Raw genomic sequence first — 50,738 nt, 5'->3', positions numbered from 1 at the left:
ATGCAGGACTGGATTCACGAGCGCACGTCCGCAGCGGGATACGGACGTTACGAGGTTTCGGCGTACGCACAGCCGGATCGCCAGAGCCGGCATAACCTCAACTACTGGCGCTTCGGCGACTATCTGGGCATCGGCGCGGGCGCGCATACGAAGCTCTCGTTTCCCAACCGCATCGTGCGCCAGGCGCGCTACAAGCATCCTGCGACCTTCATCGAGCAGGCGCGGGCGGGCACGCCGATCCAGGAAGAGCACGAAGTGAGCGCGCGCGATTTGCCGTTCGAGTTCATGCTCAACGCGCTGCGACTCGTGGAGGGTTTTCCGGTGCATCGCTTCATCGAGCGCACGGGCCTGCCGATCACGACGATTGAACCGGCGCTGCAGGAAGCCGAGCGGCGCGGACTCATCACGCGCGATTACGAAAAGATCGCGCCGACCGAATTGGGGCAGCGCTTCCTGAACGACTTGCAGGCGCTGTTCCTGAAAGACCCGCACTGAGGTCGACCTGGATCGACTGGGCGAGTGCCGCCGCGCTTGCGTTTCGGGTTACAATGCGCGGCTCCGGAGGTGTGGCAGAGTGGTTGAATGCACCGGTCTTGAAAACCGGCGAAGGGGTAACCCTTCCGTGAGTTCGAATCTCACCGCCTCCGCCAATTCGTGAAACCTGGCGCATCACAGCGCCAGCGTGTCGTCAAAGCGCCGGCCGTCGGGCCGAAACGCCGCTGATCAACGCAATGCTGTCCCCGCGCCACGTGAGAATGCGCGCCCATCGGCGGTCCATCAATAATCAGGATGGCGAACTATTTATCGCGATAGCAGGCCGCGCTTAGCCATGTCGCGGCTGCACCCGTGCGGACGGCTCGTCGGCGCGACACGGCATTAGGGGTCGAACCCACAAAACGATTCAGCAAACTGTGCGCAATTCACTAGGTGAAAACCCTAATCATGAGGTAAAATCCTACCCATCGATGGGAAGATCACCATGCCGCACCAATACCAACTGCTCGAAAAATTCGCGTTTTCGCTTGTCGTCCTGTTCGCCGTGATGTGCTCCAGCTACATCGCGTGGGAAACCTCGCCCAACCTGCGTGACAATTTCCAGGTCGGCAAGGAGCTGTTCCTGAAGAGCGGCGAGTACTCGTACGCCTGCGCAACGACCACCGCCGATCCCTGCGCGCAGTTCCCGGTTGAATAAGCAGCCTTAAGCACCCTCGTCGTTTCGCCCGTCCCGTGCGGTACGCGGGAGAGTTCTAGTTGCTTCCGGCTGCGTATCGTCTAAGCTCGATTCAGGTTCCGCTTCCGAGCTTGTTCGACATGCTCATCCGCGTCCAGTTGTCTTGCGGTTCATCCGCACCTCGCGCCTTCCTCGCACGGCGCCTCGGTCTGGTTTTGCTGTTCGCGATTCTCGGGTGCCTCGGCGCCTGTACGATCACGCCGCCGCCCAAACCGCTCCTCGTCATTCCCCCCGCGGCGATCAACAGCGCCTCACTCGACGACTACCGCACTACGGTCGCGAAGCATATCGTCGCGCACAACCCCACCTACGTTCTGCACGGCTCGCCGCAGGCGATGCTGCGCTCGCTCGTGGTCGTGTCGTTCACGGTCAATCGTAATGGGCAGATCGTGAAGTCGTCGGTCTATCGGACCAATGGCGACGACGAAGCCGAAGCCACCGCCCTCGCCACACTGCGCCGTGCCGCGCCGCTGCCGCCACCGCCCGGCGGCCTGCTCAATTCCGCGGGCCAGCTCGATATGTTCGAGGACTGGCTCTTCAACGACAACGGCAAGTTCCAGTTGCGCACGCTCGCTACGCCACAAGCGCAGAACTACCAGTGACCCGCCTGCTTTGGCCGCCTGTTTTGGCCGCCTGCTTACGCCCGCCTTGCTGCACGGCGCGCACGGTCGTTATAATTTTTCGCTATCCCCAGCCGGCGCCCGCCGGCCATGCTTCTCGCCACGCGCCATCCGCGCCGCCGCGTGAGGCTCCGACCGCGCTCCCGCCCTTTCGCGCCTATCGGCGCGCGCCCTGCCCGGTCAGGAATCAACGCGCACAGCCCGTGCTGTGCAATGCATACTGGCGAAGCGTCGCCGGCTGACGGACGCCAGAGCGTCGAACGCCCACCACGCGCCCCGCCACGCTTCGAGCCTGAACAAAGACGCCCGCGCGAGCCTCGCAAAGCTCAGGCGTAAGCGCGTCACAACGACTGGAGACCCTTGCATGTCCACTTCACCCATTTCGCCCGCGCGCGCCGACGAGGCAAACGCAGCGAAGCAGCAAAGCACTGCGCGCGTGATCTTTGCCAGCTTTATCGGCACCGCAATCGAGTTTTACGACTTCTATGTGTACGCAACGGCCGCCGCGCTCGTGATCGGCCCCGTGTTCTTCCCGCACGGCTCGGCCACGGCGCAGGCGCTCTCGGCGTTCGTCACCTTCGGCATCGCGTTCGTCGCGCGGCCGATCGGCTCGTTCATCTTCGGACACTTCGGCGACCGCATCGGCCGTAAATCGACGCTGGTGGCGTCGCTGCTGGTCATGGGCCTCTCCACCACGCTGATCGGCTTCTTGCCCGGCTATGACGCGATTGGCAGCCTCGCACCGATCCTGCTGTGCATCCTGCGCTTCGGCCAGGGCATTGGCCTCGGCGGCGAATGGGGCGGCGCCGCGCTCCTCGCGACCGAATACGCGCCGCAAGGCAAGCGCGGCTGGTTCGGCATGTTCCCGCAGCTCGGGCCGTCGGTTGGCTTCCTCGCTTCGAATGGCCTCTTCTTCGGGCTCGCCTCGACGCTCTCCGACCAGCAGTTCCGCGACTGGGGCTGGCGCGTGCCGTTCATCGTCTCGGCGGTGCTCGTCGCGCTCGGTCTGTACGTGCGCCTGAAGATCGCCGAAACGCCCGCCTTCAAGGCCGCTGTCGAGCGCGACGAACGCGTCAAGGTGCCCGTCGCGACGCTGCTCTCGCAGTACTGGTGGCCGACGCTGCTCGGCGCGCTCGCCATGGTCGTGTGCTACACGCTCTTCTACAACGCCACGGTGTTCTCGCTCTCGCACGGCGTGACGGCGCTGCACATTCCGCGCCCGACCTTCCTCGGCATGCTGTGCATCGCCGTCGTGTTCATGGGTATCGCCACGCCGATCTCGGCCTGGCTTTCCGATCGCTTCGGCCGCAAGCCGGTGCTGATCGTCGGCTGCATTCTGGCGATTCTCTCGGGCTTCACGATGGAGCCGCTGCTCGGCAGCGGCGCGACGCCGCTCGTGCTGCTGTTCCTCGTAATCCAGCTGTTCCTGATGGGCGCCACGTTCGCGCCGATGGGCGCGCTGTTGCCCGAGCTGTTCCCGACCAGCGTGCGCTACACGGGTGCGGGCGTGGCGTACAACCTGGGCGGCATTCTCGGCGCTTCGGTCGCGCCGTATATCGCTCAGGTGCTGGCCGCGCGCGGCGGTCTCTCGTGGGTCGGCGCGTATGTGTCGATCGCGGCCTGCGTGAGCCTGTTCGGTGTCCTGTGCATGCGTGAGACGCGCCACAGGTCGCTCACGTAACGCGTTGCCGCATTAACGAAAAAGCGGAGCCCGCCTCGCGGACTCCGCTTTTTTTGTGTTCTTCCGTAGCGCCTTTTTGATCGCTTTGGGCAGGCGCGATGCGTGTCTATACTCGATTCAACAGGCGGGGAGCGATCTCCCGGGGGAGCCGACAATGAACCTGCACCTGAGCAACGCCGACATTGTTCTGATCATCGCCCTCGCTCTGGGCATCTCCCTTCTGCTGGCGTTTCGCCTGCGCACCGCAAGTTGGCGCGCGGTCCTGCTCGAAGCGCTGGCGGCGAACGCCGCGGCAATTGCCGCGGTCGTCGCGATTGAAATGCTGCTTGCCTGAAGGCCGCCGTGCCGCAAACGCCGCGCCGCTCAGTGAGTTGAGGGGCGATCAGCGATAGTAATAGCCGTGATGGTAGCCGCCGCCGTAGTAGCCGCCGGCCGGCACCACGACGCAGCCGCCCAGCGAGGCCGCGAGCAATGCGCCGGCGATGAGGGTAAGCGTCAATCGTTTCACAGTTTTTCTCCCTTCAAGTCAGTGTCTGTGTCCAGCCATGCGATGTCGGGCTGGACGGTTACGATTGAACACGACGGCGAAGGCGTGAGGCGTTGCAATTTGTAAGCAGCGGTATGGCCCATGTAACAGCACGAGCGCCCAAAGCCTTTTACACGCGCGGCGAGCCGCGCGCATGCAATACAAGCGCGACACTTTTAACAAGCTCGTAATGTGAAACCGCCGGGAAAGCACGCGGCAAGCATGCGCCGTCCCGCGAAAACTCAAGCGGCGTGCACGCGCGCTGACTGCGCAGATGCGCCGCCGTCGCGCGCCGGGTAGATGCGATCGACGGCATCGATCGCTACCTGCACGGGCGGCACGTGATGGCCGTCGCCGATCGAGATCGAGCGATTGGGCGCACGCACGCCGCTGTGCTCGGCGTCGGTCGAAACGAAGACCATCACGGTCGGCTTGATGAGCGCATGCGAGAGATGCACGAAGCCCGTGTCGGTACCGACCACGAGCGCGCAATCTTCAATGCGCTGTGCGACCTGCGAAACCGTGAGGCGCGGCAGCACCGTCGCACCTGGGATGAGCGCCGCAATCTCGCGCGCCGTGGCGTGCTCGTTGTCGCTTCCCCACGGCAGTTCGATACGCAGGCCACGCGCGATCAAGGCATTGCCCAGCTCGCCCCAATGCTCGACTGGCCACTTCTTCTCGTCTTTCGAGGTTGCGTGAAAGAGCAGCGCCGTGGGCGCGTCAGGCGCGGGCAGCGCGGTGCCGTCGCGCGGAATGCGCATCTGGAATTCAGGCGGCGTGTCGACCGTGTAGCCGAGCGCTTCGCTAGCGCTGATACGCATGCCGTGCCACGCATCGCACTTCGGACGCGGCCCGAAGCGGCCGTTGTACGCGAAGGCTGCGCCGCGCTCGCCGAGGTCCTGCGAGAGATAGCCGAAGCGGCGACGCCCGCGCGCGAGAAACGCGATGATCGCGCTCTTGTACACGCCGTGAATGTCGACGATCGCGTCGTAGCGGTACGCGCGCAGTTCCGAAATCGACGCCCAGATCGACTTGAAGTCGCTCCAGCGGCGCGCCTTCTTGAAGCGGCGCAGCGGGGCGCAGAGCACGCGGTCGACGCCCGCGTTCCAGCGCACGATGTCGGCAAAGGCCTCGTCCGCGGCCCAATCGACCTTGACGCCAGGAAAAGCGCGCTGCACGTCGGCAACGACCGGAAGCGCCTCGACGATGTCGCCGAGCGAAGTCACTTTGACAATCAAAACTCGTTTCATTGTGCTGCGGACCGCAAGGCCCGATATTCCAGTCTTCAAGGGATTTCCGGAGATTTTAACGGACGAAGCTTGCGGCAACCTGCGAATAGTCGATCCCGTGCGAACGATATCTGTCCCTTTCTTACTGATGCTTCGTGCGGCATCGACAATGCAGTGCCAAAAAGAGGCCGGGCCCGACACGCCAAAGCGCGTCGGGCCCGGTATGGACGACCCGTCGAGGGATCGCTAAGCGCGGTCAACGGCTAGTAGATGACGACCGGTGCGGGTCTCACGTACATGGGCCGCGCCGGCACGACGATGCAGCCCGCCAGCGTAATCGCGAGCACGGCCGCCGCGAGCAGTCTTTTACTCATGTCAGGGCTCCCTTTGGCTCGAACGGTCAGGCGGCCCAGTGGCCTTCGACCCAGTGCCAGTTCGGGCCGTGCGCGATCCAGTGGCCCGCCACCCAGTGATAGCCGACACGCTCAGCTTGCCAGTGGCCCTTCACCCACACGTATTGGCCGTGGTCCCAGCGCCAGTGGCCCTTGTCCCAGACGTAGCCCACGCGCGCAGCCGGCACGACTTCCACGCGCTCTACGGGCGGCGCTGCGCTCGGCTCGACCACGATGATTTCGGCAAGCGCGGGAGCCGCGACAGCGCACGTGCCAGCGGCGACGATCGCTGCCTTGGCGATGAAGAGGCGAATGGAGTTGTTCATGTTGATCACCCTTGATTTTTGACGCCTTGATTGGCGTTACCCGATCAATGCGCGAGCACGGCGTTGCGCTGACAGCGGCGGTGTAACGGCGCAGGGTGAAGTGAAACGGAATATTTCGGTCAGGCGGACGGCCGCGCAAGCGCGCAGCGCGGGAGAAGAAAAACGCGCGGGAGAGTGAAGCGATACGACGCGAGACGATTCGACGAACGACACGCGCGCAGCGCTGCGGCTGCGCGCGTTGAAACTCAGGCCTGCGGAATCTCGATCTTGACCTCGAGCACTTCGAGATCGTCCTGACGTTCGAGGCTCACGCGAATGTCTTCATCGGAGATCTTCACGTACTTCGAGATCACCGCGACCAGTTCGCGTTGCAGGGCCGGCAGATAGTCGGCGGGCGGATGGCCGCCTGCGCGCTCGTGAGCAATGATGAGCTGCAGGCGTTCCTTCGCAACCGACGCGGACTTTTTCTTCTCGCCGAGAAAAAACGAAAGAAACGACATGACGTTCGCCTCCCTTACTTGCTACCGAAGAGGCGCTGGAGCAGGCCCGGCTTCTGGTAATCGGTGAAACGAAGCGTCTTGTCTTCGCCGAGAAAGCGCGACACGACGTCCTTGTACGATTCGGCGACGTCGGTGCCGTCCATATGCACGGCCGGCAGACCCTGGTTCGATGCGTGCAGCACGGCTTCCGATTCGGGAATCACGCCGATCAGCTCGATGCGCAGGATTTCCGAGATATCGGAAAGCGAGAGCATCTCGCCTTCGCTCACGCGCTTCGGGTTGTAGCGCGTGATGAGCAGGTGCTCCTTGATCGGGTCCTTGCCTTCGATTGCGCGCTTGGTTTTCGACGACAGCATGCCGAGGATACGATCCGAGTCGCGCACGGAAGACACTTCCGGGTTCGTCACGATGAGCGCTTCGTCGGCGAAGTGCATCGCGAGCAGCGCGCCCGATTCGATGCCCGCGGGCGAATCGCACACGATGTACTCGAAGTCCATCTTGCGCAGGTCCTCGATCACCTTCTCCACGCCTTCCTTCGTGAGCGCGTCTTTATCGCGCGTTTGCGAGGCCGGCAGGATGAAGAGGTTTTCGCACTTCTTGTCCTTGATGAGCGCCTGATTGAGGTTCGCCTCACCCTGGATCACGTTGATCAGGTCGTACACGACGCGGCGCTCGCAACCCATGATGAGGTCGAGATTGCGCAGGCCCACGTCGAAGTCGATGACCGCGGTCTTGTGACCGCGCAACGCGAGGCCCGATGCGAAACTCGCGCTCGTGGTCGTTTTACCGACACCACCTTTGCCCGAAGTCACCACAATGATTTTTGCCATTCCCTTACCTTGCGTTCGTCAGTTTCTCAGTTTGGTCTCATCGCGTACTGCTCGAGCACTTCGTGCAGACGCCCGAACAGCGACTCAGGTGAGCCTCAACGGTTCGATCAACAGCTTTTCTTCCTCAAGCCGGATTTGCGCCGGCTTGCCCCGCACGTCGTCGGCGAGTGGAACTTCAGTGGTACGGTAGATGCCCGCAATCGAAATGAGTTCCGCCTCGAGGCTCGTGCAGAAAATGCGTGCGTCGTGGTTGCCGTGCACGCCCGCGAGCGCACGGCCGCGCAACGGCGCGTAAATGTGGATGTTGCCCTCGGCGATCACTTCCGCGCCGTTGGAAACGAGGCCGAGCACGACCACGTCGCCCTTCGCGTAGATGCGCTGGCCCGAGCGCAGCGGCCGGTCGATCACGAGTGTGGGTTCCGCACGCGCGCCCGATGCGCCAGCGTCGAGCGCCGCAGCGGCGCTCACCGTTGCCGCGGCGCTCGCTTCGGCGGCGGCCGGGTCCGTCTCGGTCGTGAAGAGTTCGGGCTGTGCCGCGGTGGCTTGCGGTGCGGCCGAGGCAGAAGCGCTGGCCGCAGTCGTGGCCGAACCATTCGACGCCTCGCTCTCGCTTGCCGCTTCTTCGGCCGATGCCTTCGCACCCGCGCCGCGACGGTCGCGCGCCTCGAGCAACGGCAGGCCGGCCGCGGCGGCCCAGCCGTGTTGCTCGGGCTGCGCAACGACGCCTACCGGGCGCATGCGCACGCTTTCGAGCAGACGCGCGATATCGCCGAGCGCGACCTGCTCGCCGTCGGCGAGACGCCGCACGTCGATCGCGACGGTGTCGTTTGCGAAGAATTCGGGCGTCGCCTCGAAGCGCCGCGTGAGCTCGGCGCGCATGGCATCGAGCTCGGTCGTCTTGACCACGAACAGAAGCGTATCGACTGAACCGCTCTTCAGTTCAAAATATGGCGATTTCCTGGGCGACATGGCGTTCGGCTAAAAATTTTGCGTATTTTACAGGCGCGGACGCACACGGCCATTATTTTTAATGGTGTATTCGGCCAAATTCACTGCTGGATGCGCACAATCCACGCACAAACAAAAATGGCGCAAAAAAAGCGCGCGAAGCGCGAGCGCGAACGATCGGGTTCGGTCTGTCGTACGGAGCGAAGTGAAGAAGCGGGAGCGCCGCCGCGCGCAGCGGCGCGAACGGCGGGCGTTACGGCGAAGAAGCAGGTGAAGAAGCGGCCTTGGTGTGCTCGCCGAGCGTGCGCATGAGCAGCGTTTCCCACTGCTCGGGCTGTTGCTGGCTGCGCGCGTGGTCGCCGGTGGCCACGAAGCCGAGGCGCTCGTAGAAGCGCATGGCCGTGGTGTTCGCGTCGGTGATCCAGGCGTAGACCTGCGTGGCGCCTTCGCTCACGAGCCAGTCGATCGCGCTGTTCAGGAGCAGCTCGCCGCCGCTCAGATGACGCACCGCAGGCGCGACCCACAGCGCCGAGACGAACGCGCGGCGCGCCGGCGCGCTCTCGAAGCTCGCGCCGATCAGACCGGCCGGATGGCCCTCGGTGTAAAGAATGAACGACGTGCCCGTGTGCGAAACCGCATGCCGGGCCGCCGCGGCGTCGAAAACGGCGGCATCGGCGGATAGCGCGTCTTCGAGCGTGTCGCCGAATGCATAAGGCGCGTCGCGCAGCGAAGCTGTTCGAAGCTCGCGGAGCACGGCACCCTGATCGGCGGCGATACGGCGAACGGTCAGTGACGGACTCATGCAGTCGTAAACCCCAATAAAGCGCTAACGCGTAGCTTTAACCGAACTGGCTTGAGAGTCAAATCCTTATTTGACAATTGCCGGCAGACCACGCCACGCGTGGAAACCTTGACAGACGGCCGCAGAGGCCGCACAGCCGCGCTCACGGGGCCTCGTAGGCGCCTGTGCCGTCCGGCCAGGGCGTGAGGAGTTCGTAGCCGTCTTCGGTCACCGCAACCATGTGCTCCCATTGCGCCGAGAGCGAGCGGTCCTTGGTGACCACCGTCCAGCCGTCACGTTGCACCGTCGTGCCGGCGCGGCCCGCGTTGACCATCGGCTCGATCGTGAAGACCATGCCCGGCTTGAGGCGCACGCCCTGCCCCGGCTGGCCGTAGTGCAGCACCTGCGGTTCCTCGTGGTAGACCTTGCCGATGCCGTGGCCGCAATACTCGCGCACGATCGAGAAGCCGTCGCCTTGGGCGCGCTTCTGGATGGCGTTGCCGACGTCGCCGAGCGTCGCGCCCGGCTTCACCTGACGGATGCCCGCGAGCATCGCCTCGTAGGTCGTGTCGATCAGTTGGCGGCCCACCGTGCTCGGCTTGCCGACGCAGTACATGCGGCTCGTGTCCCCGAAAAAGCCGTCCTTGATCACGGCCACGTCGATGTTGATGATGTCGCCGTCCTTGAGCACCTCGCCGCGATTCGGAATGCCGTGGCAGACCACGGAATTGACGGACGTGCAGATGGTCTTCGGAAAGCCGAGGTAGCCGACATTGGCCGGCACGGCCTTGAGCGTGTTGACGATGTAGTCGTTGCAGAGGGCGTCGAGGTCGTCGGTGGAGACGCCCGGCTTCACGTGCTCGCCGATCATCGCGAGCACGTCGGCGGCGAGCCGGCCCGAAATGCGCAGGCGGGCGAGATCGTCGGCAGACTTGTAGGTGATAGGCATCTGTGGACCGATGTGGGCGCGGCGGTGCCGGGAAGCACTGCGCCGCAAATTCAAAGGAGCGATTGTACCGGCGCTGCAGCATCGCTAGCGCTGCAACCCGCGTCATCCCGCGTCATCCGTATGACGCCGGGGGCGGAATTTTCAGATATCTCCGATTGTTCGAGCGCAAGCCGCCGTCAAGAATGAGAAATATCTTACATCGCGAGCAGGCAGTCCGATCATGACCTCAAGTAATCCCGCCCCCTCCTCCACTCCGAATACGGCGCTCAACGTCCTGATCGCCTTGCCCACCTACGACAACTCGGTGCATTTCGACTTCGCCATGGCCTTGGCGCGCCTCATGGAAACGCTCAAGGAACGCGGCATCCGCTACGAGTACATCCACACGGCTTCGTCGCACATCATCCGCGCGCGCAATTTTTTTGCGAATTATTTCTTGAGCCATCCCGAGTTCACCCATCTCCTCTTTCTCGATACGGACATGGACTTCTCGCGCGAGGCCGTTTTGCGACTGATCGCCGGCGACAAGGCTGTGGCCGGCATTGCCTGCCCCTACCGCTTTTTCGACCGGGAAAAGCAGATCACGAGCGCCGACGTGGGGCTCACCCTGCGCGAATGGCAGGAAAAGACGGTGGACTACAACACGGCGATCCTCGCGGATGACGCGGGCAACAGCGTCGTGTCCGACGGCTGGGCCGAAGTGAGTCATATCGGCACGGGCATCTTCCTCGTGCGGCGCGACGCGCTGGAGGCGATCGTGGCGCACACGGAGCTGTACCGCCCGCCCGCGCAGTACGCGGGCTATCTGCCGGACGGCAAGTTCCATGCGTTCTTCGACACCGTGGGCGAAAACGGCGTGTATCTCTCGGAAGACCTGTCGTTCTGCCGGCGCGTGCGTGCGGCGGGCAAGTCGGTGTGGGCGCTCGTCGACGAAAAGATCGTGCATCACGGCGGATCGTCGATTTCGGGTACCTACTTGCACGCGCTGAAGATGCGCGGCCACATGCAGAAGTGAATCTACGCCCCGGCATGCGTGCCGGAGCGTGGGCAGACAATGAGCAGAAAAGCAAAAACCCCTGCAGCGGTTAAGCATGCAGGGGTTTTCTGAATTTGGCGGAGAGGGTGGGATTCGAACCCACGGTACGGGGAAACCGTACGCCTGATTTCGAGTCAGGTACATTCGACCACTCTGCCACCTCTCCGGTGTACTGCCTTTTTACCGCTTCTCTAGTCTTGGTCGGCGACCAGAGAAGCGAAGATTATAGAACATTTTTTGAAATCTGCAAGCCCTCTTTGGGGAAAAATTACGAGGGCGAGCCGTTTCAGGCGCCCGCTTCGAGACGCGCCACGCCACCCATATACGGACGCAGCACTTCCGGCACGGTGACCGAACCGTCCGCTTCCTGATAGTTCTCCAGCACGGCTACGAGCGTGCGGCCCACAGCGAGGCCCGAACCATTGAGCGTGTGCACGAGTTCCGGCTTGCCCTGCGCGTTGCGGTAGCGCGCTTGCATGCGGCGCGCCTGGAAGGCTTCCGTGTTCGAGCAGCTCGAAATTTCGCGATACGTGTTCTGCGCCGGCAGCCACACCTCGAGGTCATAGGTCTTGGAAGCCGAGAAGCCCATGTCGCCCGTGCACAGCGTGATGACGCGGTACGGCAGGCCGAGCTTCTGCAGGATGGTTTCCGCGTGCACCACCATCTGCTCGAGCGCGTCGTACGACGTTTCGGGCGCAACGATCTGCACCATCTCGACCTTGTCGAACTGGTGCTGACGGATCATGCCGCGCGTGTCGCGGCCGTACGAACCGGCCTCCGAGCGGAAGCACGGCGAGTGCGCCGTGAGCTTGATCGGCAGCGCGCTGCCTTCCACGATGCTCTCGCGCACGGTGTTCGTGAGCGAGATCTCCGAGGTCGAAATGAGGTACTGCGTGACCGTGTTCTCGCCGCCGCCCTTCTCCACTCGGAACATGTCGTCGGCGAACTTGGGCAACTGGCCCGTGCCGTACAGAATTTCCGGGTTGACGATGTACGGGGTGTACGTTTCCGTGTAGCCGTGCTCCAGCGTGTGCGTATTGATCATGAACTGCGCGAGCGCGCGGTGCAGGCGCGCGATCTGGCCGCGCAGCATCGTGAAGCGCGCGCCCGAGAGCTTCGCGCCCGTCTCGAAATCGAGACCGAGCGGCGTGCCGACGTCCACGTGATCCTTCACCTCGAAGTCGAACGTGCGCGGCGCGCCCCAGCGGCGCACTTCCACGTTGTCGGCCTCGTCCTTGCCCGCGGGCACGCTCTCGTGCGGCAGGTTCGGCACGCCGAGCAGCAGGTCCGAGAGCTTCGACTGGATCTCGTCGAGCTTGGCGGCCGACGTCTTCATCTCGTCGCCAATGCCGCCCACTTCGGCCATGACCGCCGAGGTGTCCTCGCCGCGGCCTTTCATCGCGCCGATCTGCTTCGACAGGCTGTTGCGGCGTGCCTGGAGCTCTTCGGTGCGGGTCTGGATGGCGCGGCGTTCCGCTTCGAGCGCGGAGAAGGCCGCTACGTCGAGGGTGTAGCCGCGGTCGGCGAGGCGCTTGGCGACGCCGTCGAGGTCTTTGCGCAGCAGCTGGATGTCGAGCATGGGATTGTGAGACGCAGTTTCGTTGTGTGAAGGGACGATTTTAGCGCACCGGCCGGGGCAGCCCGGCGCGGCGGGTATCAGCCTTTGCGCTTGCGTTCGCGGATTTCGTCGCGCGGGTTGCCCCGATTCGCTTCGCGCCATTGCGCGTCGAGGTCGGCGAGGCGCGCGAGCTTTTCGCCGATCTTGCCTTCGAGCCCGCGCGGCGTGGGCTGATACCAGCGTGGCTCGCGCATGCCGGCGGGCAAGTACGTTTCGCCGGCGGCGTAGGCATCGGGTTCGTCGTGCGCGTAGCGGTACTCGTGGCCGTAGCCCAGCTCCTTCATGAGTTTGGTCGGGGCATTGCGCAGATGGATGGGCACCGCGCGCGACTGATCCTTGCTCACGAAGCGCCGCGCCTCGTTGTACGCGTTGTAGCCCGCGTTCGACTTCGGCGCGACGGCCAGGTAGATCACGGCCTGCGCGAGCGCGAGTTCGCCTTCGGGCGAGCCCAGGCGCTCGTAGGTTTCGGCGGCGTCGAGCGTGATGCGCCCGGCGCGCGGATCGGCGAGACCGATGTCCTCCCACGCCATGCGCACGATGCGCCGCGCGAGATAACGCGGATCAGCGCCGCCGTCGAGCATGCGGCAGAACCAGTACAGCGCGCCGTCCGGGTTGCTGCCGCGCACCGACTTGTGCAGCGCGCTGATCTGGTCGTAGAACGCGTCGCCGCCTTTGTCGAAGCGGCGCAGGTTCTCGGCGAGCGCGCTGCCGAGCAGTTCGCCGTCGATCTCTGTCTTCTTCTGCTGCGCGGCCGCGCGCGCGACGATTTCGAGGTTGTTCAGGAGCTTGCGACCGTCGCCGTCGGCGGAACCGATCAACGCCTTTTTCGCTTCGTCCGTGAACGTGAGGCCGCCCAGTTCTTCGCTCGCGCGCGCAAGCAGTTCGCCCTGCTCCTCCTCGTCGAGGCTCCTGAGCACGTACACGGCCGCGCGCGAGAGCAACGCACTGTTCACCTCGAACGACGGGTTTTCCGTCGTCGCGCCAATGAAGACGAAGAGGCCCGACTCCACATGCGGCAGGAAGGCGTCTTGCTGGCTCTTGTTGAAGCGATGAACCTCGTCGACGAATACGAGCGTCTGGTGACCACGCGCGCGATGCAGTTGCGCCTGTTCCACGGCCTCGCGGATATCCTTCACGCCCGAAAGCACCGCCGAGAGCGCGATGAACTCGGCGTGGAAGGCGTCGGCCATGAGGCGCGCGAGGGTGGTCTTGCCCACGCCCGGCGGCCCCCAGAGGATCATCGAATGCGCTTCGCCGGACTCGAACGCGACGCGCAGCGGCTTGTTGGGCCCGAGCAGATGCTTCTGGCCGATGACCTCGTCGATGGAGCGCGGGCGCAGCCGTTCGGCGAGCGGGACGTTGGCACGGGTTTCTTCAAACATGACGTTTTCGCGATAATGACGGCTTTCCGGCTGGCCGTTCGTTCGGGGAAGATTCGGGGACACAGCGTCCGACACCCCAAAACGGCCCGCCGCACCGGATGCAGTCGTGCATTATGACAGCGTGTGCCGCAGCGCGAAGCCCGGTCTGAGCCGCCCAGGCTGACGGAACCGGACAAAACAGACAAAACATACGATACAGAGGAAAGCGTTCCACATGACCCAAGATTCGCAAGCCGGCGAAGCCGGTTCCACCTACGCGCCGAACGTCCCCGTCCCCGACGCGCGCCGCCAGTTCCGCACCGGCGATGCCTTCGCGCTGTGGTTTTCGCTCGGCATCGGCCTGCTGGTCGCGCAGGCGGGCGCGCTGCTCGTGCCCGGCCTCTCGCTGCCGCACGCGCTGCTCGCCATCGTCATCGGCAGCGTGATCGGCGTCGTGCTGCTCGCGCTCGCGGGCGTGATCGGCACGGACACGGGCCTCGCCGCCATGTCGTCGCTGCGCCCGACGCTCGGCGTTCGCGGCGTGTCGGTGCCGGCCGTCATCAACATGGTGCAGCTCGTGGGCTGGGGCTCGTTCGAGATCATCGTGATGCGCGATTCCGCCGATGCGCTCGCCAAGCAAGCCTTCGGCCTCTCGATGCCGCTCGTCTGGACCGTGATCTTCGGCGTGCTCGCCACGCTGCTGGCCGTGAGCGGCCCGCTCTCGTTCGTGCGGCGCTTCCTGCGCACGTGGGGCATCTGGCTCTTGCTCGCGGGCGCGGCCTGGCTCACGTGGAGCCTGCTCGTGAAGCAGGACCTGGGCGCGCTGATGCGCCGCCCCGGCACGGGCGAAATGCCGTTTGGCAGCGCCATCGACCTCGTGGTGGCAATGCCGCTCTCGTGGCTGCCGCTCATCGCCGACTACACGCGCTTCGGCCGCAAAGCCGGCGAAACTTTCCGCGGCACGCTGTTCGGCTATGGCATTGCGAACCTGTGGTTCTACGCGCTCGGCGCGATTTACGGACTGGCCGCGGGCGGCGGCGACGCGCTCCTCACCACGGCACTCGCGCAGGCCGGTGGCGGCCTCGCGCTGCTGCTCGTGCTGATCGACGAAATCGACAACGCGTTCGCCGATATTCACTCGGCCGCGGTCTCGACCAGCACGTTCTGGACGCGTGCCAGCGTGCCCTGGCTCTCGGCCGCGTTCGGCGCGCTGTGCACGCTGATCGGCCTTGTCGTGCCGATGGCGAAGTACGAGAACTTCCTGCTCTTCATCGGCTCGGTGTTCGCGCCGCTCTTCGGCGTGGTGCTCGCCGACCACTTCATCGTGCGCCGCCGCCGCATCGACCCCAAGGCGCTCGCCGACCTGAACGGCGCATACGGCTATTCGGGCGGCTGGCACGTGAGCGCGTTCGTCGCGTGGCTGGTCGGTTTCGGCGCGTATCAGGCGCTCAACCAGTGGCTGCCGAACCTCGGCGCGACGCTGCCTTCGCTCGTGATCGGCGGGCTGTGCTATCTCGTGCTTGCTGGGCGCCGGCGCGCGGCCTACGCGTGACGCTCCGTACTTCCGTTGGGCAATAAAAAACGCCACGCTTCGCAGCGTGGCGTTTTTGCTTTCGGCGATGCGATAAAGCTTATTCGCAGTGGCCGCAGCCGCCGTGCGAATGACCGTGATGATCGTGATGCGCGTGGTCGTCGGCAGGCAGATGCTGCGCGGCCTGTGCCGTGATCCCCAGGCGTTCCAGCAGCTTGCGGTCGGCTTCCGCCTGCGGGTTGCTCGTGGTGAGCAACTGGTCGCCGTAGAAAATCGAGTTTGCGCCTGCCATGAAGCACAGCGCCTGGAGCGCGTCGTCCATCTGCTCGCGGCCCGCCGAGAGACGCACCATCGCCTTCGGCATCGTGATGCGCGCAACCGCGATCGTGCGCACGAACTCGAACGGATCGATCGGCTCGGTGCCTTCGAGCGGCGTGCCCGTGACCTGCACGAGATTGTTGATAGGCACCGACTCCGGGTACGGCTCCATGTTCGCGAGCTGGGCGATCAGGCCCGCGCGCTCGCGGCGCGACTCGCCCATGCCGACGATGCCGCCGCAGCACACGTTGATGCCCGCGTCGCGCACGCGTTCGAGCGTTTCGAGGCGGTCCTCGTAGGTGCGCGTCGAAATGATCTTGCCGTAGAACTCCGGCGACGTATCGAGGTTGTGGTTGTAGTAGTCGAGGCCCGCGTCGGCGAGCGCCTTCGCCTGGTGATCTTCGAGCATGCCGAGCGTCACGCAGGTTTCCAGACCCATCGCCTTCACGCCGCGAATCATGTCCTTGATCGGCTCGAGGTGGCGATCCTTCGGATTGCGCCATGCCGCGCCCATGCAGAAGCGCGTCGCGCCGTTGGACTTGGCCGCGCGCGCCGCGTCCAGCACGGCGTCGACTTCCATCAGCTTGCCGGCTTCCAGTTCCGTGTCGTGATGCGCGGATTGCGGGCAGTACGCGCAGTCTTCCTCGCAGCCACCGGTCTTGATCGAGAGGAGCGTGGAAAGCTGCACGGCGTTCGCGTCGAAATGCTCGCGATGGACCTGCTGCGCGCGAAACATCAGATCGTTGAACGGCAGTTCGTAGAGCGCGGCGACGTCGGCGACTTTCCAGCGCGCGGCGGCTTCCGCTGCGGCCTGGGCGCTCGGCGCGGTGGCCTTGAGCGTCGTAATGTCGATGTGGGTTTGCGTCATGGTGTCGGGGTCCTTCTTTACGTGACTGTGCGTCTCGGTCTATTAAGCGTTTGCGCGCAAGCGTGCGAGCAACGCGTCGATATTCAGATGTTCGGCTGCATCGTCGGCGCTCGCGCCGCGCATATGCGGCACGACGCCAATGAGCGGCGCGCCGTACTGGGCGGCGAGGCGCTCGCGCAGCGCGTCGATGTTTTCTTCGGGGAACGTCATGGCCGGGTCGATGCGGTTCGCGACCCAGCCGGCGAGCTTCAACCCGCGCGCGGCAATCGCTTCGGCCGTGAGCAGCGCGTGGCTGATGCAGCCGAGGCGCATGCCCACCACGAGCACCACGGGCAGACCGAGCGCAACAGCAAGATCGGCGGTGTCAACGGTCGCCGTGAGGGGCACGCGAAAGCCGCCCACGCCTTCCACGACGATGGCATCCGCGCGCTCGCGCGCCGCCTCGTAACAATCCACGATGCGCACCATGTCGAGCGACACGCCTTCGAGCGCGGCGGCGATGTGCGGCGCGGCGGGCTCCTTGAGCAGGAACGGCGTGCGGATCTCAGGCGGCAGCAGCACGCTCGCAGCGGCGTCGAGCTGATCGGCGTCCTCGTTGTGCCAGACGCCGTCGCGCTCGTAGGCGCCCGCGGCGATCGGCTTGAGCGCCGTGGCGCGCAACCCCGCGTGGGTGAAGCCGCGCAGCAGCGCTGCGCTCACGAAGGTCTTGCCGATCTCGGTATCGGTGCCGGTGACGAAAAGCGAAACCGTCATTGCGCAAGCTCCTGGGCTTCGTGGCTCGCGCGTTGCAGCGATGCATTCAGGCGGTCGAGGTCGGCGTCCGAATGCGCAGCCGAGAGCGAAATGCGCAGGCGCGACGTGCCTTCGGGCACGGTCGGCGGACGAATGGCGGGCACCCAAAGGCCGTCGCGCTCGAGCGTGGCCTGCAGCGCCAGCGTCGCTTCGTTCGTGCCGATGACGAGCGGTTGCACGGCCGTATGCGAATCGACGGGCTGCCAGCAAGTCTCGTTGAGCAGCGAACGCGTGCGAGCGATCAGATGCTTGAGGTGCGCGCGGCGCGCATTGCCCTCCTCGCCTTCGATCAAACGCAGGCTCGCGGACACCGCATGCGCAACCGCCGGCGAAGAAGCCGTCGTGAAGATGTACGGACGCGCGCGCTGCACGAGCCATTCGATCACGGTGCCGTGCGCGCAAACGAACGCGCCCGAAACCCCTGCCGCCTTGCCGAGCGTGCCGACCATCACGAGATGTTCCGAGCGCAGCGCGGCTTGCGCGAGCGCGCCGCGGCCTTGCGGGCCAAGCACGCCGAAGCCATGCGCGTCGTCGACCACGAGCCACGCGTCATGCTTCTCCGCGAGTTCGACGAGACGCGCGAGCGGCGCGACATCGCCGTCCATGCTGAACACGGTGTCGCTCACGATCAGCTTCGCGCTCGCGTCGGACGCTTCGAGCATCGCGGCCAACTTCGCCATGTCGGCATGCGGATAGATCTGGATATCGGCGCGCGAGAGCCGCGCGCCGTCGATCAGCGAGGCGTGGTTGAGCGCGTCGGAGAAGATCGTCGTGCCGCGGCCCGCGAGCGCCGTGAGCACGGCGAGATTCGCCATGTAGCCGGTGCTGAAGTACAGCGCGCGCGGCGCATCGACGAAAGTGCCCGCGAATGCCGCGAGGTCGTCTTCGAGCTGCGCATGTGCCCGCGAGTGGCCGCCCAGCAGATGCGAGCCGCCGCTACCCGCGCCGTAGCGCTGCGCGCCTTCGGCGATGGCCGCGACCAGTTGCGGATGCGCGGCGAGACCGAGATAGTCGTTGCTGGCAAAGCCGATAGTCGAGCGGCCGTCCACCTGCATATGCGCGTCGCACGGCGTGTCGGCGGTGCGGCGGCGGCGGCGCAGGCCGCGCGCGTCGATGTCGCGCAGGCCGTGTTCGAGGGTGTCGAGCAATGACATGTCAGAGGTCCTCCGCGACGGTGGCGTCGAAAGTCTCGCGCGTGCGTGTTGCGAGGAACGCCTGCATTTCGTTGTCCAGAATATACGGCGGCATGACATAGACCGTCGTGCCGATCGGGCGCAGCAGCAGTTCGCGCTGCAGCGCGTTTTCGAAGAAGCGGCGCGAAAACGTCGCCGCGCGCTGCGGGTCTGCGAGCGCCACGTCGAACGCGAGGATCGTGCCGCACTGGCGCAGGTTGCGCACGAGCGGATGCGCAGCGAACGGTTCGAACAGCGCGCGCAGTTGAGCCGATTTGCGTACGTTCGCGGCGAGCACATCGTCGCGCTCGAACAAATCGAGCGTGGCGAGCGCGGCGCGGCACGCGAGCGGATTGCCCGTGTACGAATGCGAATGGAGAAAGCCGCGCGTGGTGTCGTCGTCGTAGAACGACTCGTAGATCGCGTCGCGCGACAGCACGATCGAAAGCGGCAGATAGCCGCCGCTAATGCCCTTCGAGAGCGTGAGCAGATCGGGCCAGATGCCCGCCTGCTCGCACGCGAAGAATGTGCCGGTGCGCCCACAGCCCACGGCGATTTCGTCGGCGATCAAATGCACGCGATAGCGGTCGCACAGCGCGCGCAAGCCCTTGAGATACGCGGGGTCGTGCATCGCCATACCGGCCGCGCACTGCACGAGCGGCTCGACGATCAGCGCGGCGATACGTCCTTCGCGCTCGATGAAAAGGCGCTCGACATCGGCGAGCGCGCGGGTCGCGACATCGGCGGCCGTTTCGCCGGGCTGCGCCGCGCGCGCGTCGGGCGACGCCACCACATGCGCGTGATGCAGCAACGGATCGTAAGCATCCTTGAAGAGCTTCACATCGGTCACGCCGAGCGCGCCGATGGTTTCGCCGTGATAGCTGTTGGCGAGACAGACGAATTCGCGCTTGTCGCTCTCGCCGCGGTTGCGCCACGAGTGGAAGCTCATCTTCAGCGCGATTTCGACCGCCGACGCGCCGTCGGAAGCGAAGAACGCGTGGCCGAGTACACCGCCCGTGCGCGCGGAGAGACGCTCGGCAAGCTCCACGGCGGGCTCGTGCGTACAGCCCGCGAGCATGACGTGCTCGAGCGTGTCGAGCTGCGCCTTGAGCGCGGCATTGATCGACGGATTCGCGTGGCCGAAGAGGTTCACCCACCACGAACTGATCGCGTCCAGATAACGGCGGCCCTCGCGGTCATGCAGCCACGGGCCGACACCCCGCGCGACGGCCACGAGCGGCAGGCGCTCGTGATGTTTCATCTGGGTGCATGGGTGCCACACGGCGCGCAGGCTGCGAGCGACCCAGTCGGTCGCGTTCGCGCCGCGATCTTCGCGGGCAAGGTGAGATTGCGAATTCAAATACGACTCCCGATACGACAGCGGGACCGAGATTAACGTGTTCGCTGCCGCAATGCACTACCCCGAAAATCGCCCGGCAATGCGCAGCGGCGCGGCGTTTCGAGCCGTTCGGGACAACTCGGAACCGATGGAAAACAAAGACCAGAAATGCGCGGAGATGAAGACGGCAAAGTGAACCCGCCTTATGCAAAAAATCTGCGGGCCTGTGTGAAATTGCAGAACGTGGGATGGCGCGCCCGATATTTTTGGCGACGCGTGGCAAGCGTGATGGCGCGTGAAAGTCAGACGATATGGCGCGACGCTATGGGATGCGTGCGAGGAGACGGGCTGGCGGGGACACCAGGCAAAGCGGGCCGCCAAAAGCAACGCGGCCCGCTAAGGGGCCGCGCAATGCTGAAGCGATGAAGAGCCCGGCAGCAGCCGGGCAGCGATCGTTACCGGCTCGCCAGCGGGTGGTCGCTCTCGTCGGCGTTGTTGTCAGCCGTGGCGCGCGTCGTGTCGCTGTCGCCGCTCTGTGCGGTCTGCGTGCCGCCGTTGTTCCACACCACCGTGTTGTTCACGGCGTAGAGACGGCACGGATCGGAGCTGTGCTTCTCGCAGTTCGAGATCGCCACGGCCATCGGATTGTCGCCGCCTTCGGCCCAGGACCATGCGCCGGAATCGGACACCGCGAATGCACGGCTCGGGTACTGCTTGAGGAAGTTGCGATAACCGTCGCGGCCCGCCTGGTCGACGAAGGGCACCGCGCCGACGGAGTCGATTTGCGCGAAGCCGGTGCCGCGCGGTGCGACCTGCGTGGCCACACGGTACTGCACCGCCGTCGGCAGACCACGGTTCGCGAGGAACGCCTCGACCGTGGGCCACCAGATCTTCACGCCGTCGCGGTCGCCCACGAGGCGATGCGCGTCGTTCTTGTAAGCGCCGAAGTCCACGAGCTTCGCCGTCGCTGCCGGGTGGTTCTCACCCGTTTGCGCGTCGCGGTAAGCAGCGAACATCTTCGTGACGAGATCGGGCGACCAGACCGAGTCGTTGTCGCCGTAGAGCCAGAGCGAGGCTACGCGGGCTTTGCCGCCGTAGTTGCCGAACGCCTGGGTCAGGTTGTTCTGCCAGCCCGTGCAGGCGTCCTGGCGCAGGCCGCCCGAGAAGTTGATGAGCGCACGCACGCCGCTCGCCGCCTCGGTGCCATAGGCCATGGTGGCGAGGCCCCCGTGCGAGGTGCCCGCGACGATGATCTGGCTCGCGTCGACATAGGGCTGCTTCGACATGAAAGCGATGGTGGATGCAACGTCGGCCGCCTGGCCAAGACCGTTGCTCGCGACGTCGCAACCGTCCTGCTGATACGAGCCGCCCGAATCCGCGAAGCCCTGGCGGTTCGGCGCGACGACAACATAGCCGCGGCGCACGAATTCGCGCGCGAACGAAAGCGGGTCGCTGCGAGCCTGGAGGTGCGGGTCGCCGGGAATCTTGCCGTGGTTGAAGATCACCATCGGGAACGGGCCGGGGCCGTTCGGGCGGTAAATCGTGGTTTCGAGCGTGACGTCGCCGGAGGCATCCACGGGAACGCGGACCACCTGCTCGTTCATCGTGGCGGGCACGACCGGCAGATACGCGTCGTCGAGCGCGATACGCGGCACGTTGGCGCTGCCGAGGGGGCCGCCCACCAGGTTCGCTTGACCGGCGTTCGCGGAATGCGTTGCGGAAGTGTTGGCAGTGAGTTGCGGGTTAGCGCTCGCACTTGCCGGATCGGAAAGCGACGCTGCGTGAGCAACCGAAAGCACGCACGCGGTGCCGGCTACGACCCATCCGGTAAGGAGCTTCCTGAACGCCATGCGCTACACCACCTGCAAAAGACCTGCTGCCATGAACTCGCCAATCGTCCGACCGTAACCTGTGCTTCGCGCCCTTTCAGGGCACAACGAGACACCGTTGCGCCTGGCCGCGAAGCCAGGAGCGGGTGTGACCCGTGACGTGGGATTGCATCGATCGGAACACCTGCGCGGCGCAGTTCTATCGATCAGACCCGCCGCCAGCACCGTTTGCAGTCGATACGCGCATCAAGTGAGAAGACTTCTTCACTATGCACTTACGTATCGCGCGAGGCACCGTGATTAGATACTCGCACGACAAATATTTGTTGTGCAATTCAGGGGTAACCCGGCATAACGCATGCCAACTGCCCGCGGGCCCAAGAGGCACGGCGCCCCCGCGGCGTTCGATGCGTGGCGAAACGTGCGAGCTTTTAAAAAAGGTCCGGGTGACGAGCGTCGCGCGGGGGCAACAGCGCGTGATTTGTTCAGTAAGCGCTTGTTTGTAAAGGCATTATTTTCGGCGCCATGGCGGCAAACCGGGGCAGGAATCGGCAGCGGCTAATGACTGCAATCGTCAGCCATTCGTTAGCCGGGCGAAACATCGCCGTCGACATAGCGCCAGCGGCCGTCGTCCCCGCGCGTGAAGCGGCTCGTCTCGTGCAGCCGGTAGGCGCGGCCGTCCGTTTTGTAGCGCGCGACGAATTCGACGATCGCGTGCGTATCGTCGCGTTGTTCGTGGCGCTTGACGGCCAGTCCGAGCCAGCGCGGCGCGCCTTCGGCTGCGGGATCCACGTCGAGATCGGAGGGACAGGTCTCGGGCGCCCACGTCGAGCGCAAATACACTTCGTCGCCCAGCACATAGGCCGTGTAGCGCGAGCGCATCAGTTCGAGCGCCGTGGCGGGAACCGCCGCGTCGTCGATGAAGCGGCCACAGCACTGCGCGTAGCGCGGCGCCTTGGCGGGCGCTTTCTGGTTGGGCGCGGCGCCGCCGCAGGGACAATCGGCGGGCCGGTTGGCGGGCAAGGAAGCGCGCGCAGATTTAGCGTTCATGAGTCGAGTGGCTCCGTTGCGAAAGGCCGCAAGCGTAGCGCAGACGGGCGGCGCTTTACCAGTCGAGCTCAGTCCCGTCGTACTGGAAGAAGCGGCCATTGAAGACGTCGCGCGCGGCAGCCGCCTCGGCCACGACCTCGCGCATGCCCGCGACGCTCGCCGCCGGGTCGATCGCCGCGTGCGCGCCGCCCATGTCGGTGCGCACCCAGCCCGGATGCAGCGCGACGCAGGTGGCGCGGCGCGTTTGCAGCGAGGTGATCTTCAGCACGTCGTTGAGCGCGGCCTTGCTCGCGCGATAGAGCCAGCCCGTCGTGCCCGTGGTCTCTGCAATGCTGCCCATGCGGCTCGAAAGCACGCCGAGCACGCCGTGGGCTTCGTCGACGAGCGGCAACAGAACCGGGATCAGTTGCATCGGACCGCGCACGTTGGTGTTCATCACGTATTCGAAGTCTTCGGCCGTGATGGATTCGACGCCTTCGGTGCGCGGACCATACACGCCGGAGACGATGAGCGCCACGTTGAGCCGCTCGCCATCGAGCTTGCCCCCAAGCGCAGCGATTTCCTCGGGCTGCGCGATGTCGAGCTGGAAGGTCTGCGCGCCGATTGCGCGCAAAGCTTCGAGCGCTTCGGGCCCGCGCGCCGTGGCAAGCACCCGCCAGCCGGCCTTCGCATACTGCCGCGCGAACTCGAGACCCAGTCCGCGCGACGCGCCTACGATCAACGCTGTTTTCATCTCGTCACCTTGTCTGTGCATTGAAACCGCTGCAGCGCGCCGCCTGCCCGCCTTGCAAAGCGACGCGCTTCTTCTGGCGCTAGCCTACAGCAGTTCGACGCCCATCGCCGTGGCTTCTCCGCCGCCGATGCACAGCGTCGCCACGCCACGTTTGCCGCCGCGCGCGCGCAACGCGCCGATCAGCGTCACGAGAATGCGCGCGCCCGAAGCGCCGATCGGGTGGCCGAGCGCACATGCGCCGCCGTTCACGTTGACCTTCTCGTGCGGCAGATCGTGGTCCTTCATCGCGGCCATCGTGACCACGGCGAAGGCCTCGTTGATCTCGTAGAGATCGACGTCGCTCGCCGTCCAGCCGGTCTTCTCGAAGAGCTTCCTGATCGCGCCCACCGGCGCCGTCGTGAACTTCGAAGGTTGCTGCGCGAAGGTGGCGTGGCCCGTCACGCGCGCGAGCGGCGTGAGACCGAGCTGCTTCGCTGTGGATTCGCGCATCATCACGAGCGCCGCCGCGCCGTCCGAGATCGACGACGAGTTCGCCGCCGTCACCGTGCCGGTCTTGCTGAACGCGGGCTTGAGCGTCGGGATCTTGTCGAGGTTGGCCTTGAACGGCTGCTCGTCACGCTCGATGGTCGTCTCGCCCGCGCGCGAAGGGACCTTCACCGGCGCGATCTCCCATGCGAACGAACCGTCCTCGTTGGCGCGTTTCGCGCGCTTGAGCGACTCGATCGCGAACGCGTCCTGGCGCTCGCGCGAGAAGTCGTACTCGCCCGCGCACTCTTCCGCGAACGTGCCCATCAGGCGGCCCTTGTCATAGGCGTCTTCGAGGCCGTCGAGGAACATGTGATCGAGCACCTGGCCGTGGCCCATGCGCATGCCGGCGCGCGCCTTCGGCAGCAGGTAAGGCGCGTTCGACATGCTCTCCATGCCGCCCGCGACGATCACATCGGCCGAGCCCGCCAGCAGCATGTCGTGCGCGAACATCGCAGCACGCATGCCCGAGCCGCACATCTTGTTGACGGTCGTAGCTCCTGCGGCGAGCGGCAGCCCCGCGCCGAGCGCCGCCTGGCGCGCGGGCGCCTGGCCCTGCCCCGCGGGCAGCACGCAGCCCATCAGGACCTCGTCGACCTGTTCGGGCTTCAACCCCGCGCGCTCGACGGCGGCCGCGATCGCGGCTGCGCCCAGCTGCGGCGCGGTGAGCGTCGCGAAATCGCCCTGAAAACCCGCCATCGGCGTGCGCGCCGCCGAAACGATCACGATGGCGTCCTGCTTTTGTGTCTCACTCATGTTTCTGCTCCTTGATGAATCTGCTTGAGTCTGCTTGAGTCCGTTCAAACCTGTTTGCCGCGCTCAGGCGACACGCACAGCCGGCGCGTCTTCACGCGAGAACCGTTCGGGGTAACACACGCGAAAGCGTATCGATGCGTCGTAGGGAAAACAGTCCGGCACCTCGCCCTCGATGAGCCTCGCGCGGCTCTCTTGCCAGAGTTCGGGCTCGAAGAAGTCTGCGTGATGCGCGAGAAATGCGCGCTTCACGCGCGGATCGCCGAGCAGGAAGGTGCCGTATGTCTCCGGAAAAATGTCGCGCGGGCCGACCGGGTACCACGGCTCGCCCGATAGTTCGTCTTCCTCATTACGTGGCGGCGGCACGGCGCGCACGTTGCAATCGGTGAGGTATTCGATCTCATCATAGTCGTAGAACACCACGCGGCCGTTGCGCGTCACGCCGAAATTCTTGTAGAGCATGTCGCCCGGAAAGATGTTCGCGCGCAGCAGGTCTTTCACCGCGTTGCCGTATTCGCGAATGCCGTGCTCGACATCGGCGTCGCTGCCGTTCTGCAGGTAGAGGTTGAGCGGCACCATGCGCCGCTCGATGTAGACGTGACGAATGACAAGATTGTCGCCCTCGTACTCGATCATCGAGGGCGCGAGTGTTTCCAGTTCGCGGACAAGCGCCTCGTCGAGCCGTGCGATGGGCAGCGCCACACTTGAATATTCGAGCGTGTCGGCAAGGCGCCCAAGCCGGTCGTGGCGCTTGACGAGCTGGTACTTCTGCACCACCTGCTCGCGCGTGGTCTCTTTCGGCGCGGGAAAGCTGTCCTTGATGACCTTGAAAACGTACGGAAACGAAGGCAGCGTAAACACGATCATCACCATGCCGCGTATGCCGGGCGCGACGATGAACGGGTCGCTCGAGTGCTTGAGATGGTGCAGCAAGTCGCGATAGAACAGGTTCTTGCCCTGCTTCTGCAGTCCGAGCGACGTGTAGATCTCGCCTTTGGCCTTGCGCGGCATGATGGTGCGCAAAAACTCCACATAGGCGGACGGCACTTCCATATCCACCAGAAAATACGAGTGCGAGAAGCTGAAGAGGATGAGCAATTGCTCGAGACGCAGCAGCACCGTGTCCAACGCGAGCTTGCCGTTTTCCACATGACGAATCGGAAGAACGAACGGTGCAAGCAGATCGCCGTTGATGATGCGCCCGACGATATACGCGCCTTTATGCCGGAAAAACAGCGACGAAAGCACGTGAATCTGGAAGTTCGGCTTGGGCTCGACCACGCCGAAGGTGTCGAGCATCGTCTGCATGATGCAGTCCACGTCGCGCCCGAGGTCCTCGAACGGCGTTTCCAGCTGGAAGTTCGTGACGATGCGCTCGAGCGTCGCGGCGAGCCCGTCCTTGCCCGGATAGTACGCGCGGTAGGTGGGCTTCGCGGCGGGTTCGTCGTTCTCGATGTATTCGGTCGAGATGGCGGGCCGCACGAAGATGAAATCGTTGTTGAAGTACGAGCGGTGCAGGATCTTGCAGCACACTGAGTTGAAGAACGTCTCCGCGCATTCGGGCTGCCGGTGCGTCGTAAGCAGGCCGATGTAGTGCAGCTTGATCTGCTGCCAGACTTCGTCGTCGATGCTCTCCGCGCCGTATTCGTCTTCGAGCGCGACCACGCACTCCTTCACGCGATCGTCATAGGAGGCGATGCGCTCGCGCGCAAGCTGCTGCAGCGCGCGCCAGTCGGCTGCCTCGAAGAACGTCCTCGCCCTCGCAGCCGCGTCGCAGAAGTTGTGGTAGTGACGGTTGAAACCGTCGAGCATGGTCTGCGCGACATCGAAGCCGATCTGCGAAGAAAGCAGTTTCGGGAAGTGTTTCATGGCGGCCATGCCCGTTTCGCACGCGCGAGCGTCAGGTTTTCGCCGGGGCGTCGCTTTCGTGCGCCGCGCTCTCGTGCGCCGCATTCCGGTCGAGCAGCGCGCGCGCCTGGGCCTCGTACTGAGCCAGGTCTTCGAGCGTCGCGTCGAGGTCCGCGCGCTGGCGCTCGAGTATCTCGCGGTGATGCACCACGGTGTCGAGGAACGCCTGGAGCTGCGGGAGCGTGTCGGTCGGCGATTCGTAGAGGTCGAGCAGCGTGCGGATCTCCGAAAGCGTGAAGCCGAGCCGCTTGCCGCGCAGCGTCAGCTTCAGCCGCGTGCGATCGCGCCCCGAAAAAACGCGCTTGAGGCCGCCCGCGCCTTCGCGGCTCGGCGCCAGCAGGCCCTGGTCCTCGTAGAAGCGGATCGCGCGCGGCGTTACGTCGAATTCCCGGGCAAGTTCGGTAATCGTGTACTGGATCGTCATGGTGTGCGAAAGGCGGCTGGCCCGGCGTCGCCTGCACGACGGCGCGAGGAAAGATAGAATCGACGTTTACGTTATCGTCAAGTACGCGGTTGCGCAACCGGCAAGACCGGACAGGAGAAGACACCCCCAATGAACGCCCTCGAACACCAGCTCGACTATCCCTACGCCGATACCCTGCCGGAGCCCGGCCTCGCCTTCGATGTCGCGCCCGGCGTGAAATGGCTGCGCATGCCGCTGCCGTTCGCGCTCGACCATATCAACCTGTGGCTGCTGCGCGACGAAATCGACGGCCAGCAAGGCTGGACCGTGGTGGACTGCGGCATCACCAACGACACCATCAAGGCCCGCTGGGAAGCCGTGTTCGAGAACCAGCTGGAAGGCCTGCCGGTGCTGCGCGTGCTCGTCACCCACTGCCATCCCGACCATATCGGCCTCGCGCACTGGATCTGCGCGGGCGGCGACAAGGCGCGCTGGGACGTGCGCCTGTGGACCACGCTCGGCGAATACATGCAGGCCCGCGTGATGGCGGCCGGCGACGGCTCGAACGCGGGCGGCGAAGGCGCCGCGCGCCATTTCGCGCGGCACGGGCTCACGGACGAAGCTTCGCTCGACAAGCTGCGCAGCCGCCGCGGCTACTACGGCAGTCTCGTGCCCGCGCTGCCCACGCAATACCGCCGCCTGCGCGAAGCCGATACCGTGGCGATCGGCGGGCGCGGCTGGCGCGTGATCACGGGCTACGGCCATTCGCCCGAACATTGCGCGCTGTTTTGCGAAGAAACCGGCGTGCTGATCTCCGGCGACATGGTGCTGCCGCGCATCTCGACCAATGTCTCCGTCTTCGACATGGAGCCGGAAGGCAATCCGCTCGGCCTGTACCTGGAATCGCTCGGCCGCTACGAAACGCTGCCCGAGAACACGCTCGTGCTGCCCTCGCACGGCAAGCCGTTCCGGGGCGTGCGCACGCGCATCGCGCAACTGCGCGCGCACCATGACGCGCGCCTCGCCGAAGTGATGGAGGCATGCGCTCGCACGCCGCAAAGCGCCGCCGACATCGTGCCGATGATGTTCAAGCGCGAACTGGACATCCACCAGATGACCTTCGCGATGGGCGAGGCGTTGGCGCACCTGAATCTGCTGTGGCTCGAGGGCAAGGTTACGCGCGCGACCGGCGCGGATGGCGTGATCCGCTTCACGGCCTGACTGGTTCGCGCGCACAAACAAAAACGGGCGGCCCGCAAGGAGCCGCCCGTTTTTACGTGGCGCGAGGCGTGAAATGCTTTAGTTCGAGCCGCCCGTGATCAGATCGGCGCCTTTCGGCCGCACGAACGTGAAAGTCGATGCCGGCAGCGACGGGTTCTTCTCGATGTTGGAGAACGTGAGCAGCGTCACGTTGCCGAACACGTCATGCAGTTCCATGGCCTGTAGGTTGCCATCGCGAAAGCCGATGCCCACGCTCTTGAATTGCGTGTCCTTCGACTTCGGAATCAGTTCGAGCCAGTCGATGCCGTTCTTCACGCCCGCATCGGAAAGCGTGAAGTTCTTGTCGAGATCGTTGCTGCCGAACAGGATGGCCGCCGGGCTCGCGCCGAGCGCGCCGCCAAGCTTGCGCTCGGTCACCTGGTTCAGGTCCTTGTCGTAGACGTAGAGGTTGTCGCCGTCCGACTGCAGCAGCTGCTGATACGGCTTCTCATACGACCAGATGAACTTGCCGGGCCGCGCGAACACGAACGTGCCGCTCGACGTCTTGGCGTTCATCGTGGCCGTGGCGATGGCGTCGCTGGCGTTCTTCGCGCCCGACGGCGCCTTCAGTTCGCGCTGCACGAAGCTGCCGCGCGCGGCATGGACCTGCGAGACGAACTGCTTCAGTTGATCGGTGCCGCTCGCATACGCCTGCGAGACCATCAGAACCGACGCGCCAAGCGCAAGGAAGAGCGCGCGGCGCGCGGTGCGCGCAAAGCGGGTCGGAAGTCCAGCCGGATACTGCATCTATTGTTCTCCAAGAGGTGTGTCTTTGGCCGTCGTGCCTGAGCCGTCGCCCGGCGCGGCCTATTCGGCGTCGCCGCGGTTGGGCACGAGGATCTCGCGGTTGCCGCTCGACGACATCGCCGAAACGAGCCCGGACTGCTCCATCTGTTCGAGCAGCCGCGCCGCGCGGTTGTAGCCAATGCGCAAGTGCCGCTGCACGAGCGAAATCGACGCGCGGCGATTCTTGATGACCACTTCGACGGCCTGATCGTACAGCGGATCGGACTCGTCGCCGGTGCCGCTGGTTCCCGCAGCCGACCCCTCGTCGCCCTCGCTCCCCACGGCACCTTCGAGAATGCCCTCGATATAGTTCGGCTCGCCCTGCTCCTTGAGCTTCTCGACCACGCGGTGGACTTCGTCGTCGGCGACGTACGCGCCGTGCACGCGCACGGGCATGCCCGTGCCTGGCGGCAGGTAGAGCATGTCGCCCATGCCGAGCAGCGACTCGGCGCCCATCTGGTCGAGAATCGTGCGCGAGTCGATCTTCGAGGAGACCTGGAACGCAATACGCGTGGGCACGTTGGCCTTGATGAGGCCGGTGATGACGTCCACCGAAGGCCGCTGCGTAGCGAGAATCAGGTGGATGCCCGCCGCGCGCGCCTTCTGCGCGATACGCGCGATCAGTTCTTCGACCTTCTTGCCCACGACCATCATGAGGTCGGCGAGTTCGTCGATCACGACCACGATATGCGGCAGCTTCTGGCACGGTTCCGGATCGTCCGGCGTGAGGCTGAACGGGTTCGGGATCTTCTCCTCGCGCTTGTTCGCCTCTTCGATCTTGTTGTTGTAGCCCGCGAGATTGCGCACGCCCAGCTTGCTCATGAGCTTGTAGCGGCGCTCCATCTCGGCCACGGTCCAGTTCAGCGCGTTGCCGGCCTGGCGCATATCGGTCACGACCGGGCAGAGCAGATGCGGAATGCCCTCGTAGACGCTCATTTCGAGCATCTTCGGGTCGATCAGGATCATGCGGACCTGCTCGGCACTCGCCTTGTACAGCAGCGAGAGGATCATCGCGTTGATCCCCACCGACTTGCCCGAGCCGGTCGTGCCGGCCACGAGCAGGTGGGGCATCTTCGCGAGATCGGCGCAAACCGGCTTGCCGCCGATGTCCTTGCCAAGACCCATGGTGAGCGCCGAAGGCGCATCGGCATAAACCGCCGAGCCCAGAATCTCGGAAAGACGCACGGTCTGGCGGCGCTGGTTCGGCAGCTCCAGCGCCATGAAATTCTTGCCCGGAATCGTTTCCACCACGCGGATCGAGACGAGCGAGAGCGAACGCGCCAAATCCTTCGCCAGGTTCACGATCTGGCTGCCCTTCACGCCCGTAGCCGGTTCGATTTCGTAGCGCGTGACGACGGGGCCCGGATACGCGGCCACCACGGCCACATCCACGCCAAAGTCCTTGAGCTTCTTCTCGATCAGGCGCGAGGTGAATTCGAGCGTGTCGTCGGAGATGGTTTCCTGCGTGGCCGACGCCGGGTCGAGCAGCGAGATGGCCGGCAGCGTCGAATCGCCCGGCAGGTCCTTGAAGAGCGGTACCTGGCGCTCTTTTTCCACGCGCTCGGAGCGCTGCGGCGTGACCACCGGCGGCACGATCGTGACCGGTTCGTGCTCCTCGATCTTCACGCGGCCGCGCTCGACCTTGCCTTCGCGCTTCACGGCCGCCGCTTCGCCGAGCTTGCGGTCGCGGCCCGCCTCGCGGCGCAGCCTGGCCATGGTCACGGCGTTGATGATGTATTCGCCGACTCTTTCGGCGACCGAAAGCCACGAGAAGCGGAAATAGAGCGAAAGACCGATAGCGAGCGCGATCAAGAGCGCGAGCGTGCCGCCCGTGAAACCGAGCGCGTGCGAGACGCCGCGTGCAACCGCGCCGCCCACCACGCCGCCGGGCGTCTGGGGCAATTGCACCTTGAGCGACCACATGCGCAGCGCCTCGATGCCGCAGCTCGACAGCATGACGAGCACGAACGACAAGGCTTCGGCGACCCAGCTGATGTCGCGCGGCTTGTCGTCGTCATCGTCGGCAATCGCCTCGTGGCGTGTGATGCGCTGGTAGTTCGCCGAGATGAGGCGCCCGAGCAGCACGATCCACCAATAGGCGGAAAGGCCGAACAGCAGCAGCAGGATGTCCGAGACGCGCGCGCCGACGCGCCCCGCCCAGTTCGAGATGTGGTCGACCTGGGCCGCGTGCGTCCAGCTCGGGTCGTGGCGGCTGTAGCTGATGAGCGCCATCAGCAGGAACACGCCTAGCGCGACCTGCAGGATCCAGCGAATTTCGGTGAAAAGGCGCGACATGCGGTGAGGCAATGCCTGCGCCTGCGCGGAAAAGGGAGCTTTGGCCATTGAATCCTGGGCTGATTCTTGATGCGTTTGCGGTCCGCCAGTCCTTCCGTATGCCCGAAACCCCGGGCAGACGGGCACGGCCGCCGTCGTCCGATCCGGCCTATTGTAAACGCGTTGTTTCGGCCCCGGCGGCCCCTCGCTGTAAATGACGGTAACTGACAACGGTGTGGAGCCGGTACCTGGGCCGCCGGGCCGCCCTGCCCGGCCTGCTGCCTGACCCGCAGTCAGCCCTACCGCCGACCCAGGCTATCGCCGCGATCAGTAAGCTTCATCGAGCGGGCATCTCCCCCCGCCTTTATAATTGCGGGCTGATGCCCAACTACATGCGTGAGCCCAGCCGCAACGCCGGGCGGCCCGAAGCCGGCCGCCCCGAAATCGCGCCACGCAGCGTCTTTCTACGGAATTCGATCATGTCTGCAACCAAACACGCCAAAGTCCTGATTCTCGGTTCCGGCCCCGCCGGCTACACGGCAGCCGTCTACGCGGCGCGCGCGAACCTTTCGCCGCTGCTCGTCACCGGCCTTGCCCAAGGCGGCCAGCTCATGACCACGACCGACGTCGAAAACTGGCCCGCAGACCCGAACGGCGTGCAAGGCCCCGAGCTGATGCAGCGTTTCCTCGAGCACGCCGAGCGCTTCAACACGGAAATCGTGTTCGATCACATCCACACGGCCAAGCTGAACGAAAAGCCCATCCGCCTGATCGGCGACTCGGGCGAGTACACCTGCGACTCGCTCGTCATCGCGACCGGCGCGTCGGCGCAATACCTCGGCCTGCCGAGCGAAGAGCTGTACATGGGCCGCGGCGTCTCGGCCTGCGCAACCTGCGACGGCTTCTTCTACCGCAACCAGCACGTCGCGGTAGTCGGCGGCGGCAACACGGCCGTTGAAGAGGCGCTCTACCTCTCGGGCATCGCCAAGAAGGTCACGGTCATTCACCGCCGCGACAAGTTCCGCGCCGAACCGATCCTGATCGACCGCCTGCTGGAGAAGGAAAAAGAAGGCGTGGTCGAGATCAAGTGGGAACACGTGCTCGACGAAGTCAAGGGCAACGAAGGCGGCGTGAACGGCCTGCGCATCAAGAACGTGAAGACGGGCGAGACCACCGACCTCGATCTGCAGGGTCTCTTCGTCGCGATCGGCCACAAGCCGAACACGGACATCTTCGAAGGCCAGCTGGAGATGAAGAACGGCTACATCATCACGAACGGCGGCCTGAACGGCAACGCCACCGGCACGAGCGTACCGGGCGTATTCGCGGCCGGCGACGTGCAGGATCACGTCTACCGCCAGGCGATCACGAGTGCGGGTACGGGCTGTATGGCCGCACTCGACGCGCAGCGCTACCTCGAGACCGTGAACGAGCTGGGCCAGGCGCACGTGATGAGCGCAGAAGCCGATCGCTAAAGCGATTCTGGCGCGCCGGCAACGAGGGCCGCGGCCAGCCAGCCGGCGGCCCTTTGTTTTTGCGGCGGCGTGCGCGTGAATGGCCAGCGCGTCGCCCGCCACTGCGCTCGTGTGAACAGCTAACGATCTACCCGCGGATTTACCCAGCGTCTTTCGCCATGCCCAAGAACGTGCCCCACCCGGGCGAGCCCAAGCGCCCCGCCGCCGCGCGCCCTGCTCCGGCGCCCACACCTGCTCCCGCTGCGGACGAAGCCGCGCCCGGCAAGACGGCCGCTGGCTTCGCCGGCCTCGGCAGCCTGCGCGACGCGCTCAAGGTGCAAACCCGCCAGCGCGAGCGCGAACGTGTGGCCGCGCAGGCGGCGCGCGTCGAAGCCGCCGTCGACAGCGACCTCTTTCGCCGCGAGATCGGCCAGGTCGCGCCGCTCAAGCAGCCCACGCGCGCGCAGCCGCGCCGCGAAGCACCGGTGCCGCTGCCGCTGCAAACGCGGCTCGACGAGCAGGCCGTGCTGCACGAAGCAATCTCCGACGAATTCGACCCTGAAGCGCTTCTCGATACCGACGATTCGCTGTACTACCACCGCCCCGGCATCAGCGAAGAAGTTGTGAAGAAGCTGCGGCGCGGCACGTGGATCGTGCAGGCGCAGCTCGACTTGCACGGCATGCGCCGCGAAGAAGCGCGCGAGGCGCTGCAGAACTTCATCCGTGAAGCGGGCAAGCGCGGGCTGCGCTGTGTGCGCGTGATCCACGGCAAGGGCCTCGGCTCCGTCGGCAAGGAGCCGGTGCTCAAGGGCAAGGTGCGCACGTGGCTCGTGCAGAAGGAAGAGGTGATTGCGTTCTGCCAGGCACGGCCGCACGACGGCGGCGCGGGTGCGGTGCTCGTCTTGCTGCAGCCGCATCCGGTCGGGCACGGGCAGCATCATCACTCGCCCTGATCGATCCTGTCATCGGCATGTCGATATGAAAAAACCCCGTTGCTGCTCGCGCAGCCAACGGGGTTTTTTGTCGCGCCGGAAAGACCGGCGAGCGGCGATCACGCAATACGCTCTTCCGTCTTCGGATCGAACAGCACAGCCTTCGACACGTCGAACAGCAGGTCCATGCTGTTGAGCGGCTGCGGGTTCGCACCCGGGTGCACACGGCTCACGATGCGCTTGCCGTTGACCTGTGCGAACACGAGCGTGTCCGGGCCGGTCGGCTCGATCACGTCGACCTGCACCGCATGGCGCTGCAGTTCGTGGCCGTGGCCGTCGTGCGAACTGCGCGCGTCGGTGATGCGCTCGGGGCGCAGGCCCAGCACCACGTTCTGGCCAATGTAGCTGCGCAGCTTGTTCGCCTCGAACGGCAGGTTCAGCACGTTGCGCGCCACGCCCGTGTCGAGTTCGATGCCAATGCCCGCGCCCTGCTCCACCAGCTTGCCTTCGATGAAGTTCATCGGCGGCGCGCCGATGAAGCCCGCAACGAACAGGTTCGACGGCGAATCGTAGATGTCCTGCGGCGCGCCGAACTGCTGCACGATGCCGTCCTTCATCACGGCGATGCGGTCGCCGAGCGTCATCGCTTCGATCTGATCGTGCGTCACGTAGACGATCGTCTTGCCCACGCGCTGATGCAGCAGCTTGATTTCCGAGCGCATCTCGATACGCAGCTTCGCGTCGAGGTTCGACAGCGGCTCGTCGAACAGGAACATGATCGGGTCGCGTGCGAGCGCGCGGCCCATCGCCACGCGCTGGCGCTGGCCACCCGAGAGTTGGCCGGGCTTGCGGTCGAGCAGATGCTGGATCTGCAGCATGCTCGACACGCGATCGACGATCTGCGTCTGCTCGGCCTTCGGCACCTTGCGGATGTTCAGGCCGAACGAGATGTTCTCGCGCACCGTCATCGACGGATAAAGCGCGTACGACTGGAACACCATCGCGATGTCGCGATCCTTCGGCGAGAGGTTGTTCACCACCTTGCCGTCCATCATGATCTCGCCCTTGGTCACGGACTCGAGACCGGCGATCATGTTCAGAAGCGTCGACTTGCCGCAGCCCGAGCCGCCGACCAGAATCAGAAACTGGCCGTCTTCGATGTCGATGTTCACGCCCTTGAGGACCGGGACCCCGTTCGGGTAGGTCTTGTAGACGTCGCGAATGGAAAGGCTTGCCATGCTATGAATCCTTTAATCGAATACGGGTTTTAGCCCTTCACCGCGCCCGCCGTGAGACCGCGCACGAAGTAGCGGCCGGCGATGACGTAGACGAGCAGCGTAGGCAGCGCAGCGATGATCGCGCCGGCCATGTCGACGTTGTATTCCTTCACGCCCGTGGACGTGTTCACGAGATTGTTCAGCGCCACCGTGATCGGCATCGAATCGACGCCCGAGAACACGATACCGAACAGGAAGTCATTCCAGATCTGCGTGAATTGCCAGATCAGGCACACCATGAAGATGGGCAGCGAGATCGGCATCATGATGCGCGTGAAGATCATGAAGAAACCGGCACCGTCGATGCGCGCGGCCTTCACGAGTTCAGCGGGCACGCTCACGTAGAAGTTTCGGAAGAACATCGTGGTGAACGCAATGCCGTACACCACGTGCACCAGCACCAGACCGCCGATCGTGTTCGAGAGGCCGAGGAAGCCTTCGAGACGCGCCATTGGCAGCAGGATGGCCTGGAACGGGATGAAGCAGCCCACCAGCAGCATCGTGAAGAGCCCGTCCGCGCCGCGAAAACGCCAGTGCGTGAGCACATAGCCGTTGAACGCGCCGATGATCGACGAGATCAGCACGGCCGGAATCACCATCTTCACCGAGTTCATGAAGAACGGCTGCATGCCGTCACAGCGCACGCCGGTACACGCTTCGCTCCATGCCTTGATCCACGGCGCGAAGGTCGGGCTCGTGGGCAGCGAGAGCATGGTGCCCGAGTGAATCTGGTCGAGCGACTTGAACGACGTCGACAGCATCACGTAGAGCGGGAACAGGAAGTACACCGCGAACAGGATCAGCGCCGCGTACACGACCACGCGGCTCACAGTCATCTTAGGCTGCATTGCGCGTGCTCCTCGATTCCAGATACATGAGCGGCACGAGCACGGCCACGACAGTGGCGAGCATCATCATCGACGAAGCTGCGCCGACGCCGAGCTGCCCGCGGTTGAACGAAAACGTGTACATGAAGATGGCCGGCAGCGACGACGACGTACCCGGGCCGCCCGCGGTCAGCGCGACGACGAGGTCGAACGTCTTGATCGTGATGTGGCACAGGATCAGCAGCACGGAGAAGAACACCGGACGCATGCTCGGAATCACGATCTTGCGGTAGATCGTGGGCAGCGTCGCGCCGTCCACCTGGGCCGCCTTGAAGATTTCGCTGTCCACACCACGCAGGCCTGCAAGGAACAGCGCCATGCAAAAGCCCGTGGACTGCCACACCGCTGCGACCACGATACAGAAAATGGCGCGGTCCGGATTGTTCAGCCAGTCGAGCTGGAAGCTCGTCCAGCCGATGCTGTGCATCACCTGCTGAATACCGAGATCGGGATTGAAGATCCACTGCCACGCCGTGCCCGTCACGATGTACGAAAGCGCCATCGGATAGAGGAACACCGCGCGCAGCGCGCCTTCCTGACGAATCTGCTGGTCGAGCAGGATCGCGAGGAACAGCCCGAGCGCCACGCAGATCGCGATGAACGGGATGCCGAACCATCCGAGGTTCTGCGCCGACGTCCACCAGACGTCGTTGGAGAACAGCTCGCGATAGCGGTCGAGACCCGCAAATTCATAGCGTGGCATCAGTCGCGAAGTCGAGAGCGACAGATAGCCGGTGACAAGAATGAAGCCGTAGACGAAAAAGAGGCTGATCAGGATGCTGGGCGAAAGCACCAGCTTCGGGATCCAGCGGTCTGCGAGCGCCGCCATGGGCGACGCGCGGCGGGTAGCAGGCGTGGCCGCCTTGCCGTTGCCGCTAAGAGAAGCAGTCACTGCGCAACTCCTGGTACGGTGCGAAAACAGCTTTCGCACGATGATGGGGTTCAGAAGGTGAACCGTCATGCCCGGGGTGCGCCACGTGTGGCGCACCCCGTCTTACAGCACTAACCTACTGCGTTCACTTCGTCTTCGCAGCCTTCGCGAGCGCTTCCACCGCGCTCTTCGAATCCTGGTTCGAGTTCATGAACTTCGTCACGACGTCGGTGATCGCACCGGCTGCTGCGTCCGGCTGAGCCATGCCGTGCGCGAGCGACGGCACATAGCCGCCGGCCTTGATCGCGGTCTGCTCATCCGCGTACGACTTCTTCGCGCATGCGTCGAACTTGCTCATGTCCACGCCCAGACGGACCGGGATCGAGCCCTTGTACAGGCTGAACTGCTCCTGGAATTCCGGGCTCATGATCGTCTTTGCGAGCGCGAGCTGGCCAGGCGTTGCGGTCTTCTGGCCCTTCTGCTGGAAGAACACGAACGAGTCGACGTTAAAAGTGTAGGCCTTTGCGGTGCCCGGCACTGCCGCGCAAACGTAGTCCGTATCCGGCTGCTTGTTCGCGTTCGCGAACTCGCCCTTGGCCCAGTCGCCCATGAACTGCATGCCGGCCTTGCCGTTGATGACCATGGCCGTGGCGAGGTTCCAGTCACGGCCCGTGCGGCCGTTATCCATGTACGACTCGATCTTGCGGACCGTGTCGAACACGCCGACCATCTGTTGCGACGTGAGGGTCTTCTGGTCGAGGTCGACGAGGGCCTTCTTGTAGAAGTCCGCGCCTTGCGAGAGGACCACGTCTTCCCACAGCGTCAGGTCCTGCCACGGCTGGCCGCCAGCGGCGACCGGCTGGATGCCTGCGGCCTTGAACTTGTCAGCCAGCGCGAAGAATTCCGGCCACGTGGTCGGCGCCTTGCCGCCCACCTTGTCGAGCGCAGCCTTGTTGATCCACACCCAGTTCACGCGGTGCACCGAGAACGGCGCGGCGACGTAGTGACCGTCTGCATGGATGATCTTGTCGATTTGCGGCGGGAGGTTGGCCTTCCAGTCGCCGGCGACGGAGTCGACGTTCACCAGCACGCCTTGCTCGGCCCACTCCTGAATCAGCGGACCCTTGATCTGTGCAGCCGAAGGCGCATTGCCCGAGATCACCTGGGTCTTCAGTGCGGTCATGGCCGCCGCGCCCGCGCCACCGGCGACCGCGAAGTCCTTCCACACATAGCCCTGCTTCGTCATGTCGTCCTTGAGCACGCCGACGGCCTTCGACTCGCCGCCCGAAGTCCACCAGTGCAGCACTTCAAGGGACTCGGCCGCTTGCGCCGTGGCGACGCCACCCAACAGACCTGCTGCGCACAGGGCGCCCATGATCGCGCGGAATTTCATTTCTTATCTCCTCCAGACACCTGAACAAAAAACGATTGGCCCCTGATCGCCAGGGTGCGGTGGTTGGTCAAACAGGCAAAACAGGCAAAACACTGGACGGACGGGCGCCGGAGTGCCGCGCGCGTGCTTTTCGTTAGATGCGCGCGGGCCGCGTGCCGGTTACCGGCCGCAGGACGCTCAAGAGATGAGTGGATCTGAATGCAACTTGACTGTCTCCTCTTTTGATTTTCACCGGCCACCTGGCCGGCCGAGGCGCCGCTTGCGTCACGCGGCCTTGAAGCCCTCGCACGCTGGGGAACCGGGCGCACGGCTCACTGGTAAGCCGGGCTGAGTCCCGCGTTGTTCTCCGTTAACATGAGGGGGCATTCCGTCCGCTCGCGAAACCGCGCAAACCGCCTTGCTGGCTGCGTTTCACGCTTTTTTCATCGAATGAACGTTACCTCTTGATTTGGATTGTAGTTAAACTACAATTCAGTGTCAAAAAAAATTTTATCGGACTACGGCCGCCCGATCGACCGCATCGCGCCCACATCGAAGGGCGACAGATGTACCCTGCTGCGGCCACCCAGGACAGTGACGGAGACTCATGCAAAACCAGACCGATTCAGGTTTCACGTTCGTGCTCTTCGGCGCCACCGGCGACCTGTCGATGCGCAAGATTCTCCCGGCCCTGTATGAAGCGCACCGTTCAGGCATGCTCGCGGAGTCCGGCAAGATCGTGGGCGTCGCGCGCCACGAGGAAGATCGCGCGGCGTACATTCAGTGGGTCGACGAACACGTCAAGCCGCACGTGACGAAGAACGGCGGCTTCAACGACACCGCGTGGGCCAGCTTCCTCGAGCGCATCGTCTATGTGAAGCTCGATCTCTCACGCGCCGAAGACTTCACGCATCTGCGCGACGGCATCGCGTCGCTGCCCGGCATTCGTGTGTTCTATCTGGCTACGGGCCCGTCGCTGTTCGTGCCGATCTGCCGCGCGCTCGCCGCCGTCGGTCTGAACGAGAACTCGCGCATCGTGCTGGAAAAGCCGCTCGGCTACGACCTCAAGTCGTCCAACGCGATCAACGACGCCGTGGGCGAGATCTTCGCGGAAGGCCAGATCTACCGGATCGACCACTATCTCGGCAAGGAGCCGGTGCAGAACCTGCTCGCGCTGCGTTTTGGCAATGCGCTCTTCGAGCCGCTGTGGCGCCGCGAATGGGTCGAGAGCATCCAGATCACGATTGCCGAAGAACTGGGCGTCGAGGCACGCGGCGATTTTTATGACAACACTGGCGCGCTGCGCGACATGGTGCAAAATCACCTGTTGCAGTTGCTCTCGATCGTCGCCATGGAGCCGCCGCATTCGATGGATTCGGATTCGGTGCGCGACGAAAAACTTCGCGTGCTGCGCGCGCTCAAACCGATCAACCCGCTCGACATCAGCAAGGTTGCGGTGCGCGGCCAGTACCACGCGGGCGTGATCCGCGGCCAGGCGGTGCCGGGCTATGCGACCGAGCACGGTGTGAAGCCCGAGAGCCACACCGAGACCTTCGTCGCGCTGAAGGTGGAGATCGAGAACTGGCGCTGGGCGGGCGTGCCCTTCTTCCTGCGCACCGGCAAGCGCCTTGCCGACCGCGTGGCCGAGATCGTCGTGAACTTCCGTCCGGTGCCGCATTCGGCGCTCGGCGCGCCGGCGCTGCGTCCGGGCGCGAACCGCCTCGTGATCCGCCTGCAGCCGAACGAGAACATCCGCCTCTACTGCCTCGCGAAGCAGCCCGGCGAAGGGATGAATCTCGCGAGCGTGCATCTGGATCTCGCGTTCGACCAGTTCTTCCGCGAAGGCCAGATGGAGGCCTACCAGCGCCTGCTGCTCGACGTGATCAACGGGCGCCTCGCGCTCTTCGTGCGCCGCGACGAGCAGGAAGCGGCGTGGACGTGGGTCGAACCGATCCTGAACGAGTGGGCGGCTTCGCCCCGAGCGCCCAAGCCGTACGCGGCCGGCACGTGGGGACCGGCGGCGGCAAGCGCGATGCTCGCGCAGCACGGCACCTGCTGGCTCGAAGAAGAGAACTGATGAGATTGCATGGCGTCGCGCACAGCCCGCGCGACGCCGGACCGGACAGATGAACGAACCTGTAGACCTACAAAAAAGCAGCATGGAGGAGAAGTGATCGAGCTTCACGTATTCGACGACCCGCGCGTCCAATCCGACGCGCTGGCGCGAGCCGTGGGCGACGCGCTACATGCGTCGCTCGCCGCTCAGCAAGCGGCGCCCGGTACTGCCGTGCGCCGTGCAACGCTTGCCGTCTCCGGCGGCACGAGCCCGCGCCCCTTCCTCGAGGCCTTGTCTACCCACCGTTTCGACTGGGCGCACATCGACGTGACGCTCGTCGACGACCGCTGGGTGCCCGACACCGACTCCGCGAGCAACGCGCGCCTCGCGCGCGAAACGCTGCTCACGCACGAAGCGGCCCACGCGCATTTCCTGCCGCTCGTCGATGTCGCGCAGGATCTTGACGCACATGTCGCCGCGCTCAACGCCGACCCGGCCCGCAAGCTGCCGAACGTCGCCGTGCTCGGCATGGGCGAGGACGGTCACACGGCCTCGATTTTCGCCGACGCCCCCGAGTGGCACGAAGCGATCACTACGCCGCGCCCGTTCGTGGCCGTGCATCCGCAGGCAGCGCCCCACGCGCGCGTCTCGTGGTCGATGCAGGCGCTGCGCCAGGTCGATCGGCTGTTCCTGCTGATCGCGGGGCAGCGCAAGCTCGAAGTGCTGCAACAGGCCGCCGCGGCCGAACAAAACAACGCCATCTCGAAGCTGGCGAACGACAAGGGAGTGAGACTCGATGTCTACTGGTGCGCCTAATAAAAACGCCCCTGGCGCAGGCCAGCACGCCGACGGTCCGAGGCTGCTCGCCGACATCGGCGGAACCAACGCGCGCTTCGCGCTGGAAACGGGTCCGGGCGAGATCGGCCAGGTGCGCGTGTATCCGTGCGCGCAGTATCCCGGCGTCGCGGAAGTGATCCAGCAATACCTGAAGGACAACAAGATTGGCCGCGTGAATCATGCGGCCATCGCGATTGCGAATCCGGTCGACGGCGACCAGGTGCGCATGACCAATCACGACTGGACCTTCTCGATCGAAGCGACGCGCCGCGCACTCGGCTTCGACACGCTGCTGGTCGTAAACGATTTCACTGCGCTCGCGATGGCGCTGCCCGGTTTGACCGACGCGCAGCGCGTCCAGGTGGGCGGCGGCCAGCGCCGCCAGAACAGCGTGATCGGCCTGCTTGGGCCGGGCACGGGTCTCGGCGTCTCGGGCCTCATTCCTGCCGACGACCGCTGGATCGCGCTCGGCAGCGAAGGCGGCCACGCCAGCTTCTCGCCGCAGGACGAGCGCGAAGACATCGTGCTGCAGTTCGCGCGCAAGAAGTGGCCGCATGTGTCGTTCGAGCGCGTGTGCGCGGGGCCCGGCGTCGAACTCATCTATCGCGCGCTCGCCGGACGCGACAAGAAGAAGGTGCCCGCGGATATCAACCCGGCCGAAGTCGTGCAGCGCGCACATGATGGCGAAGCGCTCGCGGTCGAGACCGTCGAATGCTTCTGCGGCATTCTCGGCAGCTTCGCGGGCAACATCGCGATGACGCTCGGTTCGCTCGGCGGCATCTATATCGGCGGCGGCGTGGTGCCGCGTCTGGGCGATCTGTTCTTGCGCTCGTCGTTCCGCCAGCGTTTCGAGGCGAAGGGCCGTTTCGACACCTATCTCTCGAACGTGCCCACTTACGTCATCACGGCGGAGTATCCGGCGTTCCTCGGCGTTTCGGCCATTCTCGCGGAGCAGCTGTCGAATCGCGCGGGCGGCGGATCGTCGGCCGTGTTCGAACGCATTCGCCAGATGCGCGACGCGCTCACGCCCGCCGAGCGCCGCGTGGCCGACCTCGCGCTCAACCATCCGCGCTCGATCATCAATGATCCGATCGTCGATATCGCGCGCAAGGCCGACGTGAGCCAGCCCACGGTCATCCGCTTCTGCCGCTCGCTTGGCTGCCAGGGCCTCTCGGACTTCAAGCTCAAGCTCGCCACGGGCCTCACCGGCACGATTCCGGTGAGCCACAGCCAGGTGCATCTGGGCGACACCGCGACGGATTTCGGCGCGAAGGTGCTCGACAACACCGTCTCGGCCATCCTGCAGTTGCGCGAGCACCTGAACTTCGAGCAAGTCGAAAATGCGATCACGCTGCTCAACGGCGCGCGCCGCATCGAGTTCTATGGCCTCGGCAACTCGCACATCGTCGCGCAGGACGCGCACTACAAGTTCTTCCGCTTCGGCATCCCGACCATCGCCTATGGCGACCTGTATATGCAGGCCGCCTCCGCCGCGCTGCTCGGCAAGGGCGACGTGATCGTGGCCGTCTCGAAGTCGGGCCGCGCGCCGGAACTGCTGCGAGTGCTCGACGTCGCGATGCAGGCCGGTGCGAAGGTGATCGCGATCACGTCGAGCAACACGCCGCTCGCCAAGCGCGCGACCGTAGCGCTCGAAACCGATCACATCGAGATGCGCGAGTCGCAGCTTTCGATGATCTCGCGCATTTTGCATCTGCTCATGATCGACATCCTCGCGGTCGGCGTCGCGATTCGCCGCGCTTCGCCCGATGCGGATCTGGGCAACGCCGTAGAAAAGGCGCGCGAGCATGCCGACGACGACGCATCGGCCGTGCTCGACTGGCTGAGCCACGGTGCGTCGCCCACGGCGCGCGACTGAAGTCTGCTCTTTCGTCGGCTCATTCGAGCGATGAAAAAAATGGGACGCCTCGGCGTCCCATTTTCGTTTTGCGCTGCGTCGTTCTCACGGCGCTGCCGTTGGCACCGCATCCGGCGCGGGCGTGCCGTGCCACTTCACGACGAGCGCGCGCCCGACCCACGTGAGCAGCCCGCATACGCCGATCGTCACGCCCATGCCGAACGGCGAGATACCGGGGAACCAGCCGACCACGGCGCTCGCGAGCGCGCCGAGAGCGAGCTGCGTCGCGCCGAAGACGGCTGCTGCCGCGCCCGCGTTCTTCGGATAGCGGTACATGAGATCGGTCGCGCAGTTCGCACCGAGCAGACCCACCACGCTCACCACGAAGAACAGGCCGAATACGATCGACCACAGGCCGCCCCAGCCCGTCACGCACATGAGCGCGACGAAGAGCGACGCGACGATGCTCACGCCCGACGCGATCGACACCATGCGCAGCGAGCCGAGACGCCCGATGAAGCGCGTGTTGAGAAAGTTGCCGAGCATGATGCCGAACACGTTCGCGCCGAAGAAGAACCCGTAGTGCTGCGGCGAAACGTGGAAGTACTCGATATAGACGAACGGCGTTGCCGAGATATACGTAAACATCGCGGCGAACGCCATGCCGCCGCAGAGCATGTGCCCCCAGACGAGCGGATCGCGCAGCAGGCGTCCATACGCCGCGAACGAGCGCAGCACGGCCGCGCTTTCGCGCTTTTCCGGCGGCCAGGTTTCCGGTACGCGCAGGTAGGCGGCCACAGCGCACGCAAGGCCAAACAGCGTGAGCACGACGAACACCACTCGCCAGCCGCCGATCAATAGCAACTGTCCGCCGATCAACGGTGCGAGCAGCGGCCCGATCGCCGTGACGATCGCGACCATCGAAAGGACTTTGGCGGCATCCGATGGCTCGTGGGCGTCGCGCGCGATGGCCCGCGAAAGCACCGAGGCCGCGCCCGCGCCGAGCGCCTGCAGAAAGCGCACGACCACGAGTTCGCCCACCGAGAACGAGAGCCAGCAGGCAATGCTCGCCAGCGTGAAGAGCGCAATGCCGCCGAGCAGCACGGGGCGGCGCCCATAGGCGTCGGAAACCGGACCGTACAGGAGCATGCCGATCGAGAAGCCGGCCATGAAGCTCGTGAGCGTAGAGGCCGCGGCGGCAGCGCTCACGCCGAAGGACTGCGCGATGGCGGGCAGGCTCGGCAGATACATGTCGGTGGCAAGCGGGCCACAGGCGGCGAGCGCGCCCAGCAACAGGATCAGCCGGCCATCGGGCCGGCGGCGCGGGGAATGGGACATGGTGTATGTGGCGGCGAAGCGCGCGTGGCTCGCGCGGTTTCGGTGTCATGGGCCGATTCAAGCGTCGCCGCTGAAGCGGACAAAAGCCGCCAAAAACAGCAACGCGGTGCCGCCGAATTGTACCTGACGCCCCTTCCCCGCCATCCGCCGCCCGACACGCGGCATTGCCGCGGCTTTGCGCTAAGCTGCCCGCTTTCGCTCAATTCGCCCCGTTGCCGACATGACCGCCTTCCTGCTCATCTGGAGCCCCAAGAAGTGGCCCTGGCCCGAACTGCCCGACTTCGCGCGCCGCGTGCGCGCCGGGGAAGCCGTCGCCGACACCTGGGGATGCGGCTTCGCGCGCGGCATCCTGCCGGGCGACCGGGTGTTCCTGCACCGCGTCGCCGCCGAGCCGCGCGGGCTCTTCGGTTCCGGCTACGTCACGCGCGCGCCCTACGAGGTGCCGGACGCCGCGTACAAGCGCGGATACCGGCTGTGCATCGACTTCGTCTACGACTGGCTCGTCGACGCGGGCGAGGAAGCGGTCATCGCGCGCGACGATTTGCGCGTCCATCCGTTTTCCGTGCAGACCTGGGACGCACAGAGTTCAGGCACCGTCATCAAGCCGGTTGCCGAAGGCGCGCTGGAAAAGCGCTGGGCGGAGTTGACGGGGCGGCGGCCGATGCCGGCCCCGGCCGTCGCGGCGCTCGCGGCCATGCACGCATTGCGCGACACGGCGCCGCACTTCGCGCCGCCAGCGCGCAAACACAGGCAGCAAACACGCTGAATCCCCCCACGCGGGGAACGCCCAGGCCAACCCGGGGCTCCGGCCCGATCCGCGCGACTCCGGTACAATTTCGAGAGAACAGCCCCATCGCCCGCGCCCACGCGGCGCCGCGTGGGTCCGTACGCCGGAGCGTTCCGTTAGCGCCGCGCGCCACACCACTTTCGCAGGTCCAGCACTCATGTCCAGCACTCAGAACCGCAACGAAGCCCTCTTCGAACGCGCCCAGCGCACCATCCCGGGCGGCGTGAATTCGCCCGTGCGCGCGTTCCGCTCGGTCGGCGGCACGCCGCGCTTCATCGAGCGCGCGCAAGGGCCGTACTTCTGGGACGCCGAAGGCAAGCGCTATATCGACTACATCGGCTCGTGGGGCCCGATGATCGTCGGCCACGTGCATCCGGAAGTGCTCGAAGCCGTGCAGCGCGTGCTCGCGAACGGCTTCTCGTTTGGCGCGCCCACTGAGGCCGAGATCGAGATCGCCGAGGAAATCTGCAAGATCGTCCCGTCGATGGAGCAAGTGCGTATGGTGTCGAGCGGCACCGAGGCGACCATGAGCGCGCTGCGCCTCGCGCGAGGCTTCACGAAGCGCGACCGCATCGTGAAGTTCGAAGGCTGCTACCACGGCCATGCCGACAGCCTGCTCGTGAAAGCGGGCTCGGGCCTGCTTACGTTCGGCAACCCGACCTCGGCGGGTGTGCCGGTGGACATCGCGAAGCACACCACGGTGCTCGAATACAACAACGTCGCGGCGCTCGAAGAGGCGTTCAAGGCGTTCGGCGACGAGATCGCCGCCGTGATCATCGAGCCGGTCGCGGGCAACATGAACCTCGTGAAGGCCACGCCTGAATTCATCCACACGCTGCGCGCGCTGACGGCGAAGCACGGCAGCGTGCTGATTTTCGACGAGGTGATGTGCGGTTTCCGCGTCGGCCTGCGCGGCGCGCAGGCGCTCTACGGCGTCGAGGCGGATATGGTGTGTCTCGGCAAAGTGATTGGCGGCGGCATGCCGGCGGCAGCGTTCGGTGGCCGTCGCGAAATCATGGATCATCTCGCGCCCAACGGCACGGTGTACCAGGCGGGTACGCTCTCGGGCAACCCGATCGCGGTCGCGGCGGGCCTGAAGACGCTGCAGCTCATCCAGGCGCCCGGCTTCTACGAGCAGCTCACCGCGAAAACCGAACGTCTCGCGAAGGGGTTGACGGCGGCCGCGCGCGAAACGAAGGTGCCGTTCGTCGCGGATTCGGTGGGCGGCATGTTCGGCCTCTATTTCGCGGACAAGGTGCCGGGCAGCTTCGCCGAAGTCACGAAGAGCGACATCGTGCGCTTCAACCGCTTCTTCCATCGCATGCTGGACGCGGGCGTCTACTTCGCGCCTTCGGCCTACGAGGCAGGCTTCGTGTCGAGCGCACACGACGACGCGATCCTCGACGAGACGATCGCCGCGGCGCGCAGCGCGTTCGCAGCGGAAGCCGCGGCTGAAAACGTGACGCAGTAAGGCATAGCGCCATTATCGGAAGGCGGGGCTCACGCCTCGCCGGCCCCACCTGACCGCCGCCCGAGAGAAAGCCCGACGATGTTTTCGCAATCCGATTTCGTCCACATGGAGCGTGCGCTCGCGCTCGCGCAGCGCGGCCTGTACACGACCGACCCGAACCCGCGCGTGGGCTGCGTGCTCGTCAAGGACGGCGTGGTGATCGGCGAGGGCTTCACGCAGCCGGCCGGCCAGGACCACGCCGAAATCCAGGCGATGAAGGACGCCCGCGCACGTGGTCACGACCTGCGCGGCGCGACGGCGTATGTGACGCTCGAGCCGTGCAGCCACTTCGGCCGCACGCCGCCCTGTGCGAACGCGCTGATCGAAGCGAAGGTCGCGCGCGTGATTGCGGCGATGGAAGACCCGAACCCGCTCGTTTCCGGTCGCGGCCTTTCGATCCTGCGCGACGCGGGTATCGACGTGCGCTGCGGGCTGCTGGCCAACGAGGCGCGCGAGCTGAACATCGGCTTCGTTTCGCGCATGACACGCAAGCGTCCGTGGGTGCGCATGAAGGTGGCCGCATCGCTCGACGGCCGCACGGGCCTGCCCTCGGGCGAAAGCCAATGGATCACGGGCGAAGCCGCGCGCGCCGACGGCCACGCCTGGCGCGCGCGCGCCTCGGCCATCCTCACGGGTATCGGCACGGTAAAGGAAGACGATCCGCGCATGACTGTGCGCGCCGTCGATACGCCGCGCCAGCCCAAACGCGTGCTGATCGACAGCCGCCTTGACGCCTCGCCGCTCGCGCAAATTTTCGTAGGCGCGCCTACGCTCGTGTTCTGCGCGGCGCTCGACGCGACCAACGAAGAACGCGCCGAAGCGCTGCGCGTGCGCGGCGCCGAAATCGTTGCGCTTGGCAACGAACACGGCAAGGTCGATTTGCCCGCCATGCTCAGCGAGCTGGCCGCACGCGGCGTGAACGAGCTGCACGTGGAAGCCGGCTACAAGCTCAACGGCTCGCTCCTGCGCGAAGGCTGCGTGGACGAACTGCTCGTGTACGTGGCGCCGTCGCTGCTCGGCACGAACTCGCTCGGCATGATCGATATCGCCGCGCCCGCGACGCTCGATGCGCGCACGCGCCTCGCATTTCATTCCGTCGATCGCCTCGGCAACGACCTGCGCATTCTTGCGCGCGTCGTCACGACGCAAGACGCCTGACCCTCACTGATGCATTGAACACAAGGAACAGTACGATGTTTACCGGAATCGTGGCGGCAGTGGGCCGCATCGAATCGATCAAACCGCTCGGCACGGAAGCCGACGCAGGCGTGCGCCTGAGCGTCAACGCAGGCAGCCTCGGCCTCGACGACGTGCAGCTCGGCGACAGCATCGCGATCCAGGGCGCGTGCATGACCGTCATCGAGAAGTCGGCAACGGGCTTCGACGTCGATGTTTCGCGCGAAAGCCTGAACCGCACCATGGGCCTCGCCGCGACGGGCGAAGTGAACCTCGAAAAAGCGCTGCGCGCGAACGACCGCCTGGGCGGCCACATCGTCTCGGGCCACGTGGACGGACTTGGCACCGTCACGCGCTTTGCGCCCGTGGGCGAGTCGCACGAGCTGCGCATTCTCGCGCCGGCGGAAATCGGCCGCTATCTCGCCTACAAGGGCTCGATCACCGTGAACGGCGTGAGCCTCACGGTCAACTCGGTGGACGATCGCGCGGACGGCTGCGAATTCTCGATCAATCTGATTCCCCACACGGTGGAAGTCACCACGCTCAAGCATCTTCAGGCTGGCACGAAGGTGAATCTCGAGATCGATCTGATCGCGCGCTACGTGGAGCGTATGCTCTCGGCCGAGAAGGCAGCCGGTTCGGCCGCACAAGACTAAAAGCCGCTTAGCCAGCGCAAGGCCCGCCCCGTATGCGCGCAAGCACGCGCGCCGGGGCGCTGATAGAATCTAGCCTTTCCCTACGCGCTCGCCGCACGGCGCGCCGCGTACCCATCACCCGAATCGAACAAGGAGGCACAGTTGGCAACGATTGAAACGAGCGCCGCCATGCCGATGGTCCGGGTGATGCTGCAAGTTGCGTCTCGTCACGCAACCTTCCCGCTTCCAGCGCAGCCATAGCGCGTCCCGCGCGGCATGTCTTCAAAAGCCGCGCCGTATTCAGCGAATTCGATGTCAGGCCGTCCGGCAATGCATGCCAGGGCGTGCGAATCCCGTTTTCCGTCTTAACGCTTCACGCTTCCTTCAGGAGAGTCTTCGGGCGTCACGTCCGGAGCATGCTGTCCATGACAGAGCTAAACAACAAACCCGATTCGGGTGGACAAACGTTCCGCAAGGTCCTCGGCTTCACCTTCCGGCACTGGGCGCGCCAGCCGGTGCGCGTCACGGCCGTGGCGCTCGCCTCGCTCCTCGGAGCGCTCGCCGACGTGCTCACGCCGCACTACGCAGGCCAGCTTGTCGATGCCCTCACCCACGACGGCGCAGCCAGCAGCGCCACCGCGTGGCATGCGGCCGTCGTGGCGTTCTGGGCGCTCACGGCGCTCGGGCTCGCCGGCACGATCATGCGCCAGGCGGCGTATCGCAACATCATCACGCTGACGCTGCGCATGATGAGCGAGATCGCCACACAGGCATTTCACCGCGTACAGCGCTTCTCGACGGACTGGCATGCGAACAGTTTCGCGGGTTCCACGGTACGCAAGGTCACACGCGGCATGTGGGCGCTCGACCTGCTCAACGACACGCTGCTCGTCGCCCTCTTCCCGTCGCTCGTCATGCTGGTCGGCTCGACCATTCTGCTTGCGGTGCAGTGGCATGTGATGGGCCTCGTGGTCGGCCTCGGCTCGGCGGTATATCTGGCGATCACAATCTCGCTTTCGCTGTTTTATGTCGCGCCCTCGGCCCGGCTCGCGAACCAGTGGGATACGAAGATGGGCGGCGCACTCGCCGACGCCATTTCGTGCAACGCGGTCGTCAAGGCGTTCGGCGCGGAAACGCGCGAAGAAGCGCGGCTCGCGCGCGTCGTCACGAAATGGAGCAGCCGCACGCGGCGCACGTGGCAGCGCGGCACGCTCAACGGCGGCGTGCAGGGTGCGCTGCTCGTGGGCATGCAGGCAGCCATTCTCGGTGCGGCGCTGCTGCTCTGGGCACGCGGTCTCGCAAGCGTGGGCGACATTACGTTCGCGCTCACACTGTTCTTCCTGCTCAAAGGTTATCTGCGCGATGTGGGCATGCACGTGCGCAACCTGCAGCGCTCGGTCAACGACATGGAAGAACTCGTCGCGCTCGACGCGGCGCCGCTCGGCATCGAAGACCAGCCCGACGCGCCGCCTATCGTGGTCGATCAGGGTGACATCCGCTTCGAGAACATGACGTTCCGCTACGACGCGGGCGCGAGGCCGCTCTACGAGAACCTCACGCTGCGCATCGCGCCGGGCGAGCGCGTGGGCCTCGTCGGCCATTCGGGCTCCGGCAAGACCACGCTGATCAAGCTGATCCAACGGCTTTACGATGTTTCCGGCGGGCGCATCACGATCGACGGCCAGGACATTGCACGGGTGCAGCAAGCGTCGCTGCGCTCGCACATCGCCATCGTGCAGCAGGAGCCGGTGCTGTTCCACCGCTCGCTTGCCGAGAACATCGCTTACGCCCGGCCAGGCGCCACGCATGCCGAAATCGAGCGAGCGGCGAAGCTAGCGAGCGCACACGACTTCATCGTGGCGCTGCCGCACGGCTACGACACGCTCGTGGGCGAGCGCGGCGTGAAACTCTCGGGCGGCGAGCGTCAGCGCGTGGCGATCGCGCGCGCGTTCCTCGCGAATGCGCCCATCCTCATCTTCGACGAAGCAACCTCGAGCCTCGACAGCGAAAGCGAAGTGCTGATCCAGCAAGCCATGGAGCGGCTCATGGAAGGCCGCACGACCGTGGTCGTCGCACACCGGCTCTCGACCGTACGTGCGCTCGACCGGCTGCTGGTGCTCGAGCGCGGACGCGTGGCGGAGGAAGGCACGCACGACGCGCTCGTGCGCCGCGAAAACGGCCT

The 50,738-nt window shown here is 65.2% G+C and carries 44 protein-coding genes, 2 tRNA genes and 1 pseudogene (1 of these 47 only partly in view); 19 read left to right on the top strand and 28 right to left on the bottom strand.

What is annotated here, in order from left to right; genetic code table 11:
- The 6 genes and pseudogenes from VSR72_RS28200 to VSR72_RS28175 all read left to right on the top strand — a co-directional run.
- A pseudogene (locus tag VSR72_RS28200) lies at positions 1–495 on the top strand (oxygen-independent coproporphyrinogen III oxidase-like protein); the annotation flags it as partial.
- 65 nt (positions 496–560) lie between these two features.
- A tRNA-Ser gene (locus tag VSR72_RS28195) sits at positions 561–650 on the top strand.
- 329 nt (positions 651–979) lie between these two features.
- Positions 980–1,192, top strand: a complete 213-nt coding sequence (locus tag VSR72_RS28190) for a hypothetical protein (RefSeq protein ID WP_321913890.1) — start codon at positions 980–982, stop codon at positions 1,190–1,192.
- Between the two features lie 119 nt (positions 1,193–1,311).
- Complete coding sequence (locus VSR72_RS28185) at positions 1,312–1,833, top strand: TonB family protein (protein ID WP_342955622.1); 522 nt, start codon at positions 1,312–1,314, stop codon at positions 1,831–1,833.
- A gap of 382 nt (positions 1,834–2,215) precedes the next feature.
- A complete protein-coding gene (locus VSR72_RS28180) occupies positions 2,216–3,532 on the top strand; it encodes an MFS transporter (RefSeq protein ID WP_342955621.1) in 1,317 nt (438 codons plus the stop codon).
- A gap of 154 nt (positions 3,533–3,686) precedes the next feature.
- Complete coding sequence (locus VSR72_RS28175; protein ID WP_133185845.1) at positions 3,687–3,866, top strand: hypothetical protein; 180 nt, start codon at positions 3,687–3,689, stop codon at positions 3,864–3,866.
- 48 nt (positions 3,867–3,914) lie between these two features.
- Here the strand turns inward: VSR72_RS28175 and VSR72_RS28170 are convergent, their stop codons facing one another.
- The 8 genes from VSR72_RS28170 to map form a co-directional block, all read right to left on the bottom strand.
- On the bottom strand, positions 3,915–4,040 hold the full coding sequence (locus tag VSR72_RS28170; RefSeq protein WP_256094537.1) for a hypothetical protein: 126 nt from the start codon (positions 4,038–4,040) through the stop codon (positions 3,915–3,917).
- Between the two features lie 260 nt (positions 4,041–4,300).
- Positions 4,301–5,308 carry a lipopolysaccharide heptosyltransferase I gene (gene waaC, locus VSR72_RS28165; protein WP_342955620.1) on the bottom strand — a complete coding sequence of 336 codons (1,008 nt, stop codon included), beginning with the start codon at positions 5,306–5,308 and terminating at the stop codon, positions 4,301–4,303.
- Between the two features lie 379 nt (positions 5,309–5,687).
- Complete coding sequence (locus tag VSR72_RS28160) at positions 5,688–6,005, bottom strand: YXWGXW repeat-containing protein (RefSeq protein WP_342955619.1); 318 nt, start codon at positions 6,003–6,005, stop codon at positions 5,688–5,690.
- 245 nt (positions 6,006–6,250) lie between these two features.
- Positions 6,251–6,505 (bottom strand): cell division topological specificity factor MinE, encoded by a 255-nt coding sequence (minE, locus tag VSR72_RS28155; RefSeq protein ID WP_027795398.1) that lies wholly within the window; start codon positions 6,503–6,505, stop codon positions 6,251–6,253.
- A gap of 14 nt (positions 6,506–6,519) precedes the next feature.
- Positions 6,520–7,335, bottom strand: coding sequence for a septum site-determining protein MinD (gene minD, locus VSR72_RS28150; RefSeq protein WP_342955618.1), 816 nt, complete (start codon positions 7,333–7,335; stop codon positions 6,520–6,522).
- A gap of 84 nt (positions 7,336–7,419) precedes the next feature.
- Positions 7,420–8,304, bottom strand: coding sequence for a septum site-determining protein MinC (minC, locus tag VSR72_RS28145; RefSeq protein ID WP_342955617.1), 885 nt, complete (start codon positions 8,302–8,304; stop codon positions 7,420–7,422).
- A 232-nt stretch (positions 8,305–8,536) separates the two neighbouring features.
- Positions 8,537–9,085: a GNAT family N-acetyltransferase gene (locus VSR72_RS28140; protein ID WP_342955616.1), complete on the bottom strand. Its 549-nt coding sequence runs from the start codon at positions 9,083–9,085 to the stop codon at positions 8,537–8,539.
- Positions 9,086–9,227: 142 nt separating this feature from the next.
- Positions 9,228–10,013, bottom strand: coding sequence for a type I methionyl aminopeptidase (map, locus tag VSR72_RS28135; RefSeq protein ID WP_342955615.1), 786 nt, complete (start codon positions 10,011–10,013; stop codon positions 9,228–9,230).
- Positions 10,014–10,233: 220 nt separating this feature from the next.
- On the opposite strand from map, the gene VSR72_RS28130 reads away from it, so the two are divergent.
- A complete protein-coding gene (locus tag VSR72_RS28130; protein ID WP_342955614.1) occupies positions 10,234–11,028 on the top strand; it encodes a hypothetical protein in 795 nt (264 codons plus the stop codon).
- 96 nt (positions 11,029–11,124) lie between these two features.
- Here the strand turns inward: VSR72_RS28130 and VSR72_RS28125 are convergent.
- From VSR72_RS28125 to VSR72_RS28115, 3 genes are all read right to left on the bottom strand, one after another.
- A tRNA-Ser gene (locus VSR72_RS28125) sits at positions 11,125–11,215 on the bottom strand.
- Between the two features lie 120 nt (positions 11,216–11,335).
- Complete coding sequence (gene serS, locus VSR72_RS28120) at positions 11,336–12,628, bottom strand: serine--tRNA ligase (RefSeq protein ID WP_342955613.1); 1,293 nt, start codon at positions 12,626–12,628, stop codon at positions 11,336–11,338.
- 77 nt (positions 12,629–12,705) lie between these two features.
- Positions 12,706–14,049: a replication-associated recombination protein A gene (locus VSR72_RS28115; protein WP_342955612.1), complete on the bottom strand. Its 1,344-nt coding sequence runs from the start codon at positions 14,047–14,049 to the stop codon at positions 12,706–12,708.
- 214 nt (positions 14,050–14,263) lie between these two features.
- Here VSR72_RS28115 and cytX point away from each other — a divergent pair, with 214 nt between their 5' ends.
- A complete protein-coding gene (gene cytX, locus VSR72_RS28110; RefSeq protein WP_342955611.1) occupies positions 14,264–15,580 on the top strand; it encodes a putative hydroxymethylpyrimidine transporter CytX in 1,317 nt (438 codons plus the stop codon).
- Positions 15,581–15,659: 79 nt separating this feature from the next.
- Here cytX and bioB read toward each other — a convergent pair whose 3' ends face one another.
- From bioB to VSR72_RS28060, 10 genes are all read right to left on the bottom strand, one after another.
- Positions 15,660–16,745, bottom strand: coding sequence for a biotin synthase BioB (bioB, locus tag VSR72_RS28105; protein WP_342955610.1), 1,086 nt, complete (start codon positions 16,743–16,745; stop codon positions 15,660–15,662).
- 42 nt (positions 16,746–16,787) lie between these two features.
- Positions 16,788–17,498, bottom strand: a complete 711-nt coding sequence (bioD, locus tag VSR72_RS28100; protein WP_342955609.1) for a dethiobiotin synthase — start codon at positions 17,496–17,498, stop codon at positions 16,788–16,790.
- Positions 17,495–18,691, bottom strand: a complete 1,197-nt coding sequence (bioF, locus tag VSR72_RS28095; protein ID WP_342955608.1) for an 8-amino-7-oxononanoate synthase — start codon at positions 18,689–18,691, stop codon at positions 17,495–17,497. The genes bioD and bioF overlap by 4 nt, the downstream gene beginning before the upstream one ends.
- 1 nt (position 18,692) lies before the next feature.
- A complete protein-coding gene (bioA, locus tag VSR72_RS28090; RefSeq protein ID WP_342955607.1) occupies positions 18,693–20,069 on the bottom strand; it encodes an adenosylmethionine--8-amino-7-oxononanoate transaminase in 1,377 nt (458 codons plus the stop codon).
- 434 nt (positions 20,070–20,503) lie between these two features.
- Positions 20,504–21,898, bottom strand: a complete 1,395-nt coding sequence (locus VSR72_RS28085; protein WP_342955606.1) for a CocE/NonD family hydrolase — start codon at positions 21,896–21,898, stop codon at positions 20,504–20,506.
- A gap of 564 nt (positions 21,899–22,462) precedes the next feature.
- Positions 22,463–22,927: a YchJ family protein gene (locus VSR72_RS28080; RefSeq protein WP_342955605.1), complete on the bottom strand. Its 465-nt coding sequence runs from the start codon at positions 22,925–22,927 to the stop codon at positions 22,463–22,465.
- A 55-nt stretch (positions 22,928–22,982) separates the two neighbouring features.
- Entirely contained in the window at positions 22,983–23,660 is a 678-nt protein-coding gene (locus VSR72_RS28075) for an SDR family oxidoreductase (RefSeq protein WP_342955604.1), read from the bottom strand.
- Positions 23,661–23,744: 84 nt separating this feature from the next.
- Positions 23,745–24,941 (bottom strand): acetyl-CoA C-acetyltransferase, encoded by a 1,197-nt coding sequence (locus tag VSR72_RS28070; protein WP_342955603.1) that lies wholly within the window; start codon positions 24,939–24,941, stop codon positions 23,745–23,747.
- Positions 24,942–25,004: 63 nt separating this feature from the next.
- A complete protein-coding gene (gene aceK / locus VSR72_RS28065; protein ID WP_342955625.1) occupies positions 25,005–26,807 on the bottom strand; it encodes a bifunctional isocitrate dehydrogenase kinase/phosphatase in 1,803 nt (600 codons plus the stop codon).
- A 31-nt stretch (positions 26,808–26,838) separates the two neighbouring features.
- Positions 26,839–27,270 carry a MerR family DNA-binding transcriptional regulator gene (locus VSR72_RS28060; RefSeq protein WP_342955602.1) on the bottom strand — a complete coding sequence of 144 codons (432 nt, stop codon included), beginning with the start codon at positions 27,268–27,270 and terminating at the stop codon, positions 26,839–26,841.
- A gap of 129 nt (positions 27,271–27,399) precedes the next feature.
- Here VSR72_RS28060 and VSR72_RS28055 point away from each other — a divergent pair, with 129 nt between their 5' ends.
- The gene (locus VSR72_RS28055; protein WP_342955601.1) at positions 27,400–28,470 is read left to right on the top strand and encodes an MBL fold metallo-hydrolase; all 1,071 of its coding nucleotides are present in this window, start codon (positions 27,400–27,402) and stop codon (positions 28,468–28,470) included.
- 78 nt (positions 28,471–28,548) lie between these two features.
- Here VSR72_RS28055 and lolA read toward each other — a convergent pair whose 3' ends face one another.
- Together lolA and VSR72_RS28045 are read right to left on the bottom strand one after the other, a co-directional pair.
- Positions 28,549–29,256: an outer membrane lipoprotein chaperone LolA gene (lolA, locus tag VSR72_RS28050; RefSeq protein WP_342955600.1), complete on the bottom strand. Its 708-nt coding sequence runs from the start codon at positions 29,254–29,256 to the stop codon at positions 28,549–28,551.
- Between the two features lie 60 nt (positions 29,257–29,316).
- Positions 29,317–31,638: a DNA translocase FtsK 4TM domain-containing protein gene (locus VSR72_RS28045; RefSeq protein ID WP_342955599.1), complete on the bottom strand. Its 2,322-nt coding sequence runs from the start codon at positions 31,636–31,638 to the stop codon at positions 29,317–29,319.
- A 410-nt stretch (positions 31,639–32,048) separates the two neighbouring features.
- Between VSR72_RS28045 and trxB the strand changes: the two genes are divergently transcribed.
- Together trxB and VSR72_RS28035 are read left to right on the top strand one after the other, a co-directional pair.
- Positions 32,049–33,044, top strand: coding sequence for a thioredoxin-disulfide reductase (trxB, locus tag VSR72_RS28040; RefSeq protein WP_342955598.1), 996 nt, complete (start codon positions 32,049–32,051; stop codon positions 33,042–33,044).
- Positions 33,045–33,202: 158 nt separating this feature from the next.
- Positions 33,203–33,976, top strand: a complete 774-nt coding sequence (locus VSR72_RS28035; protein ID WP_342955597.1) for a Smr/MutS family protein — start codon at positions 33,203–33,205, stop codon at positions 33,974–33,976.
- A 98-nt stretch (positions 33,977–34,074) separates the two neighbouring features.
- On the opposite strand, the gene ugpC is transcribed toward VSR72_RS28035, so the two are convergent.
- The 4 genes from ugpC to VSR72_RS28015 all read right to left on the bottom strand — a co-directional run bounded on the left by ugpC (position 34,075) and on the right by VSR72_RS28015 (position 38,383).
- Positions 34,075–35,193: a sn-glycerol-3-phosphate ABC transporter ATP-binding protein UgpC gene (gene ugpC / locus VSR72_RS28030; RefSeq protein WP_342955596.1), complete on the bottom strand. Its 1,119-nt coding sequence runs from the start codon at positions 35,191–35,193 to the stop codon at positions 34,075–34,077.
- Positions 35,194–35,222: 29 nt separating this feature from the next.
- Positions 35,223–36,080, bottom strand: coding sequence for a carbohydrate ABC transporter permease (locus VSR72_RS28025; protein WP_342955595.1), 858 nt, complete (start codon positions 36,078–36,080; stop codon positions 35,223–35,225).
- Positions 36,070–37,011 (bottom strand): sugar ABC transporter permease, encoded by a 942-nt coding sequence (locus VSR72_RS28020; protein WP_201695460.1) that lies wholly within the window; start codon positions 37,009–37,011, stop codon positions 36,070–36,072. The genes VSR72_RS28025 and VSR72_RS28020 overlap by 11 nt, the downstream gene beginning before the upstream one ends.
- A gap of 124 nt (positions 37,012–37,135) precedes the next feature.
- Positions 37,136–38,383: an ABC transporter substrate-binding protein gene (locus VSR72_RS28015; protein WP_342955594.1), complete on the bottom strand. Its 1,248-nt coding sequence runs from the start codon at positions 38,381–38,383 to the stop codon at positions 37,136–37,138.
- 586 nt (positions 38,384–38,969) lie between these two features.
- On the opposite strand from VSR72_RS28015, the gene zwf reads away from it, so the two are divergent.
- The 3 genes from zwf to VSR72_RS28000 all read left to right on the top strand — a co-directional run bounded on the left by zwf (position 38,970) and on the right by VSR72_RS28000 (position 43,131).
- Positions 38,970–40,439 carry a glucose-6-phosphate dehydrogenase gene (gene zwf, locus VSR72_RS28010; protein WP_342955593.1) on the top strand — a complete coding sequence of 490 codons (1,470 nt, stop codon included), beginning with the start codon at positions 38,970–38,972 and terminating at the stop codon, positions 40,437–40,439.
- A gap of 93 nt (positions 40,440–40,532) precedes the next feature.
- Positions 40,533–41,234, top strand: a complete 702-nt coding sequence (gene pgl / locus VSR72_RS28005; RefSeq protein ID WP_342955592.1) for a 6-phosphogluconolactonase — start codon at positions 40,533–40,535, stop codon at positions 41,232–41,234.
- Complete coding sequence (locus VSR72_RS28000; RefSeq protein ID WP_342955591.1) at positions 41,215–43,131, top strand: bifunctional transcriptional regulator/glucokinase; 1,917 nt, start codon at positions 41,215–41,217, stop codon at positions 43,129–43,131. The genes pgl and VSR72_RS28000 overlap by 20 nt, the downstream gene beginning before the upstream one ends.
- An 84-nt stretch (positions 43,132–43,215) precedes the next feature.
- On the opposite strand, the gene VSR72_RS27995 is transcribed toward VSR72_RS28000, so the two are convergent.
- Positions 43,216–44,448: a Bcr/CflA family multidrug efflux MFS transporter gene (locus tag VSR72_RS27995; protein WP_342955590.1), complete on the bottom strand. Its 1,233-nt coding sequence runs from the start codon at positions 44,446–44,448 to the stop codon at positions 43,216–43,218.
- Positions 44,449–44,668: 220 nt separating this feature from the next.
- On the opposite strand from VSR72_RS27995, the gene VSR72_RS27990 reads away from it, so the two are divergent.
- The 5 genes from VSR72_RS27990 to VSR72_RS27970 all read left to right on the top strand — a co-directional run.
- Positions 44,669–45,214, top strand: a complete 546-nt coding sequence (locus tag VSR72_RS27990) for a hypothetical protein (protein ID WP_342955589.1) — start codon at positions 44,669–44,671, stop codon at positions 45,212–45,214.
- A 178-nt stretch (positions 45,215–45,392) separates the two neighbouring features.
- Positions 45,393–46,706 carry a glutamate-1-semialdehyde 2,1-aminomutase gene (gene hemL / locus VSR72_RS27985; protein ID WP_342955588.1) on the top strand — a complete coding sequence of 438 codons (1,314 nt, stop codon included), beginning with the start codon at positions 45,393–45,395 and terminating at the stop codon, positions 46,704–46,706.
- Between the two features lie 78 nt (positions 46,707–46,784).
- The gene (gene ribD, locus VSR72_RS27980) at positions 46,785–47,903 is read left to right on the top strand and encodes a bifunctional diaminohydroxyphosphoribosylaminopyrimidine deaminase/5-amino-6-(5-phosphoribosylamino)uracil reductase RibD (RefSeq protein WP_342955587.1); all 1,119 of its coding nucleotides are present in this window, start codon (positions 46,785–46,787) and stop codon (positions 47,901–47,903) included.
- 35 nt (positions 47,904–47,938) lie between these two features.
- Positions 47,939–48,577 carry a riboflavin synthase gene (locus VSR72_RS27975; protein ID WP_342955586.1) on the top strand — a complete coding sequence of 213 codons (639 nt, stop codon included), beginning with the start codon at positions 47,939–47,941 and terminating at the stop codon, positions 48,575–48,577.
- 404 nt (positions 48,578–48,981) lie between these two features.
- Positions 48,982–50,738: the 5' portion of an ABC transporter ATP-binding protein gene (locus VSR72_RS27970; RefSeq protein WP_342955585.1), read on the top strand. It continues 73 nt past the right edge of the window; only the first 1,757 of its 1,830 coding nucleotides appear in the window; the start codon lies at positions 48,982–48,984; the stop codon falls past the right edge of the window.

Source organism: Paraburkholderia sp. JHI869, from assembly GCF_038900775.1.
GTDB lineage: Bacteria > Pseudomonadota > Gammaproteobacteria > Burkholderiales > Burkholderiaceae > Paraburkholderia.
This window is presented reverse-complemented; position numbering and strand designations above follow the sequence as displayed.

Excerpts from the sequence above, each read along its gene's own strand:
- bioB (WP_342955610.1), bottom strand. The coding sequence starts at position 16,745 with ATGACGCAAACCCACATCGACATTACGACGCTCAAGGCCACCGCGCCG.
- zwf (WP_342955593.1), top strand. The coding sequence starts at position 38,970 with ATGCAAAACCAGACCGATTCAGGTTTCACGTTCGTGCTCTTCGGCGCC.
- VSR72_RS27995 (WP_342955590.1), bottom strand. The coding sequence starts at position 44,448 with ATGTCCCATTCCCCGCGCCGCCGGCCCGATGGCCGGCTGATCCTGTTG.
- waaC (WP_342955620.1), bottom strand. The coding sequence starts at position 5,308 with ATGAAACGAGTTTTGATTGTCAAAGTGACTTCGCTCGGCGACATCGTC.
- VSR72_RS28160 (WP_342955619.1), bottom strand. The coding sequence starts at position 6,005 with ATGAACAACTCCATTCGCCTCTTCATCGCCAAGGCAGCGATCGTCGCC.
- cytX (WP_342955611.1), top strand. The coding sequence starts at position 14,264 with ATGACCCAAGATTCGCAAGCCGGCGAAGCCGGTTCCACCTACGCGCCG.
- bioF (WP_342955608.1), bottom strand. The coding sequence starts at position 18,691 with ATGTCATTGCTCGACACCCTCGAACACGGCCTGCGCGACATCGACGCG.
- minE (WP_027795398.1), bottom strand. The coding sequence starts at position 6,505 with ATGTCGTTTCTTTCGTTTTTTCTCGGCGAGAAGAAAAAGTCCGCGTCG.
- VSR72_RS28070 (WP_342955603.1), bottom strand. The coding sequence starts at position 24,941 with ATGAGTGAGACACAAAAGCAGGACGCCATCGTGATCGTTTCGGCGGCG.
- VSR72_RS28075 (WP_342955604.1), bottom strand. The coding sequence starts at position 23,660 with ATGAAAACAGCGTTGATCGTAGGCGCGTCGCGCGGACTGGGTCTCGAG.
- VSR72_RS28060 (WP_342955602.1), bottom strand. The coding sequence starts at position 27,270 with ATGACGATCCAGTACACGATTACCGAACTTGCCCGGGAATTCGACGTA.
- VSR72_RS27990 (WP_342955589.1), top strand. The coding sequence starts at position 44,669 with ATGACCGCCTTCCTGCTCATCTGGAGCCCCAAGAAGTGGCCCTGGCCC.
- map (WP_342955615.1), bottom strand. The coding sequence starts at position 10,013 with ATGCCTATCACCTACAAGTCTGCCGACGATCTCGCCCGCCTGCGCATT.
- ugpC (WP_342955596.1), bottom strand. The coding sequence starts at position 35,193 with ATGGCAAGCCTTTCCATTCGCGACGTCTACAAGACCTACCCGAACGGG.
- trxB (WP_342955598.1), top strand. The coding sequence starts at position 32,049 with ATGTCTGCAACCAAACACGCCAAAGTCCTGATTCTCGGTTCCGGCCCC.
- VSR72_RS28015 (WP_342955594.1), bottom strand. The coding sequence starts at position 38,383 with ATGAAATTCCGCGCGATCATGGGCGCCCTGTGCGCAGCAGGTCTGTTG.
- VSR72_RS28045 (WP_342955599.1), bottom strand. The coding sequence starts at position 31,638 with ATGGCCAAAGCTCCCTTTTCCGCGCAGGCGCAGGCATTGCCTCACCGC.
- VSR72_RS28080 (WP_342955605.1), bottom strand. The coding sequence starts at position 22,927 with ATGAACGCTAAATCTGCGCGCGCTTCCTTGCCCGCCAACCGGCCCGCC.
- VSR72_RS28180 (WP_342955621.1), top strand. The coding sequence starts at position 2,216 with ATGTCCACTTCACCCATTTCGCCCGCGCGCGCCGACGAGGCAAACGCA.
- VSR72_RS28000 (WP_342955591.1), top strand. The coding sequence starts at position 41,215 with ATGTCTACTGGTGCGCCTAATAAAAACGCCCCTGGCGCAGGCCAGCAC.
- lolA (WP_342955600.1), bottom strand. The coding sequence starts at position 29,256 with ATGCAGTATCCGGCTGGACTTCCGACCCGCTTTGCGCGCACCGCGCGC.
- VSR72_RS28140 (WP_342955616.1), bottom strand. The coding sequence starts at position 9,085 with ATGAGTCCGTCACTGACCGTTCGCCGTATCGCCGCCGATCAGGGTGCC.
- minD (WP_342955618.1), bottom strand. The coding sequence starts at position 7,335 with ATGGCAAAAATCATTGTGGTGACTTCGGGCAAAGGTGGTGTCGGTAAA.
- bioD (WP_342955609.1), bottom strand. The coding sequence starts at position 17,498 with ATGACGGTTTCGCTTTTCGTCACCGGCACCGATACCGAGATCGGCAAG.
- VSR72_RS28025 (WP_342955595.1), bottom strand. The coding sequence starts at position 36,080 with ATGCAGCCTAAGATGACTGTGAGCCGCGTGGTCGTGTACGCGGCGCTG.
- ribD (WP_342955587.1), top strand. The coding sequence starts at position 46,785 with ATGTTTTCGCAATCCGATTTCGTCCACATGGAGCGTGCGCTCGCGCTC.
- VSR72_RS28055 (WP_342955601.1), top strand. The coding sequence starts at position 27,400 with ATGAACGCCCTCGAACACCAGCTCGACTATCCCTACGCCGATACCCTG.
- hemL (WP_342955588.1), top strand. The coding sequence starts at position 45,393 with ATGTCCAGCACTCAGAACCGCAACGAAGCCCTCTTCGAACGCGCCCAG.
- VSR72_RS28185 (WP_342955622.1), top strand. The coding sequence starts at position 1,312 with ATGCTCATCCGCGTCCAGTTGTCTTGCGGTTCATCCGCACCTCGCGCC.
- serS (WP_342955613.1), bottom strand. The coding sequence starts at position 12,628 with ATGCTCGACATCCAGCTGCTGCGCAAAGACCTCGACGGCGTCGCCAAG.
- aceK (WP_342955625.1), bottom strand. The coding sequence starts at position 26,807 with ATGAAACACTTCCCGAAACTGCTTTCTTCGCAGATCGGCTTCGATGTC.
- VSR72_RS28130 (WP_342955614.1), top strand. The coding sequence starts at position 10,234 with ATGACCTCAAGTAATCCCGCCCCCTCCTCCACTCCGAATACGGCGCTC.
- VSR72_RS28175 (WP_133185845.1), top strand. The coding sequence starts at position 3,687 with ATGAACCTGCACCTGAGCAACGCCGACATTGTTCTGATCATCGCCCTC.
- VSR72_RS28035 (WP_342955597.1), top strand. The coding sequence starts at position 33,203 with ATGCCCAAGAACGTGCCCCACCCGGGCGAGCCCAAGCGCCCCGCCGCC.
- minC (WP_342955617.1), bottom strand. The coding sequence starts at position 8,304 with ATGTCGCCCAGGAAATCGCCATATTTTGAACTGAAGAGCGGTTCAGTC.
- VSR72_RS27975 (WP_342955586.1), top strand. The coding sequence starts at position 47,939 with ATGTTTACCGGAATCGTGGCGGCAGTGGGCCGCATCGAATCGATCAAA.
- VSR72_RS28190 (WP_321913890.1), top strand. The coding sequence starts at position 980 with ATGCCGCACCAATACCAACTGCTCGAAAAATTCGCGTTTTCGCTTGTC.
- VSR72_RS28115 (WP_342955612.1), bottom strand. The coding sequence starts at position 14,049 with ATGTTTGAAGAAACCCGTGCCAACGTCCCGCTCGCCGAACGGCTGCGC.
- VSR72_RS28085 (WP_342955606.1), bottom strand. The coding sequence starts at position 21,898 with ATGGCGTTCAGGAAGCTCCTTACCGGATGGGTCGTAGCCGGCACCGCG.